The sequence below is a fragment of the Streptomyces sp. NPDC037271 genome (genome assembly GCF_055603605.1).
In genome coordinates this window covers 777326-833864 of record NZ_JBVJVN010000001.1, presented here as the reverse complement: position 1 = coordinate 833864, position 56539 = coordinate 777326, and the positions used below count along the sequence as shown (strand labels likewise).

Below are 56539 nucleotides of genomic sequence, written 5' to 3'. Positions count from 1 at the left end.
GGCAGCCCGACGCCGTCGTCCTGGACGGTGACCAGGAGCCGGGCCTCCTTCGTCGTACCGCCACGGACCGCGGAGACCTCGACCGTGCCGGTGTCGCCCTCGCGGAAGCCGTGCTCCAGGGCGTTCTGCAGAACTTCGGTCAGCACCATCGACAGAGGGGTCGCGACCTCGGCGTCCAGGATGCCGAAGCGGCCGGTGCGCCGGCCGGTGACCTTGCCCGGCGAGATCTCCGCCACCATCGCCAGCACGCGGTCGGCGATCTCGTCGAACTCCACGCGCTCGTCCAGGGTCTGGGACAGGGTCTCGTGCACGATGGCGATCGACCCGACCCGACGGACGGCCTCCTCGAGCGCCTCGCGTCCCCGGTCGGACTCGATGCGCCGGGCCTGGAGACGCAGCAGGGCCGCCACCGTCTGGAGGTTGTTCTTCACCCGGTGGTGGATCTCCCGGATGGTGGCGTCCTTGGTGATCAACTCGCGTTCACGGCGACGCAGTTCCGTGACGTCGCGCAGGAGGACCAGCGAACCGATGCGCGTCCCCTTCGGCTTGAGGGGGATGGCGCGGAACTGGATCACCCCGTCGTGCGCCTCGATCTCGAACTCGCGCGGCGCCCAGCCGCTGGCCACCTTGGCGAGCGCCTCGTCCACCGGGCCGCGGGACGGCGCGAGTTCGGCGGTGGTCCGGCCGAGGTGATGGCCGACCAGGTCGGCGGCGAGGCCCATGCGGTGGTAGGCCGACAGCGCGTTCGGGGAGGCGTACTGGACGATGCCGTCCGCGTCGAGCCGGATCAGGCCGTCGCCGACGCGGGGCGAGGCGTCCATGTCGAGCTGCTGGTTCTCGAACGGGAAGGAGCCGGCCGCGATCATCTGCGCGAGGTCCGAGGCGCTCTGCAGATACGTGAGCTCCAGGCGGCTCGGGGTGCGCACGGTGAGCAGGTTGGTGTTGCGGGCGATGACACCCAGAACGCGCCCCTGCCGTCGTACGGGGATGGACTCGACGCGGACCGGGACCTCCTCGCGCCACTCCGGGTCGCCCTCGCGCACGATCCGGCCCTCGTCCAGGGCGGCGTCGAGCATGGGACGGCGGCCGCGCGGAACGAGGTGGCCGACCATGTCGTCCTGGTACGAGGTGGGTCCGGTGTTGGGCCGCATCTGGGCGACCGAGACGTAACGCGTGCCGTCGCGGGTGGGGACCCACAGGACCAGGTCGGCGAAGGAGAGGTCGGAGAGGAGCTGCCACTCCGAGACCAGCAGGTGGAGCCACTCGAGGTCGGAGACGTCGAGTGCGGTGTGCTGGCGTACGAGTTCGTTCATGGAGGGCACGTGGCTGAGCGTACCTGGCGGTACGGACAGCGCTGGAAACCAACCGGATCCCACCGTCGTCGGCGCCGGATCCGCCCCGGAACACCCGCGGGCCGCGGCGCCTGAGAGGGACCCTCAGCCCTCCCGGCACCGCAGCCCGGAGCAACAACGGCCGTGGGGTGTGCGGTCCCGGTCGGCCGAAGGATGAGGAGCCGGGGCAGTCAGGGCAGAGAGCTCCGGTTCCTCGGTCCGCCCTCCTGTGCGGGGAAGGCGGAAGCCCGACGATCACGTCGTACGAATGTCACGGCAAGTGTCTCAGTGGCCATTGTGGACTAGACCACTCATCGTGTCCATGTGGCGGACGAGGGTTTGTCATACCCGTGTCCGTCGGCTGCCCGGACGCCCGAGCAGTCGGCCAAAGCCTAACCCTGTTGGCTCACACACGGGGCCAGACGGCCATGGCAATTTCCGCGAGCGCCGCCAGCTCCGCCCGGCTCGCACCGTCGCGCGCCTGCTGGGACATGCCCTGGATCATGGCGCCGGTGTGCCGGGCGAGGGCGGCCGCGTCAGTGCCGGGCGGCAGCACCCCCGCGGCGACGTCGGCGCCGATCCTGTCCTCGATCCCGGCGATGTTGGCGTTGCGCCGCGCCCGCAGGGATTCCTCGACCTCGGAGGTCGAACAGTTGACGGCGGCGTGGATGACGAGGCACCCGTGCGGCCGGCCGGGGGCCGTGTACTCGACGGCGGCCTCGCGCAGCATCCGCTCCACCCCCGCGCGGGCGGTCGGCTCCTCGGCCAGGGCGCGGGCGCCGAAGGAGCCGTACCGCACGCCGTACTCCTGGACGACCTCCTCGAAGAGCGAACGCTTGTCCCCGAAGGCGGCGTACAGACTCGGGGCGCCGATGTCCATGGCCCGGGTGAGGTCGGAGACCGACGTGGCCTCGTATCCGTGCTCCCAGAAGGCCATGAGCGCCTTCTCCAGGGCCGTCGCGCGGTCGAAGGAGCGGGGGCGGCCACGGGTCCTCGCCGCGGCACCGCCGGCCGGGGCCCCCGCCTGTCCGGTCTTCTCACTGCTCACCATGGAGTGCATTTTATAGCGGGCACTAGAGAAATGCCGCCGGGCTGTTGTACGGTCTTTTCTGTAGCGACCACTAGTCAAATGCGGAGGGGGCGCCGGCATGGGCGTGCAGCAGGGGGTTCTCACGGGCAGGACGGCTCTCGTCACGGGGGCGAGCAGGGGCATCGGGCGAGGGATCGCGGAGCGGCTGGGGCGGGACGGCGCACGCGTCGCGGTGCACTACGGCAGGAATGAGGCGGCGGCGAAGGAGGCGGTCGCAGCGATCGAGGCGGCAGGCGGCTCGGCGTTCGCGATCGCGGCCGACCTGAGCGCTCCGGGGGCCGCTGAGGCGCTGTGGGAGGAGTTCGACCGGCACGCCGACGGGGTGGACGTCCTGGTGAACAACGCCGGCATCGGCACCACCCGGCCCATCGGAGAGATAAGGGAGGAGGAGTACGACGCGGTCTTCGCGGTCAATGTGAAGGCGCCGTTCTTCATCCTCAAGCACGGCATGGGCCGGCTGCGCGACGGCGGCCGGGTCATCAACATCTCGTCGGGGCTGGCCCGCACCGCGGCGATGCCGGACAACATGGCGTACTCGATGACGAAGGGCGCGCTGGACGTGTTCTCGCGTGACCTCTCCAAGGTCCTGGGCACCCGCGGCATCACGGTGAACTCGGTGGCGCCCGGCATCATCGACACGGACAACACAGCAGAGCTGCTGCACGGGACCGCCGACGGCTGGGAGCGGGCGGCGGCGCTCTCCGCGCTGGGCGGAGTGGGGGCGCCGGCCGAGGTGGCCGACGTGGTCGCGTTCCTCGCCTCGCACGGGGGCCGGTGGGTCACGGGAAGCTGGGTGGACGCGACGGGAGGGTCGCTGACGTGACACCGGGATGACACCCGCCGGGCACGGCCACCCGCCCGACCGGTTCAACGCGCCCACGGGGCCCGGCTCTGTTAGATTGGTCTAAACCACATAGCGTCAACCAGTCCAACCACACGGCCAGTCCCGGGCCCCGGGTGAGCCCTCTCTTCGAAACGGCAGGCAAGCGTGGAAGTTGTCATCGTTCCGGACGCCAAGGCGGGCGGCGAGCTCATAGCCGAGGCCATGGCGCAGCTGCTCAGGCGCAAGCCCGACGCCCTGCTCGGGGTGGCCACCGGCTCGACTCCGCTGCCCGTGTACGAGGCGTTGGCGGCCAAGGTGCGCTCGGGTGCCGTGGAGACGGCGCGGGCGCGGATCGCCCAGCTCGACGAGTACGTGGGGCTCCCCGCGGAGCACCCCGAGTCGTACCGTTCGGTACTGCGGCGCGAGGTGCTCGAGCCGCTGGGGATCGGCATGGACGCGTTCATGGGCCCCGACGGCACCGCCGAGGACGTGCAGGGGGCGTGCGAGGCGTACGACAGGGCGCTGGGCGAGGCCGGCGGGGTCGACCTCCAGTTGCTGGGGATCGGGACCGACGGGCACATCGGGTTCAACGAGCCGTGCTCCTCGCTCGCCTCGCGAACCCGGATCAAGACGCTCACCGAGCAGACCCGCGTCGACAACGCGCGCTTCTTCGACGGCGACATCGAGCAGGTGCCGCACCACGTGATGACGCAGGGCATCGGGACCATCCTGGAGGCCCGGCACGTGGTGCTGCTCGCCACCGGCGAGGGCAAGGCGGACGCGGTCGCCGCGAGCGTCGAAGGTCCGGTCGCGGCCGTGTGCCCGGCCTCCGCGCTGCAACTCCACCCGCACGCCACGGTCGTCGTCGACACGGCCGCGGCCTCCAAGCTGAAGCTCGCCGACTACTTCCGGCACACCTACGCCCACAAGCCCGACTGGCAGGGCATCTGAGCCTGCTCCGGCCGAAAAGGCCGCGCGGCCCGCGTGCAGGAAGGGCGCCGATCCCCCGCCATCGCGGGGGCGCCCTTCGTCGTACCGACGGGTGAGCCCGCGCGCACGAAGAAGTCCCGCTCCACGCCTCTTGGGCACCCCCGGGCCCGGCTCCGCACCTCACGGGGTGCGGCCTTCCGCGTCCCAGGCCTTCCGCGTCCCACCGCCCCCGGACCGGCCCGCCCGGCGCCCCGGGCGGCGCGGCCGGACCCCGCCCGCACCGGCCGAGGCGCCGGCTCCCGTCGAGGGACCCGGCGCCTGCGTCGTACCGGCGGGCGTACCCGCTACACCCCCGCGATGACCTCCGCCGCCGCCCGGCCGCAGACGCGGGCCGCGCCGTGGGTGGCCAGGTGGAGGGCGCCGCGGGGCTCGGCGCCGGGGACGCCCATCTCGACCACGATCGTGTCGGGGCGAGCCGCCAGCAGGATGTCGAGGGCCGCCGCCATCCAGGGGTGGCGGTGCTCGTCGCGGACCACGGCCACGACGCGGCGCGGGCCGGCCGCGGCCAGCACCTCCCTCCCGGCGTCCGGTCCGGTGAAGCTGCCGGTCTCCGTGCCGGGGAGCATGCGGAGGAGCTCGGCGGCGACGCCCCAGGGGGTCTCGTCGCCGACCGCGATGTTCGCGACGGGCGTGAGGGCGGCGACGTACGGCGGGTCGGTGAGGGGGGTGAAGCCCTCGGCGCCGGTGACCCGCACGGCGCGCCGGGCGGCACGCAGGCCCACGTCCCCGTCCCCCTGCCCGCCGGCGGCCTCCGCACCCGGGGCGTCCGTCCGGTGCGCGGTGGTCCAGCGGGCCAGGGCGCGGACGCGTTCCGCCGCGTCGGCCAGGCGCTCCTCGGGCAGCTCGCCCGAGCGGACGGCCGCGACCAGCGCGTCGCACAGCCGCCGTACGGTGTCCTCGTCGGACAGGCCGCCGCCCACGCAGATGGCGTCGGCGCCGGCCGCGACCGCCAGGACGCTGCCGCGTTCGATGCCGTAGGTGCCCGCGATGGCCCGCATCTCCATGCCGTCGGTGACGATCAGGCCGTCGAAGCCCAGTTCGCCGCGGAGCAGGTCGGTCAGGATGCGGTGGGACAACGTTGCCGGTCGGTCCGGGTCCAGGGCCGGAACCAGGATGTGGGCGCTCATCACCGCGCGGCTGCCGGCGGCGATGGCCGCGCGGAACGGGACCAGGTCACGCTCGGCCAGCACCGCGGCGTCCACGTCGATGCGCGGCATGGCGTGGTGGGAGTCGACGGCCGTGTCCCCGTGGCCCGGGAAGTGCTTGGTGCAGGCGGCCACGCCCGCCGACTGCATGCCGGTGACGTAGGCGGCGGTGTGCCGGGCGACCAGGTCGGTGGCGGCGCCGAAGGAGCGCACGCCGATGACCGGGTTGTCCGGGTTGGAGTTGACGTCGGCGGACGGGGCCCAGTTGAGGTTGACGCCGCAGGCCGCGAGCCGGCGGCCCAGTTCCGCGGCCACCTCCCGGGTGAGCCCGACGTCGTCCACCGCGCCGAGGGCGAGGTTGCCGGGGAAGGAGGAGCCGGTGCGCACCTCCAGCCGGGTGACGTCGCCGCTCTCCTCGTCGATGGCGACGAGGACGTCCTCGCGTTCGGCGCGCAGCTGCGCGGTCAGCGCGGCCAGCTGCTCGGCCGAGGCGATGTTGCGTCCGAACAGGCCGACGGAGGCCAGGCCCTCGCCGAGGCGGCGCAGCAGCCAGTCGGGGGCGGTGGTGCCGGTGAATCCGGGTTGGAGGACGGTGAGCGCGTCGCGCGTGAGGGTGTCGGTTGCCCTGGCGATGGTCGTCATCGGTCGCGTTATCCCTTCACTGCGCCGGCGGTCAGGCCGCTGACGGCCTTGCGCTGCAGGAAGACGAAGAGGATCAGGATCGGGATGGCGAAGAGCGAGGAGGCGGCCATGGTCGCGCCCCAGTTGTCGCCGAAGACGGTCTGGAAGCTGGTCAGCCACAGCGGCAGGGTCTGGGACTCGGCCTCCTTGTTGACGACCAGGATGAGGGGCAGTTCGTTCCAGGCGGTGATGAAGCCGAACATCGAGGTGGACATCAGCCCCGGGGCGAGCAGCGGCAGGATGACCCGGCGGAACGCCTGGCCGCGGGTGCAGCCGTCGACCAGCGCGGACTCCTCCAGTTCCCTCGGCACGGCGGCGACGAAGCCGCGCAGCGTCAGGATGGTGAAGGGCAGGATCATCATCATGTAGAAGAGGGTGAGCGGCACCAGGCTGTTCAGCATCGACGCGTCGCGCACGATCATGTAGATCGCGATGACCATGACTTCCCAGGGCGCCATCTGGGCGAGCATGAAGCCGACGATGAAGCCCCGCCGCCCCCGGAACCGCATCCGTGCCAGGGCGAACGCCCCGGCCAGCGCGATGACCATCGAGAAGACGACCGCGCAGACGGTGACGATGAACGAGTTGCCGACGTACGTCCAGAAGTGGTCGGCGTTGACCGCGGTCCTGAAGTGCTCGAAGGTGACGTCGGTCGGGAACCAGACCGGGTCCTCCGAGATGATGTCACCGGTCGGCTTGAAGGCCGTGGCGAACATCCAGTAGACGGGGAAGACGAGGCCGATGAACAGGACGACGGCCGTGACGTTGGGCCACAGGCGGCCGAAGAGCGAGCGCTTCACAGCTCGTCCTCCTCTTGCTTGAGCACGATCCTGAGGTAGTAGGCGGTCAGGCCGAGCAGGATCAGGATGGTCAGGACGGCGATCGCCGCGCCCATGCCGTAGTGCTGGTTGCCGACGCCCTCGATGTAGGCGTAGACGGGCAGGATCTCGGTGAGACGGTCCGGGCCGCCGCCGTTGAACGTGTAGACCTGGACGAACGCCTTGAAGATCCAGATGATCTCCAGGAAGGTCGTGGCGTAGAGGAACGGCCGCAGGACCGGCAGGGTGACCGTGGTGAAGCTGCGCCAGGCGCCGGCTCCGTCGAGGGAGGCGGCCTCGTACAGCTCGGCGGAGATGGTGGTGGTCGCCGCGTACAGGTTGATCGCGACGAACGGGACGGACATCCAGACGATGAGCACGGTGACGACGAAGAAGGTCGACATCTGGCTGCCGGTCCAGCTGTAGTCGGCCATGGAGTGCCAGCCGAGCTTGTCCAGGACCCAGTTGACGACGCCGAAGCGCTGGGCGAAGAGCCACTGGTAGACGGTGGTCGCGGCGACCACCGGCATGGCCCACGCCAGCACCAGGCCGATCAGCAGCACGAGCCGCATCACCCTGCCGAGGCGGGCGAGCAGCAGACCGATCAGGGCACCCACCAGCATGGTGAGGGCGACGTTGACCGCGGTGAAGAGGATCGAGCGGACGGTGACCCGCCAGAAGTCCTCGCTGGTGAGGACCTCCTTGTAGTTGTCGAGGCCGTTCCACTCGGTGACGTGCTGGATCAGCTGCGTCATGTTGAGGTTCTGGAAGGACAGCAGGGCGTCCTTCAGCAGCGGCCAGCCGAGCAGCAGCACGGTGGCCGCGCAGGCGGGCAGCAGCAACAGGTACGGGGTGAGCGCGCCGGCGCGCGACGCGGCTCTCTGTTTCGGCCCGCCGGCCTCCCCGCCGTCCGCCTTGCGGACGTCCGCCGGGCCTGAGGGCGGCCGTTCGGTCTGCACGGTCATGCTCGCGGTCTCTCTCTTCTCGACCTGTTCACCTCGACGCCGGGGGGGGGGCCGCCGTGTGCCGGCCCCCCCCCCGGCTCACCCGGTGCTACTGCTGCTGCGCCAGGCGCTCGTTGAACTCGCCCTCGACCTGCTCGGCGGCCTCGGCCGGCGACTTGCCCTTCAGCACGGCCGTCAGATACGTCTTGATCGGGTTGGGGTCGTTCTCGACCGCGGCCCACTCCGGGATCAGCGGCGTGGTGTCACCGAACTTCGTGGCCGGCGCGGCGGCCTCGGCGGCGGCGTTGCCCTGCAGGTTGGTCTGCAGCGACTCCTTGTTGGGGATGACGCCGTTGGCCTTGGCCAGCGCACCCTCGTACTTGTCGGACAGCGCGAGCTTCAGGAACTCCTTGGCCAGTTCCTGCTTCTTGCTGCCCGCGGCGACGGCCAGGTTGGAGCCGCCGAGGAAGACGCCCTCGGGCTTGTCGGCCGTGGCGCCCGGGATGGTGAAGTAGCCGAGGTCCTTCTCGATCGCCGGGTTGGTGGTGATCGCCGTGGCGCCCTCCCAGCCCATGCCGATGAAGGCGCCGGTCTTGCCCTTGGCGAAGATCTCGCCCTGCTGCGGGGTGGCCTCGTCCTTGTCCTTGGGCGCCTTGGACAGGGCCTGGAACTTCTTGTAGGTCTCGGTGGCGGCGGCGATCTTCGGGTCGCCGAGGTTGGAGACGTACTTGTCGCCGTCCTTCTTGACCAGCTCGCCGCCCTCGCCGATGACCAGGCCCACGAAGTGGTACCAGTTCTGGCCGGGCAGGTAGATCGGCTCGGCGTCGGTCTTCTCGCCGATCGTCTTGAGGGCGTTGTAGAACTCGTCGCGGGTCTTGGGCGTGCCCTTGATGCCCGCGTCCGCCCAGATCTTCTTGTTGTAGACGACCACGCGGTTGACCACGAACCACGGGGCCGCGTACTGCTTGCCGTCGAAGACGGCGGACTTGTTGAGGGACTCGGACCAGTCGGTGCCGATCTCGCTCTTGAGGTCGCTCAGGTCCGCCAGTCCGCCGGTCTTGGCGTAGGCGGGGGTCTGGGTGTTGCCGATCTCGAAGACGTCGGGCGGGTTCTCCTCGGAGAGAGCGGTGGTCAGCTTCTGCTGGATGCCGTTCCACTTCTGGATCTCGAACTTGACCTTGGCCTTGGTCTTCGCCTCGAACTCCTTGGCGAGGTCCGCCTGCCAGCCGTCGGGCGAGGAACCGTCCATCACCCACACGTTGAGCGTCTCGCCGGCGTAACCGTCCGCCCCGGTCTCCTTGCCGTCGTCGCCCCCGCACGCCGCGATCGAGACCATCATGCCCGCGATACCGATCGCGGCTGTCAGCTTGCGCTTCACGCCAACCCTCCTCAGGGATGCCACACAACCCCCCTGCCTCCCCGCGGTTGCTCGTCGACGCGGACCGCCCATGGGGCCGGGACCTGGACCAATGGTGTAGACCAGTACGGGGAGCTTGGCCCAGACCAATAGGGCTGTCAAGGGTGTTCAACCACGGCCCCCTCGTCCGTGATGCGACCGAGATATGCAGGGACCTTTCATTGCGCAACGGGCAGATCGGGCGGACCGGGACCGGGCGTACCACCGCCCGCCCAATGACGTGCCGGTACGGGCCCGAACGCGCGTACCAGTGGCTCCGGGTGACGCTATGGACTAGACCAGCAGGGGCCGCGCGGGTATACAGAAGGGATCACGGAGCGTGCGGGACCACACCGGCACGAAGCCGTGCCACGATGTGAGCCGTGGCCGACAGGGATATCGGTCGCTTCGGCACCCGGAGCCGGGAAGGCAGAGCATGAGCACCGACGTCAGCAGTGCGGAGAACGAGGGTGGGGCGACCGTCCGTACCGCGCGCGTGCCCAAGTACTACCGTCTGAAGAAGCATCTGCTCGACATGACCCGGACGCAGACTCCGGGCACGCCGGTCCCGCCCGAGCGCACGCTGGCCGCGGAGTTCGACACCTCGCGCACGACCGTGCGCCAGGCCCTGCAGGAACTGGTCGTCGAAGGCCGGCTGGAGCGCATCCAGGGCAAGGGCACCTTCGTCGCCAAGCCAAAGGTGTCGCAGGCCCTGCAACTCACCTCGTACACCGAGGACATGCGGGCCCAGGGCCTCGAACCCACCTCGCAGCTGCTGGACATCGGCTACATCACCGCCGACGACCGGCTCGCCGGACTGCTGGACATCACGGCCGGCGGGCGGGTGCTGCGCATCGAGCGGCTGCGCATGGCCAACGGCGAGCCGATGGCCATCGAGACCACCCACCTGAGCGCCAAGCGCTTCCCGGCCCTGCGCCGCTCCCTGGTGAAGTACACGTCCCTCTACACGGCCCTCGCCGAGGTGTACGACGTCCATCTCGCCGAGGCCGAGGAGACCATCGAGACCTCGCTGGCCACGCCGCGCGAGGCCGGCCTGCTCGGCACCGACGTCGGCCTGCCCATGCTGATGCTCTCCCGGCACTCGCAGGACCGGACGGGCCAGCCGGTGGAGTGGGTGCGCTCGGTGTACCGGGGCGACCGCTACAAGTTCGTGGCCCGGCTGAAGCGGCCCCGGGACTGAGCACGGCCCGGCCCCGGGGCGTATCCGGCGAACCCCCGCACGCGCGGCGGCGACGTTGCGGTTGAGGACCGATATGCGGACGAGGTCTTCCGCTGTCCTGACGCCGTCCCCTACATTTCGTGCGCACTGCACGAGGTGATCAGCGAGGGGACGGAGCCACCGCATGTCACAAGCCCCGGAAGTGAGCAGAGGGCCGACGGTGACGCCGGTGCGCGTCGTCATCGGCCTCTGCCTTGCCGCACCGTTCGTCGCCATGCTGTGGGTCGGTTCGTACGCGAAGACGGACCCGGCCTTCATCGGCATCCCGTTCTTCTACTGGTACCAGATGGCGTGGGTGATCGTCTCCACCGTGCTCACGGTGATCGCCTACAAGCTGTGGCAGCGTGACCAGCGCGCCCGCCGGGAAGGCGGGGCCAAGTGAACGACGGCGTGAACGGCGTCGCACTCGCCGTCTTCATCTTCTTCTTCGTCCTCGTCACCGCCATGGGCTTCCTGGCCGCCCGCTGGCGCCGGGCCGCGAACGACCAGAGCCTCGACGAGTGGGGCCTCGGCGGCCGCTCGTTCGGCACCTGGGTCACCTGGTTCCTGCTGGGCGGCGACCTGTACACCGCGTACACCTTCGTGGCCGTACCGGCGGCGATCTACGCGGCGGGCGCGGCCGGCTTCTTCGCGGTGCCCTACACGATCCTGGTCTACCCGCTGATCTTCACCTTCCTGCCGCGGCTGTGGTCGGTCTCCCACAAGCACGGGTACGTGACGACCTCGGACTTCGTCCGCGGCCGGTTCGGCTCGAAGGGGCTGTCGCTGGCGGTCGCCTTGACGGGCATCCTGGCCACGATGCCGTACATCGCGCTCCAGCTGGTCGGCATCCAGGCCGTGCTGGACGTGATGGGCGTCGGCGGCGGCGAGGACACCAACTGGTTCGTCAAGGACCTGCCCCTGCTGATCGCCTTCGGCGTGCTGGCGGCGTACACCTACTCGTCGGGGCTGCGCGCGCCCGCGCTGATCGCCTTCGTGAAGGACACGCTGATCTACATCGTGATCGCGGTGGCGATCATCTACATCCCGATCAAGCTGGGCGGCTTCGACGACATCTTCGCCGCGGCGGGCGACAAGTTCACCGAGTCGGGCAACGGCGGGCTGGTGCCGGACCACGGCGGCCAGTGGACGTACGCCACCCTGGCACTCGGCTCGGCGCTCGCGCTCTTCATGTACCCGCACTCGATCACCGCCACGCTGTCCTCGCGCAGCCGCGAGGTGATCCGCCGCAACACCACGATCCTGCCCCTGTACTCGCTGATGCTCGGTCTGCTCGCGCTGCTGGGCTTCATGGCGATCGCGGCCGGGGTCAAGGTGGAGAACGGCCAGCTGGCGATCCCGCAGCTGTTCGAGAACATGTTCCCGGACTGGTTCGCAGGCGTGGCCTTCGCGGCGATCGGTATCGGCGCGCTGGTCCCGGCGGCGATCATGTCGATCGCGGCCGCGAACCTCTTCACCCGCAACATCTACAAGGACTTCATCAAGCCGGACGCCACCCCGGCGCAGGAGACGAAGGTCTCCAAGCTGGTCTCCCTGCTGGTGAAGGTGGGCGCGCTGGTCTTCGTCCTCGGCATGGACAAGACGGTCGCGATCAACTTCCAGCTGCTCGGCGGCATCTGGATCCTGCAGACCTTCCCGGCCCTGGTCGGCGGCCTGTTCACCCGCTGGTTCCACCGCTGGGCGCTGCTCGGCGGCTGGGCGGTCGGCATGGTCTACGGCACGGTCGCCGCGTACGGTGTCGCCTCGCCGACGCAGAAGCACTTCGGCGGCTCCTCCGACGAGATCCCCGGCATCGGCGAGATCGGCTACATCGGCCTCACCGCCTTCGTGCTGAACGTCCTGGTCACCGTCGTCCTGACCTTCGTCCTGCGGGCGGCCAAGGCGCCCGACGGCGTCGACGAGACCAAGCCGGGCGACTACACGGCGGACGCGGGCGACCCCGGCGTCCAGGTGGAACTGCCGCCGGCCACGGCGGGCACCTCGCACTGACCCCTGGCACGCGTCGGGCCGTCGGAGAGATCCGGCGGCCCGTTGCCGTACGCGGCGGCGGAGCACGACCACGCGCTGACGTCCGGCACGGGATCGGCACTACATCTGGGGGTGCTCGCGGAACACGGCACAAGATGTATGCTCATGCTCGCTGTCGCCGCAGGGGAATCCGGTGCGAATCCGGAACTGTCCCGCAACGGTGTACTCGTGTGCGTCTGTACACGAGTCGAGTCCGAGGACCTGCCGACAGTGCGCCCGGCCGTCCCGGTCCGGGTGCCATGACGTCCGGGCCTCGTGGAGTGGGCCGGTGGACGCGACGCCGTGTGCGCTCGTGAGCTGCCCCCTGCCCTCCGCCAGGCCCCGTGCCGAGCGAGGGAGTGCCCCACGTGACCATCGCGCCAGCCGACCCGGTTTCAGCGACCCCGGTGACGCCTTCAGCGACCTCAGCGGCTCCGGTACCCGGAGTGACCGAGGAACCCGGCAACCCGGGTGCCGTCCTGCTGCGGACCCTGACCGGGCTGACCGCCGACCTCCCCGACGCCGACCCCGGCCGGGTCGCCGCCGCCGCACTGCGCGGCCGGTCCGCCCGCGCGGACGAGGCCGAGCTCCGCGAACTCGCCACCGAGGCGGCTGCCGGGCTCATCTCGGAGGACCCGGTCTACTCCCGGCTGGCCGCCCGGCTGCTGACCATCGGCATCCGCGCCGAGGCCGCCTCCCAGGGCGTCACCTCCTTCACCGAGTCGGTCGCCACCGGCCACCGCGAGGGCCTGATCGCCGACCGCACCGCCGAGTTCGTCCGACTGCACGCGGACCGGCTGGACGCGCTGATCGACCCGGCCGCCGACGACCGCTTCGGCTACTTCGGGCTGCGCACCCTGTACAGCCGCTACCTGCTCCGGCACCCGATCACCCGCAAGGCCGTCGAGACGCCCCAGCACTTCCTGCTGCGCGTCGCCGCCGGGCTCGCCGAGGACGACACCGTACGGTCCGTCGACGAAGTGGCCGCCCTCTACGGGCTGATGAGCCACCTCGACTACCTGCCCTCCTCCCCCACCCTGTTCAACTCCGGCACCCGGCACGCCCAGATGTCGTCCTGCTACCTCCTCGACTCCCCCAAGGACGAGCTGGACTCCCTCTACGACCGCCTCCACCAGGTCGCCCGCCTGTCCAAGCACGCCGGCGGCATCGGCATCGCCTACTCCCGCGTCCGCGCCCGGGGTTCACTGATCCGCGGCACCAACGGGCACTCCAACGGCATCGTCCCGTTCCTGAAGACGCTGGACGCCTCGGTCGCCGCCGTGAACCAGGGCGGCCGGCGCAAGGGCGCGGCGGCGGTCTACCTGGAGACCTGGCACGCGGACATCGAGGAGTTCCTGGAACTGCGGGACAACACCGGCGAGGACGCCCGCCGCACCCACAACCTGAACCTGGCGCACTGGATCCCCGACGAGTTCATGCGCCGGGTGGACGCCGACGGGCCGTGGTCGCTGTTCTCCCCCGCCGACGTGCCCGGGCTGACCGACCTGTGGGGCGAGGAGTTCGACGCCGCCTACCGCAGGGCCGAAGCCGCGGGGCTCGCCCGCAGGACGCTGCCCGCCCGCGAGCTGTACGGCCGCATGATGCGCACCCTCGCGCAGACCGGCAACGGCTGGATGACCTTCAAGGACACCGCCAACCGCACCGCCAACCAGACCGCCGAGCCGGGCCACGTCGTCCACTCCTCCAACCTCTGCACGGAGATCCTGGAGGTCACCGACGACGGGGAGACCGCGGTCTGCAACCTGGGCTCGGTCAACCTCGGCGCGTTCGTCGACCGGGAGGCCGGCGACATCGACTGGGAGCGGCTGGACGCCACCGTCCGCACCGCTGTCACCTTCCTCGACCGGGTCGTGGACATCAACTTCTACCCGACCGAGCAGGCGGGCCGCTCCAACGCCCGCTGGCGCCCGGTCGGCCTCGGCGCGATGGGCCTCCAGGACGTCTTCTTCCAACTGCGTCTGCCCTTCGACTCACCCGAGGCGAAGGCCCTGTCCACCCGCATCGCCGAGCGGGTCATGCTCGCCGCGTACGAGACCTCCGCCGGCCTCGCCGAACGCCACGGCCCGCTGCCCGCCTGGGAGAAGACCCGCACCGCCCGGGGCGTGCTGCACCCCGACCACTACGGCGTCGAGCACACCTGGCCGGAGCGCTGGTCGGCCCTGCGCGAGCGCATCGCCGCGACCGGCCTGCGCAACTCCCTGCTCCTCGCGATCGCGCCGACGGCGACCATCGCCTCCATCGTGGGCGCCTACGAGTGCATCGAGCCGCAGGTGTCCAACCTGTTCAAGCGCGAGACGCTGTCGGGCGAGTTCCTCCAGGTCAACTCCTACCTGGTGGACGACCTCAAGCGGCTCGGGGTGTGGGACGCCCGCACCCGCGAGGCGCTGCGCGAGGCCAACGGCTCGGTGCAGGGCTTCACCTGGATCCCCGAGGACGTCCGCGCGCTGTACCGCACCGCCTGGGAGATCCCGCAGCGCGGCCTGATCGACATGGCCGCCGCCCGCACCCCGTACCTCGACCAGGCGCAGTCACTGAACCTGTTCCTGGAGACGCCGACCATCGGAAAGCTCTCCTCGATGTACGCGTACGCCTGGAAGCGGGGCCTGAAGACCACGTACTACCTGCGCTCCCGCCCGGCGACCCGCATCGCCCGCGCCGCCGGCGCCCAAGCCACCGCCCCCGTGCGGCAGACCCCCGACCCCGACGCGGTCGCCTGCTCCCTGGAAAACCCCGAGTCCTGCGAGGCCTGCCAGTAATGACCACCGAGACCACCACCAAGAACCTGCTCGACCCGGGCTTCGAGCTGACCCTGCGCCCCATGCGCTACCCGGATTTCTACGAGCGCTACCGGGACGCCATCAAGAACACCTGGCACGTCGAGGAGGTCGACCTCCACTCGGACGTCGCCGACCTCGCGAAGCTGAGCCCGGAGGAGCAGCACCTGATCGGCCGGCTGGTGGCCTTCTTCGCCACCGGCGACTCGATCGTCGCGAACAACCTGGTGCTCACCCTCTACAAGCACATCAACTCCCCCGAGGCGCGGCTGTACCTGTCCCGCCAGCTCTTCGAGGAGGCCGTGCACGTCCAGTTCTATCTGACGCTGCTGGACACCTACCTGCCCGACCCGGAGGACCGCGCCGCGGCCTTCGCGGCCGTGGAGAACATCCCGTCCATCCGGGAGAAGGCGGAGTTCTGCTTCACGTGGATGGACTCGGTCGAGTCGATCGACCGCCTGGAGACCAAGGCCGACCGCCGCCGCTTCCTGCTCAACCTCATCTGCTTCGCGGCGTGCATCGAGGGCCTGTTCTTCTACGGCGCCTTCGCCTACGTCTACTGGTTCCGCAGCCGGGGCCTGCTGCACGGCCTGGCCACCGGCACCAACTGGGTGTTCCGGGACGAGACGATGCACATGTCCTTCGCCTTCGACGTGGTCGACACCGTGCGCAAGGAGGAGCCGGAGCTCTTCGACGACGCACTCCAGCAGCAGGTCACCGACATGCTGCGGGAGGCCGTCGAGGCCGAGCTGCAGTTCGCGCGCGACCTGTGCGGTGACGGCCTCCCGGGCATGAACACCGACTCGATGCGGCAGTACCTGGAGTGCGTGGCCGACCAGCGCCTGACGCGGCTCGGCTTCGCCCCGGTGTACGGCTCCGAGAACCCCTTCTCCTTCATGGAGCTGCAGGGCGTTCAGGAGCTGACCAACTTCTTCGAGCGGCGCCCCTCGGCGTACCAGGTGGCAGTGGAGGGCACCGTCGACCTGGACGAGGACTTCTGAGTCTCCTTCCCCGCCCCCTCGCCCGCCCGGGCCTCCCTGAGCTGACGGTCGACGCGCTTCTCGCGCACGATGCCGATCACCGAGGGGAGGACCATGAGGACGAGGAGTCCGAAGGTCACGAGCATTCCGATCAGGGCTTCTGTCTGGTTTCCGGTCATGACACCACTGTCCTGCCGGAGACTCCTTACCGTGAGTGGCAGGACTGCCGTAGGACCTCGATTTCCTGCCACTTCCGCGGCACACTGGCGGCATGCTGCAGAACGTGGCCGCGGTCCTGCTGGACGGCGCGCATCCCTTCGAACTGGGCGTCGTCTGCGAGGTCTTCGGCATCGACCGGACCGACGAGGGCCTGCCGAAGTACGACTTCGCGGTGGTGTCGGCGGAGGGCCCGTCGCTGAGCACCCATGTCGGCGGGCTCTCCGTCTCCACGCCGTACGGACTGGACCGGCTGGAGGAGGCCGACCTGATCGCCGTGCCGGCGGGCAGCGACTACGCGCGCCGGGAGTACCCGGCCGAGCTGCTGGACGCCCTGCGGCGGGCGGTGGACCGGGGCGCGCGCGTGCTGAGCGTGTGTTCCGGGGTGTTCGTGCTGGGCGCCGCCGGTCTGCTGGACGGACGGCGGTGCGCGGTGCACTGGCACCACGCGGCCGAGCTGGCCCGGCAGTACCCGACGGTGGCCGTCTCGCCGGACGTGCTCTACGTGGACGAGGACCCGGTGATCACCAGTGCCGGCACCGCCGCGGGCATCGACGCCTGTCTGCACATCGTGCGCAAGGAGCAGGGCCCGGAGGTCGCCAACCGGATCGCCCGGCGGATGGTCGTACCGCCGCACCGGGACGGCGGTCAGGCGCAGTACATCGAGCGGCCGCTGCCCCGCTCCTCCTGCGACACCGTCGGCGAGGTGCTGGCCTGGATGGAACAGCACCTCGACGAGGAGGTCACCGTCGAGCGGCTCGCGGCGCGGGCGCACATGTCCCCGCGCACCTTCGCCCGCCGCTTCCAGCAGGAGACGGGTACGACTCCCTACCGCTGGATCCTGCGCCAGCGCGTGCTGCTGGCCCAGCGGCTGCTGGAGGCGACGGACGAGACGATGGACGCGATCGCGTGGCGCACCGGCTTCGGTACGGCGGCGGCCCTGCGGCACCAGTTCGTCAGGGCCCTGGGCACCACTCCGCACGCCTACCGGCGCACCTTCCGGGGCCCGGAGGCCGTCGCCTGAGCCGCCACGCCGCGCCGCTCACCGCGCCACTGGCCTGACCAGCAGATCCTGCGGACGGAGCGTGATGCCCACCCGGACCGCGTCGTTCGAGCCCGCCACCTGCTCGAAGCGGTACTTCGCGGCGAGCGCCGCCGTGATCAGCGTCAGCTGCGCCATGGAGAAGTGGTCGCTGGGGCACTTGCGGTTGCCCACGCTGAACGGCTTCATGGCGTACTTCGGCACGTCCGTCGCGCGTTCCGGGAGCCAGCGGTCCGGGTCGAACGCCAGGTTGTCGGCGTACGACTTGGGGTCGCGCTGGATTGCGTATGGGCTGTAGATGATGTCCGACCCGGCCGGAATGCGATAGCCACCGAGTTCGGTCTCGACCACGGCGCGCCGCGTCAATACCCATACGGCGGGACGCAAACGCATGGCCTCCATGATGACATTGCCGGTGTGCGTGAGCCCCCGGACATCCTCGAATGCCACGGGACGTCCGCCGGTGACCGTTTCGACTTCATCGCGTATGCGGTCGGCATGTTCCGGATGCTCGGCAAGTGCCTGCAGCAACCACATGATCGTGGAGGCGATGGTTTCACTGCCGGGGGTGAGTATCGCGACCACCTGGTCGTGGATCTCCTGTTCCCCGATCGGGTCGCCGTTGTCGTCCTTCGCCTCCAGTAATGCCGTCAGCAAATCGTCCGGCTTTTGACCGGATGCGCGGCGCTCGGCGATGATCTCGTCGACCAGGAGATGCAAATCGGCCAGCGCGTTGTTGAATTTGCGGTTGGCCGGCAGCGGCAGCCGGTAGAGCGGGCCCAGCGGGACCACCATCCGCCGGTACATGCCCCGGAAGACGGTGGCGAGCGCGACGCACAGCCGCTCGGCCCGCTCGTCCATGTACTGGCCGCGCAGCAGGCAGCGGGCCGCGACGCGCACGGCGACGCGGAAGGACTCGGAGGTGGCGTCGACGGTCCGTCCCGGCTGCCAGCGCTCGGTGAGCGCGTGCGCCTCCTCCTCCATGATCGGTCCGTAGGCGGGGATCGCGTCGAGCCTGAACGCCGGCTGGATGGTGCGCCGCTGGCGGCGGTGGAGCGGGCCGTTGGCGGTCGCCACGCCCTCCTTGCCGAGCAGGCCCTCCAGTGACTCCCACAGCGGGCCGGCTATGTGGTAGTCGGGGCTCAGGGCCAGGGCGCCGGTGAGCTCCGGGGTGGTGACCGCGTAGACGGTCTTCGGGCCGAGCCTGATGCGCACGATGTCGCCGTGTTCGCGCAGCTGGGACATGTAGGCCAGCGGGTCGCGGGCCAGCTTCCAGCCGTGGCCGAGGAGCGGGACACCGCCACCCGCCACGGGCGGCACGCGCAGCTCCGGTGTCGCTGCGGAGCGGGTTTCGGGGTTGACTGACTCGACGGTCATTTCTCACCTGCCGCTTCGTTGTTGACGTACGGGGGTGTGGAGCGGTCGTCCCAGCTGTCGACCATGTACCGGCCGGACTCGTGGTGGAACCAGTAGACGGAACTGAACCAGTTCCGCATATTGCCGACGCAGGCCCTGACGGCGCCGCTCAGTTCCTTTCCGCGCACGGTGCCGTCGTCGAGTCCGTCGGCGAACCGTAACGCATCCTGTTCTACGGCGAGGAATTCCGTTACGCATTCCTCGACGCGTCGCCGGACTTCTGCGATTGCTTCTTCCAGGGTCAGTCCTTCATGGGCGACAAGACTGATTCCGAGATTATGGACCTCGTCGCCCGCTATTTCTTTCGGGAGTGAGCAGAGGTCGTTGTACCAGGCGGCGAATTCCTGGCTCAGCAGCGCTGCCCGGCGATATGCCGGATGCTTCCGGACGGAGTCCGGAAGTTCACAGCCCGCGCTCGGCTCCAGCAGGTCGGTCCAGATCCAGTGGGCGAACGTGAGCCGGCGCAGTGCGAGGTACTCCTCGACGCCGGGCACGATCCCGCGGGTGCGGTTGTGGAACTCGCGGTCGTACGCCTCGATCACCGCGTGGAAGTGCCGGGCGAAGCGGGCGTTCCACGTCGCCGGAGGCGGCAGGAAGGCGTACAGCCGGCGCACACTGTCCGCGAACCCCGCGACCAGCGTGTCCTCGTGGTGCAGGTGGTCCTCCGGTGAGTCGAGTGCCGTGTGCAGCTGGTCCCGCAGTCGCCGCCAGGCGGCCGGCCGGCCGTGGACGATGTCCCGGTCGTGCCGGTCGTCCCAGACGAAGAACCAGGCGCTGTAGTCCGCTATCGCCTGCATGACCTCGTCCGGGGCGCCCAGGTAGTACCCCGCCATGAGGTCCGTGTAGCACAGGCCATCGGCATATTCCTCGACCTTGTCCGCCGGCATGAGCCGTTTTTCCAGCAGCCAGGTCCGGGTGTTCTCCTGGAGCTTCGGCCAATACGGGTGCAGTTGCCGGGGAAATGCCGCCTCGATCACCGGAAGGCGCAGCGATGGCGGTACTGCGATCGCGGTCGGTGTCGCTGTGGTGCCGTGTGAGAAAGCATGCACGAACAAACCCCTCTCAGCCGCCGGTGGCGCACCCCTCTCGCTGAGCGGGACGTGCGCCGTTGCGTATCCCCGCAGTTCCTATTCAGCACCACAACTGACCGCTGTGGGAACGGATTTGCCTCATTCGCCACCCCCCGGTGCCGGAATTCTCCTGGTGTGTGGCAGGTTCCGGCATACGAACGGCGCCCGCTCGGGGTGAGACCCGAACGGGCGCCGTGCGCACGGTGGATGTGTGACCGGTGGTGCGGTGTCAGTCGTTCGCGACCACGGGGTACCGCGGCTCGTTCTCGGCCATCTGCCGCAGCGCGTCCTTGCGTTCCCGCTTGGAGAGCCGGTCGATGTAGAGGTACCCGTACAGGTGGTCCGTCTCGTGCTGCAAACACCGTGCGAAGTAGCCGGTGCCGCGCACCCTGACCGGGTTGCCCTTCTCGTCCTGCCCGGTGACCTCGGCGTAGTCGGGGCGGGCGAGCGGCGCGTAGGCGGTCGGCACGGACAGGCAGCCCTCGTTGCTGTCGTCCAGCCTGCGCCGGTCGGCGGGCAGTTCGACGAGGACGGGGTTGCAGACCACGCCGACGTGGCGGACGCCCTCGTCGTCGGGGCAGTCGTAGACGAAGACCTTCTTGCCGACGCCGATCTGGTTGGCGGCCAGGCCCACGCCCTCGGCGGTGCGCTGGCTGGCGAACATGTCCGCGACCAGTTGCTGGAACTCCTCGCCGAAGTCGGTGACGTCCGCGCACTCCTTGTGCAGCACCGGGTTGCCGACCACCGTGATCGGACGCGAGGTGCCGCGTTCGCGCCAGGCCGCCTCGCGCTCCTCGCAGTCCTCGGTGTCGACGACGAACCCCTCGTCGTCCACGGGGAGCACGCCCGCGTGCTGCTGATCGGTGTCCTGCTGGGCCATGACCGACGTATGCCTTCCTCGAACAACTAAGGGTGATGCTGATGGCGACTGCTGCTGCAGAGCCCCCGGTAAAGACTACGGGGCCGCTCAGCAGACCTCTTCCAGATCCCGCCAGTCCCGTGAGTCCGGGCTGTCCGCGACCCATCCGTCCAGCAACCCCTTCACCAGCGCGGCCGGCGCGGCCACCCCGCACTCCCGCTCCGGCACCCACAGCTGACCGTCGGTGCGGTGGCCGAGGGGCCCGGGGTGTCCGGGTTCGCTGTGGTCGTGCGGGTCGAGGTGCTCGCCCTCGCCCTCGTCGGACGGCATCCGTGACTCCGAGCACATCCGGCACAGCAGCCGGACCGACGACGACCAGTCCTCGGCGGCGAACCCGGCGTCGGCGGCGAGCTGCTCCAGGGCGTCCCGGTCGGACTCGGTGGCGGCCTCGAGGAGGACCACCCAGGTGGGTACGGGCGAGGGTGCCCACAGCTCGATCTCGTCGAAGACGGGGTAGGCGTGCCCGGCGGTGGTGGTCCGTTCGCCGTGCGGCACCCCGTCGTGGAGGACGACCTCGCCCCAGCGCCGGCCGGAGGACGGCAGCGGGATGGACAGCACCTCGATGCGGGCGGGGTCCAGCCGCCGCCCCCACACGACCTCGGCCTCCCCCTCCGGGGACAGTCGTACGGCCGCGCTGCCGAGGTTCATGCCGAGCGGCTCACCGGCGTCCGTCGGGTCCCCGGGTGTGCGCAGCCCGTAGGCCTGCCAGGCCCGGCGGGCCAGTGGCCAGTCCTGCAGGGCGGTCGCGGCGATGCCGACGTTCCACCAGTCGGGCGCGCCGGTGTCCCGGTCGAGGAGCGCCACCGCCCTGAGGCCGGCCGCTCTGGCCTGCTCCCAGTCGTGCCGGAACTTGTGCAGCAGGGCGAGGTTGAACCACGACTCCGACAGCCAGGGTTCCAGGTCGGCGGCCCGCGTCAGCAGCGCGCCCGCGTCCTCGTAGCGACCGTCGCCGATCAGCGTGAACGCACGGTCCGTGGCCTGCCGCCAGGAGGCGGAGGGCCGGTGCCGTCCCTTGCCGAAGATCCTCACGATTCCCGCCTGCCAGTTCCGTTCAGTGGGCTGGCTGTGCCTTTCCGCGCCCCCGGACACCTTCTCCTTCGCATCCAACCACGTACGGCTGGAAGGGCGCTCATTACCCATGGGTTACCCAGCCGCGGGCGCGGTAAGACTGCCCGCCCGTCTCCCGTCCCGCCCTCAGCCGAGACGCTCACGTGCCGCCCCTCCCTGCCGGGAGAGCACCCGGGCCAGTGCTTCCACGACATCGGGAGCGTAGTCGCCCGCGGTGGCCAGGCGCAGCTCCTCCAGCGCCGTGAGGCCGCCGCCGGGCCCGGCGTCCCGTGTCTTCTCCTCGTAGGCGTTCACGGCCCGCACGATCCGCGCGGCGACCGGCTGCTCCCGGCAGGGGTCGGCCTGCCGCTCCACCACCACGGCGACGGCCGCGTCGACCCCGGTCCGGCGGACGACGGCCCCGCCGAGGAGCGCGATCCTGCGCTGTTCCGCGGCGGGCAGGCCGGCGGTGGCCCCGGCCGGGACCGGGTCGACCAGGCTCAGCTGGCCGATGTCGTGCATGAGGGCCGCGTACTCGAGCACGGTCAGCTCGGCCCCGGACAGCCCCAGGTCCCGGCCGACGGCGCAGCTCAGTTCGGCGACGCGGCGGGCGTGTCCGGCCGGGGTGTACCCGGCGATCTCGGTGGCTCGGGCCAGGGAGGCGATGGTCTGCCGGTAGGTGGCCCGGACGGCCGCGTACCGCCGGTAGGACAGCTGGGTGAGCAGAAGCGGAACGCAGAGGACGGGGAGCGCCCACAGTCCCGCGACGGCCACCGCGAGGGCCATCACCGCCCCGGTCGCGCCCACCGCGGACGTGACGCCGACCATGCCGCGCAGTTCCTCGCGCAGCAGCGGGCCGAAGGGCCATCCGGTGCGCGCGTGCGCGGGAGCCGCGGCGAGTACGGCGTCGCACAGCGTGGACAGGGCGAGCAGCACGATCAGCAGCACCGCGTAGGCGGGGCCGCTCCAGTCGTGGAACGCATCCTGGTTGGACAGCGGCTGGAAGCACAGGGCGGCGAAGGCGACGGTCAGCACACGCCGCGCGAGGTGTTCCAGCACCGGCCCGCCGCCCCGCGCGATGTAGGGCACGCTGCCGAGCAGCGAGGCGGCGAGCACGACCGTGACCGTCTGGGCGACGCCGTGGTGCGTGGGCCGTCCGGCGATGTCCCCGAGCAGCGCGTACGCCAGCGCCCCCGCGGCCGCGAGCGGCGCGGCCTCCCGGACCTCGGCCCCGGCCCGCCGGGTGAGTTCACCGAGGGCGACGAGGATGCCGAAGGAGAGCGCTACGGGCCGCTCGGCCAGTCCCGACCACAGCACGGAGGCGAGGCAGGCGAGTGCGAGGAGGCCGGCGCAGGCGGGGATCAGGAGGAGAACCACCGGGGACCGGAGGCGGGGCCCGGCCCGCGGCAGCGAGCGGCCCTTGTGACGGGACGGCGGCAGGGACTGGGACTGGGGCCGGGGCCCGGGCCGGGGCGATGTCATGGCGGGTCCTCGCCGGCGTGGTCGGCCGGTTCGTCGAGGCGGCCTCCCGTCGGCCCGCGGAAGCCGGGGCGGCCCGTGCCCGCGCGTCCCACCGTCCTCGGCGCGGAGCCGGCCGGCGCCCGACGGGCCGCCGCCCGCGACCGGCGACCGTGCCCCGGGTACGCCCTCCGGCGCCGGTCCGCCCGGGCCCTCGGCCCCGTCACGGCGCCCCCCTCCCGACGCTGTCCCGCGCGTCCTCTCCCCGGGCCGGGAGCGCGCCGCCGGGGAGGGAGGGTGCCGGTGTGTCGCCGGGGAGGGCCGGGGCCGGTGTGCCGTCCGCCGTCACCGCCGGGCGCCAGCCGTCGCACCCCAGGGCGCGGACCAGTGCCCCGACCATCCGTGGGTCGAACTGCGCCCCGGCGCACCGCCGCAGTTCCTCCACCGCCGCCGCGACGGGACGCGCCCGGCTGTAGGAACGCGTGGACGTCATCGCGTCGAAGGCGTCGGCGACGGCCACCACCCGGGCCGATTCCGGGATGCGGTCGCCGGCCAGGCCGTAGGGGTAGCCGCTGCCGTCCAGCCGTTCGTGGTGATGCAGGACGGCGGCCCGGGCCTCGCCCAGGAAGCGGATGCCGCGCACCATCTCGTGCCCGTACTCGGGGTGCAGTTCGATCACCCGGCGCTCCTCGGGCGTCAGCGGCCCGTCCTTGCGCAGCAGCCGGGTGGGCACGCCGAGCTTGCCCACGTCGTGCAGGATGCCGGCGAAGCGGAGCGTCTCGACGCGCTCGTCGTCCATGCCCAGCTCGCGGGCGATCATCATCGAGGCCTGGCCGACGCGCTCGCTGTGCCCGCGCGTGTAGCCGTCCTTGATGTCGACGGCCTGCACCAGCGCGCGGATGGTCGCCCGGTGCGCGGCCCGCTCCCGGTGGTACTGGGCGAACGCCCACCACGCCACGCACATCGGCAGCAGCACGAGCAGCGCGGCGACGGGGCCGTACGGGCTGCGCCACAGGACGGCCATCATCAGTCCGGCGAGCCCGTGCACGGCGATCGGCGCGAGCGACCGGGAGAACTGGCCCCACCAGGCCCCGCCCACCGGGGTTCGGTCGGCGAGCGCCAGGATGCCGCCGTCCAGCAGGGTCAGTACCAGGCAGAACGCCAGTACCGCGGCCCCGGCCGGCACGAGCGCGTACGGCAGGTCGGGGGCGGCGACCGCGTCCCGCCCGCCCAGCTCCCAGTGGACCCGGGCCGCGGCCCACACGGCGAGCGTCAGATGCCCGGCCCGCCACACGCGCCGCAGGGTGAAGGGCCGCTGCGCCACCGGGGGCAGCAGGGCCCCGGGCAGCACCACGAGTGCGGCGGCGGGCGGTGGCAGCAGGAAGGCCCCGGCGAGCAGCACGGGGTAGCAGGTCCCGACGGAACGGGACCGGGCGACCAGTTCCGAGCCCGCGTACAGCCCGGCGAGCAGCAGCATCACCCACCAGGGCGTGTGCCACCGGGGCAGCGGGCTCAGGCAGACCAGGACGGCGAGGACGACACCGGCGATGTAGACACGCGCCCGCGCCGGTACCGCGTCCATGAGCCCCTCCCCCGGCCATGCCTGTCAGGCTTCCGGAGCCTAGGACGGCGGCGGGGGAACGCGGGCAGACAACCCGCGAATTAGCACGTACGAGTGACGCGACACGAGCGATGCACGTGACACGGCACGAGTGACGCGACGCGAGCAACGCGCCATGTCCCGTACGTGGACCGGCTCAGGACTCCTGAGGAGCCGGCGGCGCGGCCGTGACGTCGTGCTCGGGCACGGACTGCCCGGAGCGGATCAGGTCGATCCGGCCCATGACCTTGGAACGCAGGTCACCCGGCACGTCGTCCTGTCCGCAACACCGCTTGACCAGCTTCTTCACGGCCTGCTCCAGCCCGTACTTCTCCAGGCAGGGCGAGCACTCCTCGAAGTGGTGCTCGAACTTCACGCAGTCCGAGTCCGGCATCTCCTTGTCGAGGAACTCGTAGAGATGATCGAGGATCTCGCTGCAATCCGTCTCGTGCGGCTCTCCGCAGCTCATGACCCCGAGCCTTTCGCTTCGTTCGACTCTCCGGCGCCGGCCGGGACCAGACCGCGGTCGCGGGCGTAGTCCTCCAGCATGCCGCGCAGCTGACGGCGTCCACGGTGCAGCCGGGACATCACCGTACCGATGGGTGTCCCCATGATGTCGGCGATCTCCTTGTAGGCAAAGCCCTCCACATCCGCCAGATACACGGCGATGCGGAACTCCTCGGGGATCGCCTGGAGCGCCTGCTTCACGTCCGAGTCGGGCAGGTGGTCGAGCGCCTGCGACTCCGCGGAACGCAGACCCGTCGACATGTGCGACTCGGCGCGCGCGAGCTGCCAGTCCTCGATCTCCTCGGCCGCGCTGCGCTGGGGTTCGCGCTGCTTCTTGCGGTACGAGTTGATGAAGGTGTTGGTGAGGATGCGGTACAGCCACGCCTTGAGGTTGGTGCCCTCGCGGAACTGGTGGAAGGACGCGTACGCCTTGGCGTAGGTCTCCTGCACCAGGTCCTCGGCGTCGGCCGGATTACGCGTCATGCGCAGCGCGGCCGAGTACATCTGGTCGAGGAACTCGAGCGCGTCCCGCTCGAAGCGCGCGCTGCGCTCCGCGGTCGACTCCACGCCCGTGCCCCGGCCCTCGGGCTGCTCCGCCTGGCCGTGTTCGGTCCCTGCGTCGGTCCCAGTGACCGGACCCACCTCCTCCAGCGATGTCGCGAGACCGAGACCGGTCCCACTCGAATCGGAGGATAGACGACCTGCGGTCGGGGGCGCTTGCCGATCCGGTCCGCCCGCCGTCCGAATAGGAGCGGTCTTCGCCGCGTGCAGCACCGTCCAGTCCAGGTCGGCGCGGCTGCTGCGACTTGGGCAGAAGGCTGAAGCCATGCGGCGGACTTCCTCTCGTACGGCGTCGGTGCTGATTCTCAGCAACGTATGTCCGCCACAACAGTGGCCGCCCGCCGGTCATTCCCGGGCCCTCAGCCGAGTGAGCGGGTCCACTCCGCGACACTTTCGGTGATCATCTCCAGGGCCCGCTCCTGCGTGATCTCCGCACGCTTGGGCACGGCGAAGCCGTGGTCGCCGTGCGGGATCCCGACCAGGTCGTACGTCTCCCCGGGGACCTCGGGGAACTCCTCGGGCCGGCCGAAGGGGTCGTTGCCGCCCTGGACGACGAGGGTCGGCACCCCGGCCCCGAGCAGCTCGGCGGCGCGGGACTTCTCGGGCTTGCCCGGCGGGTGCAGCGGGAAGCTCAGGGCGAGGACGGCGTGGGCGCCCAGTTCGACGGCCGTGCGGCAGGCGACGCGGGCGCCGGCGCTGCGGCCGCCGGAGATCACCGGCAGGCCGGGTGCGGCCAGCGCGGGCCAGACGCCCCGCCAGCCGGTGTCCAGGGTCTTGGGTGCGGGCGCCAGCTTCTTGCCGGCCACCCGCCAGGGCTGCTCGACCAGGGCGACGCTGACGCCGTGCGCGGGCAGCGCGGCCGCCAGCGCCCGCAGGTCGCGCGCCTCGATGCCGCCGCCCGCGCCGTGGCTCGCGGCGAGGACGAGGCGGGGCTTCTTCGCCGGGTGCCAGGTGATGCGGGCCGGGCCGGCGTCCGTCTCGACCGTCTCTGTCGGATCCGTTGTCGCATGCGTCACGTCAGAAGAGTGTGCCCTCTTCCGGCCCTTCCAGCTCCTTCAACAGCTCCGGCCCGTTGTTGCGGACATTACTGACGGAGGTGGAGACGGGGAACGCGCGCATCAGCCCGGTGGGCGGCGACGCCAGCAGGGAGGTCAGCTCGTCGGGGTCGGTGCGCGCCGGGTCGAGCCAGTCGTCCCACCGGTCCGGCGTCAGCATCAGCGGCATCCGCGGGTGGATCTCGGCCAGCGCGTGCGGACCGTCGGCCGGGGCGACCGCCAGCGGCGCGGCCTCCGCCTCGGTGGTGATCACCGAACACGTCACCCACCAGGCCTGCGGGTGGTCGTCCGGCAGCGTCCTGTCCCGCCAGAACTCGTACAGCCCCGCCATGGCGAACACGGAGCCGTCGGCCGGGGTCACGAAGTACGGCTGCTTGCGGGGCCGCTTCCTGCGGCCCTCGACCTCCAGGTCGCGCTCCTGTCTGCCGGTGACCCACTCGTAGTAGCCGTCGGCGGGCAGGATGCAGCGCCGGGTCGCGAAGGCGCGGCGGAAGGAGGGCTTCTCGTGGACGGTCTCCGCGCGCGCGTTGATCATCCGGGCGCCGCCCTCGGGTGTCTTGGACCAGGAGGGGACGAGGCCCCACCTGAGCTTGCGCAGCTGGCGAACCGGCTTCGGGTCCTCGGCGTCTTTCAGGGGACGGTCCAGGACGGCGTAGACCTCCTTGGTGGGGGCCACGTTGTAGTCGGGCTCCAAGGTCTCCTTGGGCTCCCACTTCTCGATTTCAAAGATTCCCGCGAGATCCTCGGGTCGACGACTCGCCGCATACCGTCCGCACATACGTGCCACACTGCCAGGCCCGCCCGTCTCCCTGCCACCACCCTCAACGAGGCGCTTCGCGCCGCACCCGCTGAACCGCGCACACGAGGAGCCCGCACCGAACATGGACCACGTCGCAACGGCCTCGCTCACCTCCCTCTGGGACGAGGTCTCCGGCACCCAGCCCGATCCCGACCTGTGGGTGGTGGTCGCGACCCTGGTCGCCGCGCTCGCCGTCGTGGTGCCGCGCGGGCTGTGGCGGATGGCGCGCAACGCCATCACCATCGCCCACGAGGGCGGCCACGGCCTCGTGGCCCTGCTCACCGGGCGCACGCTGACCGGCATCACCCTGCACTCGGACACCAGCGGCCTGACCGTCAGCCGCGGCAAGCCGCACGGGCTCGGCATGATCCTCACCGCGGTGTCCGGCTACACCGCTCCCCCGCTGCTCGGTCTCGGCGGTGCCGCGCTGCTGACCTCGGGACGCATCACCCTGCTGCTGTGGCTGGCGACGGCACTGCTCGTCGCCCTGCTGGTGATGGTCCGCAACGCCTACGGGGTGCTCACGGTGGTGCTCACCGGCGCCACGTTCGTCCTGGTGTCCTGGCTGACCGGGCCCCAGGTGCAGGCGGCGTTCGCGTACGCGGTGGTGTGGTTCCTGCTGCTGGGCGGGGTGCGCCCGGCGTTCGAGCTGCAGGCCAAGCGGGCGCGGGGCGGCGCCGGCGACTCGGACGCGGACCAGCTGGCCCGGCTGACCCACGCACCGGCGGGGGTGTGGTTCTTCCTGTTCCACGCGGTGTCGCTGTGCTCGCTGATCGGCGGGGGGCGCTGGCTGCTGGAGCTGTGAACGGGGCGCTCCCTTCGGCCTTCCGCCCCCGCGCTTCCAGCCTTCCACCCCCGCACTCCGCATATATGCACGGCAAGTGCACGATCGCATTGCACTGTCGCGTTTTCGGCCGGGTTTCTCCGCTTTTGATCAAGATCTCCGGTCGTTCTCTGCCATTAAAGTGGGGCCCATGACCGTGAACCCCGCGCACACCGCCCTCTGGCCCGCCCCGCACGCGAGCGGAGCCGTCGACGCGACCGTCCACGTGCCCGGGTCCAAGTCGGTCACCAACCGCGCCCTGGTGCTGGCCGCCCTCGCCTCCGAGCCCGGCTGGCTGCGCCGCCCGCTGCGCTCCCGCGACACCCTGCTGATGGCCGGCGCCCTGCGCGCGATGGGCGTCGAGATCGAGGAGGGCGTCGGCCCCGAGGGCACCGGCGAGTTCTGGCGGGTCATCCCGGCGGGCCTGCGCGGCCCGGCCACCGTCGACGTGGGCAACGCCGGCACGGTCATGCGCTTCCTGCCTCCGGTCGCCACGCTCGCCGACGGCGCCATCCGCTTCGACGGCGACCCGCGCTCGTACGAGCGTCCCCTGCACGGCGTGATCGACGCGCTGCGCTCCCTCGGAGCCCGCGTCGACGACGACGGGCGCGGCGCGCTGCCGATGACCGTGCACGGCAGCGGCGCCCTGGAGGGCGGTCCGGTCGAGATCGACGCGTCGTCGTCCTCGCAGTTCGTCAGCGCGCTGCTGCTGTCCGGCCCGCGCTTCAACCAGGGCGTGGAGGTCCGCCACACCGGCTCCGCGCTGCCGTCCATGCCGCACATCCGGATGACCGTCGACATGCTGCGCTCGGTCGGCGCCCAGGTCGACACCCCGGAGTCCGGCGGCGAGCCGAACGTCTGGCGGGTCACGCCGGGAGCGCTGCTCGGCCGCGACCTGACCATCGAGCCGGACCTGTCCAACGCCCAGCCGTTCCTGGCGGCGGCGCTCGTGACCGGCGGCAGGGTCGTCATCCCCGACTGGCCGTCCCGCACCACCCAGCCCGGCGACCGGCTCCGCGAGATCTTCACCGAGATGGGCGGTTCCTGCGAACTGACGGACTACGGGCTCGTCTTCACCGGATCGGGTGCGGTGCACGGCATCGACGTGGACCTCGGCGAGGTCGGCGAGCTGACCCCGGGCATCGCGGCCGTCGCCGCCCTCGCGGACTCCCCCTCCACCCTGCGCGGGGTGGCGCATCTGCGCCTGCACGAGACGGACCGGCTGGCAGCGCTCACCAAGGAGATCAACGAGCTCGGCGGCGACGTCACCGAGACCGCCGACGGCCTGCACATCCGCCCGCGGCGCCTGCACGGCGGCGTCTTCCACACCTACGAGGACCACCGCATGGCCACCGCCGGCGCGATCATCGGCCTCGCGGTCGAGGGCGTGGAGATCGAGAACGTGGCGACGACCGCCAAGACCCTGCCCGAATTCCCCGCCCTGTGGACCGGGATGCTCGAGGCGTAGGGACGGTTCGCCATGCGCCGCTACGGCAAGCACACCGACGAGGACGACATCCGCTCCCGTCCCAACCGCAAGGGCAACCGGCCGCGTACCCACACCCGGCCCAAGCACGAGGACGCCGCCGGGGGCCTGGTCCTCACCGTGGACCGCGGCCGGCTGACCTGCCTGGTCGAGGACCGGGTCGTCTTGGCGATGAAGGCCCGCGAACTGGGCCGCAAGGCCGCGATCGTCGGCGACCGGGTGGCACTGGTCGGTGACCTGTCCGGCAAGAAGGACACGCTCGCGCGGATCGTCCGCATCGAGGAGCGCACCTCGGTGCTGCGCCGCACGGCGGACGACGACGACCCCTACGAGCGCGTGGTCGTCGCCAACGCCGACCAGCTCGCCATCGTCACCGCCCTCGCCGACCCCGAGCCGCGCCCACGCCTGATCGACCGCTGCCTGGTCGCGGCGTTCGACGGCGGCCTCACCCCGCTGCTCGTCATGACCAAGTCGGACCTCGCGCCGCCCGACGAACTCCTGGAGCTGTACGGCGCGTTGGACATCCCGTACGTCGTCACCAGCCGCGAGGGGCTGGAGAACGGCGCGGCGGCCGACCTCGTACGAGAACACCTGGACGGCAAGATCACGGCCTTCGTCGGCCACTCCGGCGTCGGCAAGACGACCCTCGTCAACACCCTGGTGCCCGAGGATCGCCGGCGCGTGACGGGCCACGTCAACGCGGTGACGGGACGCGGCCGGCACACGACGACCTCGGCCCTCGCCCTGCCGCTGTCCTCCGAGGCGGGTGGCTGGGTCGTGGACACTCCGGGCGTGCGGTCGTTCGGGCTCGCGCACATCGACCCGTCCCGGGTGATCAACGCCTTCCCCGACCTGGTGCCCGGCACCGAGGGCTGCCCCCGCGCGTGCGGCCACGACGAACCCGACTGCGCGCTGGACGCGTGGGTCGCCGAGGGGCACGCCGACCCGGCGCGGCTGTACTCGCTGCGCCGGCTGCTGTCGACGCGGGAGCGGAAGGAAGGCGACTGACCTCCGCGTTGTTTGCCGTGCCGTGGTACCGGTAAGTGCATAATCGCACCAAGTCGCACCCACGTCGTGTCCAAGTCCGGGCATGGTCGGACGAGGCGACCGATCGGCGCAGCGGTCACGGTAGGGGACTACGGGAGGACAACACATGGCGTGGCTGCTGGTCATAGTGGCCGGGGTGCTCGAAACCGGCTTCGCCGTCTGCCTGAAGCTGTCGCACGGTTTCACCCGGCTCTGGCCCACCATCGCCTTCTGCGTCTTCGCGCTGGGCAGTTTCGGCCTGCTGACCATGTCCCTGAAGAAGCTCGACGTCGGCCCCGCGTACGCGGTGTGGACCGGCATCGGCGCGGCGGGCACCGCCATCTACGGCATGGTCTTCCTCGGGGACCTGGTCTCGACGCTGAAGATCGTCTCGATCAGCCTGGTCATCATCGGCGTGATCGGGCTGCAGTTGTCGGGCTCGGCGCACTGAGGCGTTCGCCGCTACGGCGCCGGCCGGCGCGGCAGGGCGGCTCGCACGAGGTCCGCCACCCCGCCCTCGGCGGGCGGCGCCGCGACGCAGGACAGGGCGAGACGTACGGCCAGTTCGCAGGAGCGGGCCAGCTCGGTGGCGTCCGGCCACGGAAACGTGCCGCCGCCCTTCAGGACGACGGCCACGGCACGGTCGCGCACGAGGGCGACGAAGTCGCCGGGCGAGGGCAGCGGACCGTCGGCCCTGCGCTGGGCCGGCACGGCCGAGGAGGACGGCACCGCGGTCAGGGCCGGGGAGGGCAGCCGCTCGCTCCAGCAGCCGGTGAGCATGGCCCGCACCAGCGCGTTGTCCCGGGCGGCGGACGTGGTCCACTCGGCGGTCGCGGTGAGCCGTTCGCACGAGTCGTCCTCGGGGCCGCCGGCGAGGGCGCGCTCCACTCCGGCCAGGTATCCGTCCGCCTCCCTGCGGACGAGCGCCCGGGCGAGCCCCTCCTTGCTCCCGAACTCGTTGTACAACGTCTGCCGGGACACTCCGGCCGCCGCCGCGACGTCCACCATCCGCACAGCGGACCACGGCCGGCGCGCCAACGCCGCGTAAGCGGCATCGAGCAGGGACTCCCGGGCTGCAGGCACCATCGCCTCCCTCGGGCCGAGCGATCTGGTGCCCAGGTTTGACGGGCCTGGGGGCACTGTCAAGGGCCTTCGCGCACGCCGCCGCGGCCACCGGCAGTCGCACCCCGACCCGACCGCAGGCGGTCACAGACCGTCACGGCCACCGGCGGCCACCCGCCGACACGACCGCGGGCAGTCGCACGCCGCCACACCGCGGGCAGTCGCACGCCGCCACGCCGGGCCGCGCACCCTCCTGCGCCCGGTCCCGAGGGGCCCGCGCCCCGCCGGACACCGGGCCGGGGGCCCACCGGCGCCGGCACCCGCCCTCCGCCCGCCGAACCCCTGGTAGCCCCGCCCCGCCCCCGGCAGATACCGTGACCGCATGGCCGACTACCTCGACGACCTCCGCCTCGCCCACGTTCTCGCGGACGCCGCCGACGCCGCGACGATGGAACGCTTCAAGGCCCTCGACCTGAAGGTCGAGACCAAGCCGGACATGACCCCGGTGAGCGAGGCGGACAAGGCCGCCGAGGAACTCATCCGCGGCCACCTCGCCCGCGCCCGCCCCCGCGACGCGGTGCTCGGCGAGGAGTACGGCGTCGAGGGCACCGGCCCCCGCCGCTGGATCATCGACCCGATCGACGGCACCAAGAACTACGTGCGCGGCGTCCCCGTCTGGGCCACCCTCATCGCCCTCATGGAGGCGGGCGAGGGCGGCTACCAGCCCGTCGTCGGCCTCGCCTCCGCCCCGGCGCTCGGCCGCCGCTGGTGGGCGGTGAAGGACCACGGAGCCTTCACCGGCCGCAGCCTGACCTCGGCCTCCCGGCTGCAGGTCTCCCAGGTCTCCGCGCTCTCCGACGCCTCCTTCGCGTACTCGTCGCTCGGCGGCTGGGAGGAGCAGGGCCGGCTCGACGGTTTCCTCGACCTGACCCGCGAGGTGTGGCGCACGCGCGCGTACGGCGACTTCTGGCCGTACATGATGGTCGCCGAGGGCTCGGTCGACATCTGCGCCGAACCCGAGCTCTCCCTCTGGGACATGGCCGCGAACTCGATCATCGTCACGGAGGCCGGAGGCACCTTCACCGGCCTCGACGGCCGCCCCGGCCCGAACAGCGGCAACGCGGCGGCCTCGAACGGCCGGCTGCACGACGAGCTTCTCGGGTACCTCAACCAGCGTTACTGATGCTGAGTACGGCCTGGCCTGCGCGTTCCTCCCTCTCGCAGGCCCTCTGAGCCGTCGTGGGACCGTCATGAGAGCCAGCGCGTGGGGGGACCAGGAAGCCATCGGCCACCGTCGCCGCTGTCAGGGAGTCCCCTCCTGGGTCACACCCAGGTTGGTCCAGCTCCCGAACTGTCCAGCCGGGAAGTCCTTCAGGTTGACGAACCCACCACCCTCATCCAGCTCGCCCGATGCGGCAGCTCCGGTGTCCTGGTTGTAGAAGAGGAGCTTGCTGCGGGTGGACACGATGTTGGTCCATTGCCCGAACTGCCCGGCCGGAAAATCCTTCAAGTTGACGTAGTCACCGCCGTTATCGAGCTTGCCCGATGCAGCACCTCCCGTGTCCTTGCTGTAGAAGAAGAGCTTGGAGGCGCCTTCGTCGAAGACGATGTTGGTCCATTTCCCGAACTGCCCGGCCGGAAAATCCTTCAGGTTGACGTAGTCACCGTCGTCGCGGAGCTCGCCCGATGCAGCACCTCCCGTGTCCTTGCTGTAGAAGAAGAAACGGGCGAAGAAATCGCCGCCGGCGGAGACGATGCGGGTCCAGTCCCCGAACTGTCCAGCTGGGAAGTCCTTGAGGTTGACGTAGTCACCACTGGCATCGAGCTTGCCGGATGCGGCACCTCGCGTCTGCCGGTCGTAGAAGAAGACCAGAACGCCGTCGGGCACGACGTCCGTCCACTCCCCGAACTGCCCGGCCGGGAAGTCCTTGAGGTTGACGTAGTCACCACTGGCATCGAGCTTGCCCGATGCGGCACCTCGCGTCTGCCGGTCGTAGAAGAAGAGCTGGCCGCCTCCGGGCACGACGTGCGTCCACTCCCCGAACTGTCCGGCCGGGAAGTCCTTGAGGTTGACGTAGTCACCACTGGCATCGAGCTTGCCCGATGCGGCACCTCCCGTCTGCCGGTCGTAGAAGAACAACATGGCATTGCCTCCCTTTTCGCTACCGGCTACCCACTCGGGCCCCGCACATATACGTGATTGTCACACTCCCGCGGGAAGAGCTCGTGTCGGTGGGACCATGCGGGCGAGAGACTGAGTCCGCTAGGCGGCGGATACAGTCGGCCGGAACACGAAATGGCCGGCTCACCCGCCCGGCTATGCCCTGGTTTTCCACGGGCACAGATCGCCTGGATCAACGCTTACAGGGGGTAGATCACCGTGGACCGTCCGAGGGTGGCCGGCGACAACCGGTGATGACAGCATGAACGCAGGTCATCGGCTAGCTGCGGGGCATCCCCGCAGCTAGCCGAAGCGCTGTTCTCGACCAGCGCTACCGAGCTCCTTCCTGGCGCACCCTGCGCACCATCGCCCGGCCCCTTGTTGACCCGTGCTTTACCTGCCACTCTGAGAGTCCCTCTACTTGTGAACTTGTGAATCCATGAACCAACTCATGGATCACCGGCAGGAGGTGGCTCCACCCATGCTCGTCCGCGAAGCCATGAGCACGGTCGTCCTCACCATCGGCCCCGCCCACACCCTCCGCCAGGCCGCCGCCCTGATGTCCGCACGCCGCGTCGGGGCGGCCGTGGTGTACGACCCCGACGCCGGCGGCATCGGCATCCTCACCGAACGCGACGTCCTCGTCTCGGTCGGCCTGGGCCAGGACCCGGACACCGAACGCGCCCACGCCCACACCACCACCGACGTCGTGTTCGCCGCACCGTCCTGGACCGTGGAGGAGGCGGCCCGGGCGATGGCGCACGGCGGCTTCCGCCACCTCATCGTCCTCGACCGCGGGGAGCCCGCCGGCATCGTCTCGGTACGCGACATCATCCGCTGCTGGGCACCGGCACGCTCGCGGCACGAGACGCCGGCGGTGACCGCCTGACGAGAGTCCGTCCGGCGGCCCTTCCGGTGACCGGCATTTCCGGCGACACCCCTCGCGTCACTCCCGCTGACACGACGAACGGGCCGGACCCCCGTACCCGGGGATCCGGCCCACCGCTACGACAAGCGGTCCAGTGCTGGACGTCAGCCGCGCAGGGCCTGGACCGCGGCCTCCAGCCGCTTGCCGAAGTCACCGTCGGCCTGACGGAAGTTGTCGATCGCGCGCTCGATGATGTCGTCGCGCGAGACGCCGGAGAGGGCACCGGCCAGGTTGCCGATCAGCCGCTCCTTCTCCTCGTCCGTCATCAGCCGGTAGAGGTTGCCCGCCTGGACGAAGTCGTTGTCCTCGGCGTGCGACGGAGCCTCGTGGTCGCCGGTGACACCGGAGACCGCGACCGGCTGCCACAGGGCCCTGTCCGTCTGGAACGGGCCGCCGAAGCTGTTCGGCTCGTAGTTCTTCGCACCCTTGTGGCGACCGTCGTACAGGTAGCCGTCACGGGAGTTGGTGCGCGCCTCGGTGGCGTGCGGACGGTTCACCGGCAGGTGGTCGGCGTTGATGCCGACGCGGTAGCGGTGGGCGTCGCCGTAGGCGAACAGGCGGCCCTGGAGCATCTTGTCCGGGGACGGGCCGATGCCGGGCACGAAGTGCGCCGGGGAGAAGATCGACTGCTCGACCTCGGCGAAGATGTTCTCCGGGTTGCGGTTGAGCTCCAGCTTGCCGAACCACACGATCGGGTAGTCCGCGTGCGGCCACACCTTGGTCAGGTCGAACGGGTTGAAGCGGTACGTCGCGGCCTCGGCCACGGGCATGATCTGCACGCCGACGGTCCAGGACGGGAAGTCACCGCGCTCGATGGCCTCGCGCAGGTCGCGCTGGTGGGAGTCGGGGTCCTCACCGGCGAGCTTGTCGGCCTCGGCCTGCGTCAGGCACTTGATGCCCTGGTCCGTCTTGAAGTGGTACTTGACCCAGAAGGCCTCGCCCGCCTCGTTGTTCCACTGGAAGGTGTGCGAGCCGAAGCCGTCCATGTGGCGGTACGACGCCGGGATGCCGCGGTCACCGAACAGCCAGGTCACCTGGTGCGTGGACTCCGGCGACAGGCTCCAGAAGTCCCAGACGTTGTCCATCTCCGTCGAACCCGTGTAGGGGTCGCGCTTCTGGGTGTGGATGAAGTCGGGGAACTTGATGGCGTCCTTGATGAAGAACACCGGGGTGTTGTTGCCGACGAGGTCGTAGTTGCCCTCTTCGGTGTAGAACTTCAGCGAGAAGCCGCGCGGGTCGCGGACGGCGTCCGCCGCGCCCAGGTTGCCGGCCACGGTGGAGAAGCGGAGGAAGGTCTCCGTCTCCTTGCCGACCTCGGAGAGGAACTTCGCCCGGGTGTACTTGGTGACATCGGCGGTGACCGTGAAGGTGCCGTAGGCGCCGGCGCCGCGGGCGTGCACGACGCGCTCCGGAATGCGCTCACGGTTGAAGTGGGCCAGCTTCTCCAGAAGGAGCTGGTCCTGGACGAGCACGGGGCCGCCGATGCCCGCGGTCTCGCTGTTCTGGTTGTCGGCTACCGGTGCACCGGTCTCCGTAGTGAGCGGTCCCTGAGTCACGTACTGCCTCCTGCGCCAATCCTGCAAAACCTGTCCCTTGGCTAATGCCGCTACCGATCCTACAATGGACAATGTCTAAGTCAAGTAAGACTCCAAAGTCACACACGTTCGGGGCCTGGTCCCCCTTGCTGTTAGGCTGGTCTGTATGAGTGACCTACTGGAACGGCTGCGTGGACGCGGCTGGCGCATGACCGCGCAGCGGCGGGTCGTGGCCGAGGTCCTCGACGGCGAGCACGTCCACCTGACGGCCGACGAGGTGCACGCCAGGGCTGTGGACAAGCTCCCCGAGATCTCCCGGGCGACCGTCTACAACACCCTGGGCGAGCTGGTCTCGCTCGGTGAGGTACTGGAAGTCGCGACGGACAAGCGTGCCAAGCGGTACGACCCGAACGCGCACCAGCCGCACCACCACCTGGTCTGCGCCCAGTGCGGCGCGATTCGCGACGTCCACCCGGTCGGCAACCCGCTGGCCGATCTCCCCGACTCGGAGCGTTTCGGCTTCACCGTCTCCGACGTCGAGGTGACGTACCGCGGCACCTGCCCGAACTGCGTTGCCGCGTAAGCCCTTCCACCCGTCCTCGCACGAAGCCCCGGCACCGATGGTGCCGGGGCTTCGTCGTGGGAGCGGACTGTGGTGAACCGTGACCGGTGAACAGTGACCGATAACCGGCTCCCGGTGAACGCACCGAGGGCCGGAACCCTTTCGGATTCCGGCCCTCGGCCTTCAGTAGCGGGGACAGGATTTGAACCTGCGACCTCTGGGTTATGAGCCCAGCGAGCTACCGAGCTGCTCCACCCCGCGTCGATGAATGGAACATTACGTCAACCCCACGACCAGAAGCAAATCGCTTCCGCCGCAGCCGGGGCAGTCGCGCCTCCCCCAGTGCCCGAAACGGTGCCTGAACGGCCTGAGAGGGACCACGCCGCCGCCCAGCGACAACACCGGCCGCCTCACAGGGCACCCGGCTCAGCGCAGCGTGACGCATCACGCGTCACGCATCAGGCCGACAGCTCCTGCCGCAACGCGTCTCGCAGCCGAGCCGCCCGCTCCCCCACTTCCCGCGGTCCCAACGACACCGCCCGGTCGGCCCAGCGCTGCCCCTCGGCCAGCTCCCCCCGCCGCGCGCAGACCAGCGCCAGCCGCAACGCCGCCCGCCCGTGTCCGGCGTCGGCCGCCCGGCGCCACCACACGACGGCCTCCGGCTCGCTGCCCTCGCGGGCCAGCAGCAGCCCCAGGTTGAACGCGCCGTTGCGGGATCCGGCCTCGGCCGCCTCCCGGTACCACCGCGCGGCCTCGACCACGTCGCCCCGCGCCGCGGCCAGCATGCCGACCCGCACCTGGGCCCGCCGGTGCCCCTGGGAAGCCGCCCGCTCGTACCACTCCTCGCACTCGGACTTCTCCTGTGCCGTCTCACCCAGCTCGTGCGCGGGCGCGGGCGGGCGACGCGCGTCCAGCACCGTCGCCAGGCGGTAGGCGGCCTCCGCGCTGCCGCCCCCCGCCGCGCACCGCAGGAACCGCTCGGCCTCGCGCTCGTCCCCGTCCCGCAGGCGCGCCATGCCGACCTGCAACGCCGCCTCGGTGTGCCCGGCGGCGGCCGCCCGCTCGTACCAGCGCAGCGCCGCCTGCTCCTCGCCCCGTCCCGCGTGCAGGATCCCGAGGTTGAACGCGGCGTCGACGCTGCCCGCCTCGGCGGCCTTGGAGAACCACGGCTCGGCACCTGTCTCGTCCCCGCCGCGCAGCAGCAGGATGGCCAGCGCGTTGGAGGCCTCCCGGTGTCCGGCGTACGCGGCTCGCCGGTACCACTGCTCGGCCTGTGCGGTGCGCCCCTGCTCGGCGCAGAGCAACCCGAGGTTGTACGCCCCGTTGTCGTCCCCGGCGTCCATCGCGGCCCGGTACCAGCGCTCGGCGGTCTGGGTCTCACCGCGTTCGGCGTGCAGCGCGCCCAGCGCGTTGGCGGCGTTGCCGTCGCCGTCCTGCGCGGCCCGCAGCCACCACACGGCGGCGCTCTCCGTGTCCCCGGCGTCGCGCAGCAGGAAGCCGAGCGCGCAGGCCGCGCGGGCCTCGCCGTCCTTGGCGGACGTGAGGTACCAGCGGCCGGCCTCCTTGAGCTCCCCCCGCTTCTCCAGGATCGTCCCGAGGTGCAGGGCGGCTCGCCGGTGGCCGCGTGCGGCGGCCTGCCGGTACCACTGCTCGGCCCCCTCGGCCGCGGAGGCCGCCCCTGCGTCGCCGCCGTCACGGTCCCGCCCGGCACCGCGGTCCAGGGCTCGTGCCAGCCGGTACGCGGCCTCCCGGTGCCCGCGCTCGGCCGCGGCCCGCATCCACCGCTCGGCCCCGGCGTCGTCACCCCGGTGCTCCAGCAGGTCGGCGAGGGCGTAGGCGCCCAGCACATGGCCCTGCTCGGCGGACTGGCGCAGCCAGTACTCGGCGGCGGGTTCGTCCCCGCGCTCGCGGAAGTGCCGTCCCAGTGCGTGAGCGGCCGGGGCGGACCCGGCGACGGCGGCGATCCGCCACCATCCGGCCGCGTCGTCGGCGTACCCGCGCTGATGCAGCAGGACGCCCAGGTTGTTGGCGGCGGCCCGGTCGCCGGCCGCGGTGGCGGCACGCAGATGGGACTCGGCTCCGTCGAAGTCGCCGCGGCGCAGCAGCATCGCGCCGAGGACGCTCATCGCCTCGACGTCACCGGCCTCGGCGGCGATCCGCCGGCGCACTTCCTCGGCGGCCTCGTCGGCCGCTTCCTGGGCCTCGTCCGCGCTCTCCTCCTGACCGGACGGCTGGGCAAAACGCCCTGTCCCGAACAGATTTGCCATGTCCCCCATAACGTCCATCGTCGCACCACCTGCAACCTGGGTACATCCGGTATACCGCAGCCCGTGAGGTCACTTCAGCGTTTTGTCGACATGCCCACAGGGAGACAAGTCAAACACAGATCCCCCCAACTCCCCTGGCGGCGCGGCCGTAGACGTCACCGGCACATGCGTTCGCACATCACAAAGGCCCGGATTCCTTTCGGAATCCGGGCCTTTGTGGCCGTTCGCGTATAGCTCACGACTTCAGTAGCGGGGACAGGATTTGAACCTGCGACCTCTGGGTTATGAGCCCAGCGAGCTACCGAGCTGCTCCACCCCGCGCCGTTGTGTTCACAACCCTAGCACGGCGCGGGATGGGCTTTGACCAGGTCGAACGCCCGGCTCGAAGCAGCGGGGTCAGCCGCTGTCCGAGCCTCCGCCGGGATCTCCGGTCGGGGCGGAACTCGGACTGGCCTTGCCGTCCTCGGTCTTGTCCCCGGTCTTGTCCCCGGCCTTGTCGTCGCCGTTCTTGCCGCCGGCGCTCTCGTCGGCGTTGGCCTGCGCCTCCTCGGCGCGCTGCAGGGCCGCCTCCAGGTCCTTCTGAGCCTCCGCGTACGCGGCCAGGTCCTTCTGCTCCAGGGCCTTCTGGCCGGCGTCGAAGGCCTTCTGCGCGTCGCTCAGCGCTTCCCGGACCGTCGGGTTGGTGGACGTCGGCGGTGGCTCGGTCGTGCCCTCGCCCTCGTCCGGTGGCGGCTCCGTCGTGCCGGCCTCTGCGGCCCCGAAGACCTTGGCGAGGGCCTCGTCGAGCGTGTTCTCGAAGGCGGTGGCACCCCCGTAGCTGACCAGCACCTTGCGCAGCAACGGGTACTTGAGGCCGCCGCCGCGCACGTAGACCGGCTCCACGTACAGCAGTCCGCCGTCGAGCGGCACCGTCAGCAGGTTGCCGTACTCGACCTCCGAGTCGCCGCCTCTCAGCAGCCTGATGGACTCGGCGATGTCCTGTTCGGAGTTGAACTGGCTCTGGACCTGTTTGGGTCCGTTGACGGTGGTGCTCGTCGGCAGCTTCAGGATTCTGATCTTGCCGTAGCCCTCGGTCCCCGCCTCGGCGTCGACCGCCATGAACGCGCTGAGGTTGTCACGACCGTTGGGCGTCAACGTCGTCGTGAGCGAGAACGCCTGCTCGTCCTGGTCGGGCATCTTCATGCTCAGGTAGTACGGCGGCACCGCGTCGCCCGACTTGTTGGTCGGGTCGTCGGGCACCTGCCACACCTCGCTGCCGCTGAGGAACGTGTTGGCGTCCTTCACGTGGTAGCGCGTGAGCAGCTCGCGCTGGACCTTGAACAGGTCCTGCGGGTAGCGCAGATGCGCCATCAGCTCGTCGGAGATCTCGCTCTTGCCCTGCACGGTGTTCGGGAACGCCTTCATCCAGGTCTTGAGGACCGGATCCTGGGTGTCCCACTGGTAGAGCTTCACGTCGCCGCTGTACGCGTCGACGGTCGCCTTCACCGAGTTGCGGATGTAGTTGACCTGGTTCTGCTGGGCCACCACCGCACGCTGGTCGTTCGCGGCGGTCAGCGAGTCGGCGGTCGTGTCACCGAGCGTCGTACGCGAGGCGTACGGATAGCCGTTCGTCGTCGTGTACGCGTCGACGATCCACTGGATTCGGCCGTCCACCACCGCCGGGTAGGCGTCGCCGTCGATGGTCAGCCACGGGGCGACCGCCTCGACGCGCTCCTTGGGCGTTCGGTTGTAGAGGATCTTCGACCCCTCGCCGATCGCACCGGAGTAGAGGATCTGCGGCTCGCTGAACGCCGCCGCGTATGCCGCCCGGTTGATCGGGTTGGACAGGTCGACCCCGCCGTCGCCCTTGTAACTGAACGTCTTCTCGCCGCTGTCGTCGGAGTAGTCGATCTCCTTCTGGGGACCGCCGACGATCGAGTACGTGGTGGTCTTCTCGCCGTAGTAGATCCGCTGCTCGTACGTGCCGAGATCGCCCTCGGACGGCAGGTTGGACTCGGTGAAGACCGGGCGGCCCTCGGAGTCGACCTCGGTTCCCTTGGCCGCGACCACGCCGTAGCCGTGGGTGTACCGAAAGTGGTTGTTGATCCAGTTCTTCTTCGGGATGCCGGCCAGGTTCAGCTCGCGCAGACCGATGACCGTGTCCTGGTCCTTGCCGTCCGCGGAGTAGCGGTCGACGTCCAGGTTGGTCGGGAACGCGTAGTAGTTACGCATCTGCTGGAGCTGCTGGAACGTCGGGGAGATGACGTTCGGGTCCATGATCCGGATGGACGCGGCGGCGTCCACGTCGTCCCGGAGCTTGGTCTTGTCCTTGGTCTGGCTCACGCCCGGGTACTCGGTGACCTGGGTGCCCGCGATGCCGTAGGCGTCGCGCGTCGCCTTGAGGTTCTTCTCGACGTACGGCGCTTCCTTGGCCTGCTCGTTCGGCTGGACCTGGAACTTCTGGACCAGCGCCGGGTACAGGCCGCCGATGAGGATCGCGGAGAGCACCATCAGGCCGAAGCCGATCACGGGCAGCTGCCAGGTGCGCCGCCAGATGGTGGCGAAGAACAGCAGCGCGCAGATGACGGCGATGCAGAACAGGATCGTCTTGGCCGGCAGGTAGGCGTTGGCGTCGACGTACCGCAGACCGGTCCAGCTGTCGGTCGCCTTGAAGTCGCTGGACTTCACCGCCAGCCCGTACCGGTCCAGCCAGTAGGCGACCGCCTTGAGGGCGACGAAGACGCCGATGAGCACCGACAGGTGCCCGGTGGCCGCGGCCGTGGCGCGCGCGCCCGGGCTGGTGACGCGGAGCCCGCCGTACAGGTAGTGGGTGAGCGCGGCGGCGATCACGGAGATGATCACGGCGGCGAAGCCGAAGCCGAGCAGGAACCGGTACCAGGGCAGGTCGAAGGCGTAGAAGGAGACGTCCAGCTTGAACTGGGGGTCCTTCTGCCCGAAGGAGACGCCGTTGACCCACATGAGCCAGGTCCGCCACTGACCGGACGCGGAGGCGCCGGCGATGAGGCCGACCAGGGCGGTGATGCCGAGCAGCAGCCACTTCTTGTACGGGGCGATGCCCATGCGGTACCGGTCGAGGTTCTGCTGCTCCATCGACATGGCGCTCAGCGGTGGCCGCAGCCGGTGGGCCAGCCAGATGTTGAACCCGACGGCGAGCGCCATCAGCAGGCCGAAGACGAAGAAGAGTCCGATCTTGGTCCACAGGGTCGTCGTGAACACCGACGAGTAGTGGACCGACCGATACCAGAGCCAGTCCGTCCAGAATCCCGCGAACATGGTGAACGCCATGCCGAGCACGGCAAGGACGCCCAGTGTCATCAGCAGGGTTCGGACACGCCGGGACGGGCGGCCCACTCTGATCCGCGGCCCCGACGGGGGGCCTCCGCCGCGGTCCGGCATCTGGAAAGCCAAGGTGCGCACCTCGAAGTTCGCTGTTGATCCGTCAGGCCCTCGGGTTCGTGGGCCCCCCGTGCGCCCCCGAGATCGTGGGCCCACACTTATGCAACTTACTCATCGTTTACTCGGTTCCCGATTCGGGCCAGTAACGAGGCAGGATTGTGACCATGTCCAACACCCCCATGGCAGCGAGCCCCCTCACCCGGGCCGTACTCGAGATCGACGACTACGTCTCGGGCCTCGGCTGGGACCAGCCCGCACGCCTCTTTGCACTTGTCGACACCGCACGGCTGAGGGCCGATCAGCCCTCGCTCGCGGACCGGCTCGGTCTCCAGGACGAGCCGGAGAGCTCCGGCCTCACCCCGATCGAGCAGGACGAGATTCCAACGGACCAGCCGCTCGACGAGTTCCTGGGCACCATCGCCTGGCCCGACGCGGTGGTCGGCTGCGCCCTCGCCGTGGAGCGCCTGATGCTGCCGCCGTCCGCCGAGGCCCAGGTCCCCGAGGGCCTGAACGAGGCGAAACTGGCGCAGTGGGTGGCGGAGCACCCCGACCGCCAGGAGGTCCGCATGACGGTCGCGGTGCTGCGCGACGGCACCCGCGACTCCGCCCTGCGGTTGCGGGAGAAGGACGCCGCCACGGAGGTCCTCACGGGCTCCGACCTGGTGCCGGGGCTGGCCCAGGCGCTGACGGCGACCTTCGAGGAGTAACCCCGCGGAGCTCTACGCGGCCGTTCGGCCCGTCATCCGGTCGTGCACTCCGGCAGCTGCGAGGTCTTCCCCGAGCGGATGTCCTTCAGCGCGCCGAGGGCGTCGTCGATGGTGTCCACCTTCACGAGGGTGAGCCCGTCGGGGATGTCCTCGGCGGCGGCCGCGCAGTTGTCGGCGGGCGTCAGGAAGTACCGGGCGCCCTTGTCGCGTGCGCCGATCGTCTTCATCCCGATGCCGCCGATCGGGCCGACCTTGCCGTTGTCGTCGATCGTCCCGGTGCCGGCGACGAACTTGCCGCCGGTCAGGTCGCCCGGCGTGAGCTTGTCGTAGATGCCGAGGGCGAACATCAGACCGGCACTCGGGCCGCCGACGTCGGCCAGCTTGATGTCGATGGAGAACGGGAACGTGTGATCGGTCCCGGCGGAGATCCCCACGATGGCGCGCTTCTCGCCGGCGTCGTCCGAGGCCGCGGTGGTGATCGTGACCTCCTGCGTCTCGGTGGGCGTCCGGCCCTCCTTCTCCGCGGCGGCCTGCTCCTTGGCGGGCACGATCGTGAAGACGACGTCCTGTCCGGGCTTGTGCTCGGTCACCAGCTCGGCGACGTCCGCGGGTTTCGTGACGGTCTTGCCGTCCACGGCCTTGATCACGTCGCCGGCGTGCAGCCTGCCCTGCGCCGGGGAGTCCTTGACGACCGTGGAGACGACCACCCAGGACTTCACCGGGATGTCGAGTGCCTTCAGGGCGGCGACCTTGGCGCTCTCCTGGGACTGGCTGAACTCCTCGGCGTTCTCCTGGGTGGCCTCTTCCTCGGTCTTGCCGTCCGGGTAGAGGGTCTCGTGCGGCACCACGCGGTTGTCGTGCGCCAGCCACCCGTAAACCGCCTCCACGAGGTTCATCTTGTACTCGGCGCTGGTGACCCGGACGGTGGTCATGTTCAGATGCCCGCTCGCCTCGTAGGTCTCGTGACCGGAGATCTGCAGCACCGGCTCGCCGTCGTGGTCCCCCAGCGTGTTCACCGTCGGCCCCGGGGACATCTCCGAGTACGGCACGGGGATGAACACACCCGCGCACAGGAGCGCGATCAGCATCAGGGTGGAAGCGAGCATCGTCGCGGTGCGGCGTGGCATGGCACGACAGTACGGGACCGGACTGTCAGAACACCGTCAGGGCCGCGTCGTCCGGTCAGGGCCCGGTACGGGGCCTCTCCATGGCCTCGCGGAAGCGGGCGTACCCGTCCAGCTCGGGTCCGTCGCTCCGTGCCTTGCGGGTCCGGTTGGCCCAACTGCCCCACAGACCCGCGCCGACAGCGGCCACAAGCGGAATCAGCAACCAGGCAAGCGCTGCCATGCCGACCTCCCAACCCCATGAGCGTCCGCGACTGACCGATCAGCAGATTAACCATCCGCAGTGACAACGCTCACGCCGGGGGGTCCGTTACGCAACCGGAGTTACGGGAGCGGCGCCGCTCTCAGCAGGCGCCGACCCATTCCTCGGTACCGTCCGAGAAGGACTGGTGCTTCCAGATGGGCACCTCGTGCTTCAGGTCGTCGATCAGCTTCCGGCAGGCGTCGAAGGCCTCGCCCCGGTGCGGGCAGGACACGGCGACGACCACGGCGAGGTCCCCGACCTCCAGCTCCCCCACGCGGTGCACCGCCGCGAGCGCCCGTACGGGGTACTCCGCGACGACCTTCTCGGCGATCCGCCGCATCTCGGCCTCGGCGCTGGGGTGGCACGAGTACCCGAGCCGGTCGACGTCGGTCCCGCCGTCGTGGTTGCGGACCGTCCCGACGAACAGCGCGGTCCCGCCGGCCGCGTCGTCTCCGACGGCCTGGAAGACCTCGTCCACGGAGAGGGGTGCCTCCCGGATTCCGATCAGCTTGACGGGGTCCGGCGCGGCCAGTTCGCCGGGGTGGTCGTTCGTGGTTGCCATGCGCCCATCGTGCCCCACCGCGCGGACGGCGCGGAATAGCGCAATCACCCGGCACGCGCGCGTACCGCTTTGGAGCCTCCTACAGGGCCCGCCGCCGGTGCGCGGCGGGCGGCGGGGCCGGGTGCGGGCAGGAGAAGCCGGGCTGCGGGCGCAGGAGGCCGGGGGGCCGGCACACAAGCCGGTGCGCGGGCGCAAAAGGGCCGGGGGGCCGGCACACAAGCCGGTGCGCGGGCGCAAAAGGGCCGGAGGCAGACAGACAAGCCGGTGCGCGGGCGCAAAAGGGCCGGAGGCAGACAGACAAGCCGGTGCGCGCGCAAGAGGCCGGGGGCGGCACCGCGTCCGGCCTCAGATCCGCCGCCGGACCTTCCGTGCCCGTCGTACCACCGCGGCCGCGCCCAGCAGGGCCACCGTCGCTCCGGCGGCTCCCGCCGCGGTCGCGTCCTTGCGCCCGAGGCGTCGCCCGGCGACCGTGTGCCGCCCGGAGACCTCCTCCAGCAGCTCCGCGAGCACCTCCTCGTTGGTGTACTTCGGCCGCCATCCGGCGTCGTGCAGCCGGCTGCCGCTCACCACCCAGGGGTACATCGTGTACGCCAGGTCCCCGGCCGGGGAGGGCGTCAGCCCGATGCGGTGCAGCCGGGCCGCCGCGCCGAGCGCGACCGCCGACGGCAGCTCCATCCGCCGGATGCCGCTGAGCTCCTCGACCTCCTCCTGCTCCAGCCAGCCGTCGCAGCCGACGGCCAGTTCCCCGTCGGCCTTCTCGAGCACCGCGTATTCCAGGGCACTGCACAGGTCGTCGACGTGACAGAACTGCCAGGCCGGCCGCGACCCGGCCACGACGAGCAGCCGGGGCGACTCGAAGTACCTGGTCAGCGCGGTGTCCATGCCCCCGACCAGCACCGCCGGCCGGACGACGGTGACGTTGAGGCCGGGATGCGCCCGCGGTGCGCGACGCGCGAGCCGCTCGATCTCCAGCAGGTCCCCGACCCCGGTGGCCTCGGCCGTGGCGCGCAGTTCGGCGTCCTCGGACAGCGGCAGCTCGTTGTCGGGGAGGGCGCCGTAGACCATCGCGGAGGTGCACAGCACGACACGGTGCACGCCGGCCGCCGCCGCGGCGGTCAGGACGGTCTGCGTCCCCCGGACGTTGTAAGCCGTCCGGGCGGCCGCGTCGGTCTCCAGATCGAGGTCCAGCGCCAGGTGCACGACCACGTCGGCGCCGCGCAGCTTCTCGGCGATGGCCGGATCCCGTACGTCCAGGATCTGCCACCGTGCCGCCGCGCAGTCACCGCGCCGTTCGTCGATGGCCACGACCTCTCTGACCTCGTCGGACGCGGCGAGCCGCTCGGTGAGCAGCGCTCCGACCCCGGACGCGGCACCGGTGACCGCGACGACGGGTCCGCGCGCGCCGGGGCGGGAGGAACTGGTTGACTGGTTTCGCGCTGCGCGAACCTGCGGATCTGGGGAACTCACCGGGCGTCTCCAGCGGTTGTCTTCAGTACGGGCGCGGGTGACGCGTACGTACCAGGTGGCATCCATCCTGCCGCAGGCCGTCAGTCGGCGAAGCACCGAGGCCCGAACCGCCCCGGGTGTCTACGCTGGGTGGTGAAGTCGGGCAGCCGTGCCGCCGGAAAGAACCGGCGGCCCTACCAGCCGAGGAACCCCGTGAGTGACACCCCATTCGGATTCGGCCTTCCGCCGGAGGAGCCGGACGACGGCGACGAGGGCAAGAAGAAGGACCAGCAGAGCGGTGGTGGTCAGGGACCGGCCAACCCGTTCGGTTTCGGGCCGTCCGGAGCCGGTGGCCTTGGTGGCCCCGGTGCGGACAACCCGTTCGCTGCCATGTTCGGTTCCATGAACCCCAACGACCTGGGTGCCGCGTTCCAGCAGCTGGGCCAGATGCTCTCCTACGAGGGCGGCCCGGTGAACTGGGACATGGCCAAGCAGATCGCCCGCCAGACGGTCTCCCAGGGCACGCCGGACGGCACGAAGGACGCCAGCGTCGGTCCCACCGACCGCACTGCCGTCCAGGAGGCCGTCCGCCTGGCCGACCTGTGGCTGGACGACGCGACCGCCCTGCCCTCCGGCGCGGGCACCGCGGTGGCCTGGAGCCGCGCGGAGTGGGTCGAGGCGACCCTGCCCGCCTGGCGGGAGCTCGTCGACCCGGTCGCCGAGCGCGTCGGCACCGCCATGGGGGACGTGCTGCCCGAGGAGATGCAGGCCATGGCCGGCCCGCTGATCGGCATGATGCGCTCCATGGGCGGCGCCATGTTCGGCACGCAGATCGGGCAGGCCGTCGGCGTGCTCGCCGGCGAGGTCGTCGGCTCGACCGACGTGGGCCTGCCGCTCGGCCCGGTCGGCAAGGCCGCGCTGCTGCCGGTGAACATCGAGGCGTTCGGGAAGGACCTCGGCGTACCGCAGGAGGAGGTGCGGCTGTATCTCGCCCTGCGTGAGGCCGCCCACCAGCGCCTCTTCGCACACGTGCCGTGGCTGCGCTCGCACCTGTTCGGCGCGGTCGACGGATACGCCCGCGGGATCAAGGTCGACACGGCCAAGCTGGAGGACGTGGTCGGCCAGTTCGACCCGCAGAACCCGGAGCAGCTGCAGGAGGCTCTCCAGCAGGGCATGTTCCAGCCGGAGGACACCCCCGAGCAGAAGTCCGCCCTGGCCCGTCTGGAGACGGCTCTGGCGCTCGTCGAGGGCTGGGTGGACGCGGTGGTGCACGCCGCCGCCAAGCCGCGTCTGTCCTCCGCTGACGCGCTGCGCGAGACGCTGCGCCGCCGTCGCGCCTCGGGCGGCCCCGCCGAGCAGACCTTCGCCACGCTGATCGGCCTGGAGCTACGCCCGCGCCGCCTGCGCGACGCCTCCCGTCTGTGGGCGTCCCTGACGGACGCGCGCGGTGTCGACGGCCGGGACGGCCTGTGGGCCCACCCGGACATGCTGCCGACCGCGACCGACCTGGACGACCCGGACGGCTTCGTGCACCGTGAGCAGCTCGACTTCTCCGAGCTGGACAAGATGCTCGGCGAGGCGGCCGGGAAGCCCAACCTGAAGAAGAAGGACGAGAAGGACGAGAAGGGCCAGGCCGAGGCCGACGGCAAGGGCGACGACGCCGAGTGAGTCTCCACGACGACGCGGTCCTGGTCCTGAAGGGCCATGAGGGCCAGGACGAGCTGCGCCAGGCCTACCTGGACCACCTCGCGACGCACCCGGACGGCATGTGGAAGGCCTGCCGGGAGGGGCACGTCACGGCGAGCGCCCTGGTCGTCGACCCGTCGCGCGAACGGGTCCTGCTGACCCTCCACAGGAAGATGCGCATGTGGCTCCAGATGGGCGGCCACTGCGAGCCGGTCGACGCGACGCTGGCGCAGGCGGCTCTGCGCGAGGCGACCGAGGAGTCGGGCATCGCGGGGCTCGCCCTGGCCCCGGGCGGCCCGGTGCGGCTGGACCGCCACCACACGCCCTGCGCCTGGCACCTGGACGTCCAGTACGCCGCGGTGGCTCCCGAGGGGGCTGTGGAGGCCATCAGCGACGAGTCCCTCGACCTGCGCTGGTTCCCGTACGCAGAGGTCACGGACGTGGCCGACGAGTCGGTCGTACGCCTGCTCGAGGCAACGCGTGCCCGGCTCCGAACCCGGACGGGGTGACCGCGTCACCCCGGTAAGGGGTGACCGCTGTGCGCGATCACCCCTTACGGGACCGTGCTCCGGGCTCAGCTCCAGACGTTCCCCTGGTTCTGACCACGGGCTCCCTGCTGTCCCATGCCGTACTGCGCGGCTACGCCCTGCCCGATCTGGGCGTTCTGCGGCGGGAGCAGTTCGCTGGGCTGGACGAGCGCGAAGCCGCTGCCCATGAAGCTGAGCTCCCAGCCCTCGCCGGTGCTGCCGCGGCGCCGCCACACCCCGGAGGAGTGGGTCTGGGCCTGCATCTGCACGCGCAGACCGGTGGACCAGGCGACGATCGCGTCGGCGTCGCAGTTGACGTACTTGTCGGGCGTCACCTGCATCAGCAGCGGTGCGCCCGAGGTCATCAGGGCGACCTTGCCGCGGCCGGTGATGTTGAGCTGGTACTTCCCCGAACCGGAGATGCCGTAGAGGCTGTCGACCGCGATGACCTCGTGGTGCAGGGACGAGTCCATCGCCAGCACGTAGCTGCTGTCGACGGTGATCCCCTCCTGGTCGACCTCCATCACATGGATGTGCTGGGCGAGGTTGGCGAAGAAGACCGTGCCCTGCCCGTGGCAGCGCATCAGGTCCAGGCCCTCACCGGTGTGCGCACGCGCGCGTGACTGGTTGTTGCTCTGGTACTCGGCGTCGAACTCGACGAGCCCCTGGTAGGCGACCATCGTGCCCTTGCGGGCGAGCACGTCGTCGTGACCCTCCAGGGCGACGCGGAGCATGTGCTTGTTCTGCAGGCTCCAGGCTTCCTGGGTCTGCTGGTCGTTGTAGGCGAAAAGCGGGCTCTGCATGATGTTCTGGCTCCCCCTCAGCCCCGGACCCGGAGGCGGTCGGTGCTGTCCTCGCTGGGCTGGACGACGACGATGCCCTGACCGGAGAAGGCCATCTGGTAGGCCTCGCCGCTGCCGCGGCCGATCAGCGACTGCGCCTTGAAGCTGCGCTTGCCCTTCACCTTGAGGTTCGGGGACCAGGCGACGAGCGCGTCGGGATCGACGTACGTCTCGTCCTCACCGCCGCCGCAGTCGACCACGATCGGCTTGCCCCGGGAGGTGAGGGCGACCCAGCCCTGTCCGGAGATCTTGGTGTTCCACAGGCCCTGACCGGCGAACTTCGCCAGGCCCTTGACCCGCTCCACACCCCAGGTGAGGTGGGCGTCGAAGGCGAGCAGGTTGGTCGCGTTGACGGAGATCCCGTCGCCGTTGAGGTTGATGACGACGACGTTGGCGCCGTAGTCGGCGAGGTAGAGCAGGCCGTCGCCGGAGCACTTCATCAGGGGCGCGCCCTCGCCGGTGGCCCAGTCGCGGGCGATCTGGCGGACGGCCGGCGGGTTGGGCTCGTACTGGACGAAGCCCTCGTAGGCGGTCATCGAGCCCACACGCGCGAGGAGGTCGTTCCCGGTCTGCATGGCGACCTTCAGCATGTGGTTGCCGTGGTTCTCCATGCGGGCGGTGACCGGTGCGGGAGCGTAGCCCGCGAGCGGCTGGTTCATGTCGGGCTCTCCCTCAGATCTCGTACGGCTGGACGATGACGAAGTTGCCGGGCGCTGCCCGGAACTGCAGGTTGACGCTCTCGCCCGTGTCGCCCGCGTAGGAGTTGCGGCGCATCCGCACCTGGCTGGAGACGACCACCTGGGCGGCGGCCGACCAGGCGACGACCGCGTTGCAGTCGGCGAAGGTGGTGGGCGTGACCGGCAGCACCACGGGCACGCCGTGCGTCTTGACGACGATGGTGCCGGTGCCCTGGAACTGCATCGTGAACAGCGCGCCGCCGGGGATGCCGTGGCCCTCGATGCGGCGGACCTCGTACTGGAGGCTCTCGTCGAAGGCGAGGACGTTCTCCGCGGAGACGCAGATGGCGTCGCCCTGGAGCTCGATGGGGTGCAGCATCGCGCTGTTGTCGGCGAGGAACACCTGCCCCTTGCCGGTGCAGCGCATCAGCTGCATCTCCTGGCCGGTGGCGTTGCCCACGACCCGGCCGGCGAACCCGGCACCCTTGTAGCTGAAGTCGACCTTGCCCTGGTAGAGCACCATGCTGCCCTGCCGGGCGAGTACAGGCTGGCCTTCCGCACCGAGGTCGACGCGGACCAGCTTCTTGTTCTGCTGGGTCCAGCGCTGTCCGGTCGCCGTCTCCTTGAACTGCTGGAGCGCGGCCATCACCCCGGCACCCTGCGGCGCTCCCTGAGGCATGCCCTGCGGGGCGCCGTGAGGGGTCTGCTGACCGTAACCGGGGGGCGGGACCGGAGCCTGCGGGACCTGGGGGACCTGGGGGACCTGGGGGACCTGGGGCTGACCGTAACCGGGAGGCGGAACCGGAGCCTGGGGGGCCTGAGGCTGACCATAACCAGGAGGCGGAACCGGAGCCTGGGGAGCCTGAGGCTGACCATAACCAGGAGGCGGAACCGGAGCCTGGGGGACCTGAGGCTGACCATAACCAGGAGGCGGCGGGGCCGGGGGCGGCACCGGGGATCCGCCGGGCGGCGTGTTCATGGGCGCGACGATGGTCTGCGCGGCGTGCACGTCGGGCCCTGGCGTCGGGGCGGGGACCACCGGCGTGGCGCCGGGCGGAGGGGCGAAGCCCTGGGGCGCGGCGGGCTGCGGCGCGGGAGCAGGGGCCGGGGTGGTAGGCGCGCCGAACGCCGGGGGCGCAGAGGCCTGGGCCGGCGGGGCGAAACCCGGGGCGGCACCGGACTGCGGCTGCTGCTCCTGCTGCGGCGCGGGCGCCTCCTCCTCGGCCACCTCGCCGCCGAAGTTCCTCAGCAGCGCGTCCAGTCCGCCGTCGAAGCCCTGTCCGACGGCGGCGAACCGCCACACGTCCTTCAGATAGAAGTCGCCCAGCATCACCGCGCGCTCGGTGGAGAACTCCGAGCCGTTGAACGGGTACCGGGCCACCTCCTCGCCGCCGGCGACGATCCGGATGTAGCCGGGGCCGGCCTGCGACATCTGCCCGGCGCCGTCGATCGTGGCCGTGAAGGAGAGCTTCTGGACCTGCGGCGGGATCCTGTCGAGGGTGACCCGGAAGGACTCCGTGTCACCCGCCTGCGCACCCAGGAGCTGGATGGACTCCTCGGGGGTCTTCGGTTGGTTGAAGAACACGAAGTAGCGGTCGTCGGACAACCGCTCGTCGGCGTCGAGACCGAAGCAGCTGATGTCGAAGCTCAGTCCGGGGCCGGAGATCTGCACGCCTACGTACAGATCCGTGCCCGCGGTGAGATCACTGATCCTGGCCTTGTGGCCGCGTTGGAATTCCCTGGCCATGCGTTACGACCGTCCCCCATCCGAATGCGAGTGCGTCGCGCCAGGCTAACGGCAATCCCGGACACCGGAGGGAGTCGGTACAGACCCGGTACAGAACCCGTGCGCGGCCGTGCCGGACACCCTTCCCGCGCTCGCTCGGAGGTTGCACGTCACTCGCTGCGGGCCTCGGGCAGGTGCGGCAGCCGGTCGGCGGCGACCACGCCCTCGAGGTAGCCCCGGGCCCGCTCGGTCCTCGGATACGCCTCCAGCAGCCGCCAGAACCGGGGTCCGTGCCCGGGGACGAGCAGATGCGCCAGTTCGTGCAGAAGGACGTAGTCGACGACGTACTCGGGCATGCCCTGGAGGCGGTGCGACAGCCGGATGCTTCCCTCGGAGGGGGTGCACGAGCCCCAGCGCGTGTTCTGGTTGGTGACCCAGCGGACCGAGGTGGGCCGTGCCCGCCCGTCGAAGTACTGGCCCGACAGGCGCTCCGCGCGCTCGGCCAGCTCGGCGTCGCCGAGGACCCGTCTGCTCTCCTGGGCGGCCAGCTTGTCCAGCATGACGCTCACCCAGCGTTGTTCCTCGGCCTCGGACATCCGGGCGGGGATCAGCACGATGGTGCGATCGCCCTCGCGGTACGCGGAGACCGTCCGGCGTCGCCGGGTGCTCCTGCGGACCTCGATCGCGCTCGTCCCCGAGCCGTTCGGCGGCGAATTCGTCGGTGCGCGCTGGGGCGCCCCGGCGCGGTGCAGTGGGTCGGCGGACACGCCACGACGTTACCCGCTGCACACGGGGAAGTCCCGGCTCCGGATGGGTTCGGTGCCGATCCGCCACCCCTCCTGCGGGTGTACGACAGACTTGTACGACTGATTCGCACGAGTGATTGGTACCGGCTGATGGGTATCGGCTGATTAGTACGACGAATGATCACCGCCTGTGGACAACTCGCGACGCCCGGCCACGGATCAGGGCATGCTGGCACTCGCCGGCGGATTCGCGACCGACCGCATGGACCGGTACGCGACGGGCCACCGCCGGACATACGGGACGTTCGAAGACTCTCGGAGACCTACGGGGGACCTGGCATGCATCCGATGGTGAAGCCCGCGCTCAGGCGCGGCTGGCGCGATCTGAACACCGTGCAGTTCGGGATGACACCAGCGCACGCACTGACGCTCGGCCCGGTGGACACGGCTACGGACAGTTTCCTCGAACTGCTCAACGGCACCCGTGGACCGGCTCTCCTGCGTGAGGAGGGGCATCGCCTGGACCTGCCCGAAGGGCATGTCGACCGGGTGGTGGAGGGGCTGGCGCGGGCCGGCCTCCTCGACGACTCCCGGGGCGGCGGGCCGGATGCCGACGCCCTGCGCGAGAAGAAGGAGGTCCTCGACCGGCTCCGCCCCGACCTGGCCTCCCTGTCCCTGACCACCTCCGAACCGGGAGACGCGATGAGACACCTGGCCGCCCGGCGTGCCCTGCGGGTGCGGGTGAGGGGTGCGGGGCGGGTGGGCGCGGTGCTGTCCGGCCTGCTGTCGGGTGCGGGCGTCGGCGAGATCGACGTGCTCGACGGCGGCCGCGTCGAGCCGTGGGACGTCGCCCCGGGCGGGCTTCCCGCCGAGTCCGTCGGCGAGCGCCGGGACGAGACAGCCCGCCGTGTCGTCCGCCGGGCCGCCCCCGGCCGCCCGGCGCGCCGCAGTCCCACGACGCCGCCCGAGGAGGGCGTCCCGGGTTTCTCGCTGGTGGTCGTCGCCCCGCGCGACGACGTCGCGGTCCACACACCCGACCCCGCCTCCGCGGAATCCCTCATGGCCTCCGGTACGCCCCACCTGTACGCCGGTGTCGTGGAGGGGACCGGTGTCGTCGGTCCTCTCGTCCTGCCCGGCGAGACGGGGTGCGCGGGCTGTCTGTACGCGGACCGCACCGACCGGGACCCGGCCTGGCCCCGTCTGGTGGCACAGTGGCGGTCCGGCAAGCAGCGCCAGGTGCGGGCCTGCGACCTCACTCTGGCCACGACGGTCGCCGGGCTGGCGGCGGCCCACGCGCTCGCCTTCCTGGACGGCCGGACGCCTTCGAGCGTCGGCGCACGCTGGGAGGTCTCACTGCCGGGTCTGCGGTGGCACACGCGGCCGGTGCGGGCGCACTCCGCGTGCCCGTGCGGTGCCGCCGGAAAAGGTAAGCAGGAACACACCCCCGAGGATGGGGAGCGGCGCGCGACAATGGCGGGGCAAGGGCCGTCGGCGGACGTACGCCGTGAGGCAGAACCGGGGCGGCCGGCTGGGACTTGGAGGGCGCATGTCTGATCTTCCGCGCAAGGCGGTCACCCGGACCGCCAAGCTCGCCGCGCTCCCGCTCGGCTTCGCCGGGCGGGCGACCTGGGGGCTCGGCAAGCGAATCGTGGGCGAGTCCGCGGAGATCGTCGGCCAGCAGCTGCAGCAGCGCACCGCGGAGCAGCTGTTCAAGGTGCTGGGCGAGCTCAAGGGCGGGGCGATGAAGTTCGGACAGGCCCTGTCCGTCTTCGAGTCGGCGCTGCCCGAGGAGGTCGCGGGCCCCTATCGGGCGGCGCTGACCAAGCTGCAGGAGGCGGCACCGCCGATGCCGACGCGCACGGTGCACTCCGTGCTCGCGGAGCGGCTCGGCGAGGACTGGCCCGAGCTGTTCGTGGAGTTCGAGGACAAGCCCGCCGCGGCCGCCTCGATCGGTCAGGTGCACCGTGCGGTGTGGCACGACGGCCGCGAGGTCGCGGTCAAGGTGCAGTACCCGGGCGCCGGCGAGGCCCTGTTGTCCGACCTGAACCAGCTCAGCCGTTTCGCCCGCCTGCTGGGCCCGCTGGTCCCGGGCATGGACATCAAGCCGCTGATCAAGGAGCTGAAGGACCGGGTCTCGGAGGAACTGGACTACGACCTGGAGGCGCAGGCCCAGCGAGCCCACGCAGAGGAGTTCGCGGACGACCCGGACATCGTGGTGCCGGACGTCGTCCACCAGTGCGACCAGGTGCTGGTCACCGAGTGGATCAACGGCATCCCGATGTCGGAGATCATCGCGGACGGCACACCGGAGCAGCGTGACCGGGCGGGCCAGCTCCTGGCCCACTTCCTCTTCTCCGGCCCGGCGCGCACCGGCCTGCTGCACGCCGACCCGCACCCGGGCAACTTCCGGCTGCTGCCGTGCGGGCCGGACGGCGAGGACGACTGGCGCCTGGGTGTCCTGGACTTCGGCACGGTCGACCGCCTCCCGGGAGGCCTGCCCGAGCCCATCGGGTCGGCCCTGCGTATGGCGCTGGACGGCGAGGCGGACGCCGTCTACGAGATGCTCTGCGCAGAGGGTTTCGTCAAGGAGTCGATAGAGCTGGACCCCGACGCCATCCTCGACTACCTGCTGCCGATCATCGAGCCTGCCCGGGTCGACGAGTTCACCTTCACCCGCGGCTGGATGCGGAGCCAGGCGGCCCGGATCGGCGACCCCCGTTCCCCCGCCTACCAGCTGGCCAAGCAGCTCAACCTGCCGCCGGCCTACCTGCTGATTCACCGCGTGACCCTGAGCACCATCGGTGTGCTGTGCCAGCTGGGAGCGACGGTGCGGCTGCGTGACGAGCTGGAGGAGTGGCTGGTCGGGTTCCTCCCCGAGGAGGAGTACGCGGCGGAGGACGAGTACGAGATGGGGGAAACGGCGGCGGAGGCATGAGCCGCCGGGGCTGAACGCGCTGTGGGGGGGGGGGCGGTCGGGGGGAGCGATCCCCCCAAGGGGGGTCTCCTCCCCCCCTTCGGAGGGAACGTTCCTCGTGTTGCCTGGTTGCTCTCCTACCCCCCCTGCGGGAGCACGCAA

Annotated in this window: 50 protein-coding genes, 2 tRNA genes and 1 riboswitch (1 of these 53 only partly in view); of the genes, 20 read left to right on the top strand and 32 right to left on the bottom strand. The window is 70.8% G+C overall.

The genetic code is table 11. The features are described 5' to 3' along the window. On the bottom strand, positions 1-1322 hold the 5' portion of the coding sequence (locus ACZ7G3_RS03820; RefSeq protein WP_426600999.1) for a sensor histidine kinase. 154 nt of this gene lie to the left of the window's left edge; only the first 1322 of its 1476 coding nucleotides appear in the window; it begins with the start codon at positions 1320-1322; its stop codon lies beyond the left edge, outside the window. 415 nt (positions 1323-1737) lie between these two features. Next, the gene (locus ACZ7G3_RS03815) at positions 1738-2382 is read right to left on the bottom strand and encodes a TetR/AcrR family transcriptional regulator (protein ID WP_426601001.1); all 645 of its coding nucleotides are present in this window, start codon (positions 2380-2382) and stop codon (positions 1738-1740) included. Positions 2383-2479: 97 nt separating this feature from the next. Between ACZ7G3_RS03815 and ACZ7G3_RS03810 the strand changes: the two genes are divergently transcribed. Both ACZ7G3_RS03810 and nagB read left to right on the top strand, forming a co-directional pair. After that, entirely contained in the window at positions 2480-3244 is a 765-nt protein-coding gene (locus ACZ7G3_RS03810) for an SDR family oxidoreductase (RefSeq protein ID WP_470923064.1), read from the top strand. A gap of 165 nt (positions 3245-3409) precedes the next feature. Then, positions 3410-4195, top strand: coding sequence for a glucosamine-6-phosphate deaminase (gene nagB, locus ACZ7G3_RS03805; protein ID WP_426601005.1), 786 nt, complete (start codon positions 3410-3412; stop codon positions 4193-4195). 323 nt (positions 4196-4518) lie between these two features. Here nagB and ACZ7G3_RS03800 read toward each other — a convergent pair whose 3' ends face one another. The 4 genes from ACZ7G3_RS03800 to ACZ7G3_RS03785 all read right to left on the bottom strand — a co-directional run bounded on the left by ACZ7G3_RS03800 (position 4519) and on the right by ACZ7G3_RS03785 (position 9200). Further along, the gene (locus tag ACZ7G3_RS03800) at positions 4519-6021 is read right to left on the bottom strand and encodes a glycoside hydrolase family 3 protein (protein ID WP_470923063.1); all 1503 of its coding nucleotides are present in this window, start codon (positions 6019-6021) and stop codon (positions 4519-4521) included. An 8-nt stretch (positions 6022-6029) separates the two neighbouring features. Next, complete coding sequence (locus ACZ7G3_RS03795) at positions 6030-6860, bottom strand: carbohydrate ABC transporter permease (RefSeq protein ID WP_426601008.1); 831 nt, start codon at positions 6858-6860, stop codon at positions 6030-6032. Continuing rightward, positions 6857-7843, bottom strand: a complete 987-nt coding sequence (locus ACZ7G3_RS03790) for a carbohydrate ABC transporter permease (RefSeq protein ID WP_426601010.1) — start codon at positions 7841-7843, stop codon at positions 6857-6859. Before ACZ7G3_RS03790 ends, ACZ7G3_RS03795 begins: the two co-directional genes overlap by 4 nt. Before the next feature lie 88 nt (positions 7844-7931). Beyond that, on the bottom strand, positions 7932-9200 hold the full coding sequence (locus ACZ7G3_RS03785; RefSeq protein WP_470923062.1) for an extracellular solute-binding protein: 1269 nt from the start codon (positions 9198-9200) through the stop codon (positions 7932-7934). Between the two features lie 454 nt (positions 9201-9654). Here ACZ7G3_RS03785 and ACZ7G3_RS03780 point away from each other — a divergent pair, with 454 nt between their 5' ends. The 5 genes from ACZ7G3_RS03780 (at position 9655) to ACZ7G3_RS03760 (ending at position 16261) form a co-directional block, all read left to right on the top strand. Beyond that, positions 9655-10419 carry a GntR family transcriptional regulator gene (locus ACZ7G3_RS03780; RefSeq protein ID WP_309318670.1) on the top strand — a complete coding sequence of 255 codons (765 nt, stop codon included), beginning with the start codon at positions 9655-9657 and terminating at the stop codon, positions 10417-10419. A 163-nt stretch (positions 10420-10582) separates the two neighbouring features. Continuing rightward, positions 10583-10840: a DUF3311 domain-containing protein gene (locus tag ACZ7G3_RS03775; protein ID WP_351390505.1), complete on the top strand. Its 258-nt coding sequence runs from the start codon at positions 10583-10585 to the stop codon at positions 10838-10840. After that, entirely contained in the window at positions 10837-12447 is a 1611-nt protein-coding gene (gene mctP, locus ACZ7G3_RS03770; RefSeq protein WP_470923061.1) for a monocarboxylate uptake permease MctP, read from the top strand. The genes ACZ7G3_RS03775 and mctP overlap by 4 nt, the downstream gene beginning before the upstream one ends. Positions 12448-12585: 138 nt before the next feature. Continuing rightward, a riboswitch (cobalamin riboswitch) is annotated at positions 12586-12709 on the top strand. 124 nt (positions 12710-12833) lie between these two features. Beyond that, complete coding sequence (locus ACZ7G3_RS03765; protein WP_470923060.1) at positions 12834-15242, top strand: ribonucleoside-diphosphate reductase subunit alpha; 2409 nt, start codon at positions 12834-12836, stop codon at positions 15240-15242. After that, positions 15242-16261: a ribonucleotide-diphosphate reductase subunit beta gene (locus ACZ7G3_RS03760; RefSeq protein ID WP_470923059.1), complete on the top strand. Its 1020-nt coding sequence runs from the start codon at positions 15242-15244 to the stop codon at positions 16259-16261. Before ACZ7G3_RS03765 ends, ACZ7G3_RS03760 begins: the two co-directional genes overlap by 1 nt. On the opposite strand, the gene ACZ7G3_RS03755 is transcribed toward ACZ7G3_RS03760, so the two are convergent. Beyond that, the gene (locus tag ACZ7G3_RS03755) at positions 16174-16419 is read right to left on the bottom strand and encodes a hypothetical protein (protein WP_470923058.1); all 246 of its coding nucleotides are present in this window, start codon (positions 16417-16419) and stop codon (positions 16174-16176) included. The genes ACZ7G3_RS03760 and ACZ7G3_RS03755 overlap by 88 nt on opposite strands. Before the next feature lie 92 nt (positions 16420-16511). Between ACZ7G3_RS03755 and ACZ7G3_RS03750 the strand changes: the two genes are divergently transcribed. Beyond that, entirely contained in the window at positions 16512-17480 is a 969-nt protein-coding gene (locus ACZ7G3_RS03750) for a GlxA family transcriptional regulator (protein WP_470923057.1), read from the top strand. 18 nt (positions 17481-17498) lie between these two features. Here the strand turns inward: ACZ7G3_RS03750 and ACZ7G3_RS03745 are convergent, their stop codons facing one another. From ACZ7G3_RS03745 to ACZ7G3_RS03700, 10 genes are all read right to left on the bottom strand, one after another. Beyond that, on the bottom strand, positions 17499-18875 hold the full coding sequence (locus ACZ7G3_RS03745; RefSeq protein WP_426601022.1) for a bifunctional albaflavenone monooxygenase/terpene synthase: 1377 nt from the start codon (positions 18873-18875) through the stop codon (positions 17499-17501). Next, complete coding sequence (cyc1, locus tag ACZ7G3_RS03740; protein WP_470923056.1) at positions 18872-19963, bottom strand: epi-isozizaene synthase; 1092 nt, start codon at positions 19961-19963, stop codon at positions 18872-18874. Before cyc1 ends, ACZ7G3_RS03745 begins: the two co-directional genes overlap by 4 nt. 250 nt (positions 19964-20213) lie before the next feature. Beyond that, on the bottom strand, positions 20214-20864 hold the full coding sequence (def, locus tag ACZ7G3_RS03735) for a peptide deformylase (RefSeq protein WP_470923055.1): 651 nt from the start codon (positions 20862-20864) through the stop codon (positions 20214-20216). A gap of 87 nt (positions 20865-20951) precedes the next feature. After that, positions 20952-21932: a tetratricopeptide repeat protein gene (locus ACZ7G3_RS03730; protein ID WP_426601027.1), complete on the bottom strand. Its 981-nt coding sequence runs from the start codon at positions 21930-21932 to the stop codon at positions 20952-20954. Positions 21933-22097: 165 nt separating this feature from the next. After that, positions 22098-23390, bottom strand: coding sequence for an HD-GYP domain-containing protein (locus ACZ7G3_RS03725; RefSeq protein ID WP_470923194.1), 1293 nt, complete (start codon positions 23388-23390; stop codon positions 22098-22100). 241 nt (positions 23391-23631) lie between these two features. Further along, positions 23632-24990: an HD-GYP domain-containing protein gene (locus ACZ7G3_RS03720; RefSeq protein ID WP_470923054.1), complete on the bottom strand. Its 1359-nt coding sequence runs from the start codon at positions 24988-24990 to the stop codon at positions 23632-23634. Positions 24991-25165: 175 nt separating this feature from the next. Next, positions 25166-25477, bottom strand: a complete 312-nt coding sequence (rsrA, locus tag ACZ7G3_RS03715; RefSeq protein ID WP_053136860.1) for a mycothiol system anti-sigma-R factor — start codon at positions 25475-25477, stop codon at positions 25166-25168. Then, positions 25474-26157 carry an RNA polymerase sigma factor SigR gene (gene sigR / locus ACZ7G3_RS03710; RefSeq protein WP_426601032.1) on the bottom strand — a complete coding sequence of 228 codons (684 nt, stop codon included), beginning with the start codon at positions 26155-26157 and terminating at the stop codon, positions 25474-25476. The genes rsrA and sigR overlap by 4 nt, the downstream gene beginning before the upstream one ends. 278 nt (positions 26158-26435) lie before the next feature. After that, positions 26436-27092: an alpha/beta hydrolase family protein gene (locus ACZ7G3_RS03705; protein ID WP_470923053.1), complete on the bottom strand. Its 657-nt coding sequence runs from the start codon at positions 27090-27092 to the stop codon at positions 26436-26438. A gap of 1 nt (position 27093) precedes the next feature. Continuing rightward, entirely contained in the window at positions 27094-27909 is an 816-nt protein-coding gene (locus ACZ7G3_RS03700; protein WP_470923052.1) for an SOS response-associated peptidase, read from the bottom strand. A gap of 103 nt (positions 27910-28012) precedes the next feature. Here ACZ7G3_RS03700 and ACZ7G3_RS03695 point away from each other — a divergent pair, with 103 nt between their 5' ends. From ACZ7G3_RS03695 to ACZ7G3_RS03680, 4 genes are all read left to right on the top strand, one after another. Further along, on the top strand, positions 28013-28735 hold the full coding sequence (locus ACZ7G3_RS03695) for a M50 family metallopeptidase (protein WP_470923051.1): 723 nt from the start codon (positions 28013-28015) through the stop codon (positions 28733-28735). A gap of 169 nt (positions 28736-28904) precedes the next feature. Next, the gene (gene aroA / locus ACZ7G3_RS03690) at positions 28905-30221 is read left to right on the top strand and encodes a 3-phosphoshikimate 1-carboxyvinyltransferase (RefSeq protein ID WP_470923050.1); all 1317 of its coding nucleotides are present in this window, start codon (positions 28905-28907) and stop codon (positions 30219-30221) included. A gap of 12 nt (positions 30222-30233) precedes the next feature. Beyond that, positions 30234-31247 carry a ribosome small subunit-dependent GTPase A gene (gene rsgA, locus ACZ7G3_RS03685; protein WP_470923049.1) on the top strand — a complete coding sequence of 338 codons (1014 nt, stop codon included), beginning with the start codon at positions 30234-30236 and terminating at the stop codon, positions 31245-31247. Between the two features lie 145 nt (positions 31248-31392). Continuing rightward, the gene (locus ACZ7G3_RS03680; RefSeq protein ID WP_019326978.1) at positions 31393-31716 is read left to right on the top strand and encodes a DMT family transporter; all 324 of its coding nucleotides are present in this window, start codon (positions 31393-31395) and stop codon (positions 31714-31716) included. A gap of 11 nt (positions 31717-31727) precedes the next feature. Here ACZ7G3_RS03680 and ACZ7G3_RS03675 read toward each other — a convergent pair whose 3' ends face one another. Continuing rightward, entirely contained in the window at positions 31728-32351 is a 624-nt protein-coding gene (locus tag ACZ7G3_RS03675; protein ID WP_426601042.1) for a TetR/AcrR family transcriptional regulator, read from the bottom strand. A gap of 358 nt (positions 32352-32709) precedes the next feature. Between ACZ7G3_RS03675 and hisN the strand changes: the two genes are divergently transcribed. Beyond that, a complete protein-coding gene (gene hisN, locus ACZ7G3_RS03670; protein WP_426601044.1) occupies positions 32710-33510 on the top strand; it encodes a histidinol-phosphatase in 801 nt (266 codons plus the stop codon). Positions 33511-33630: 120 nt separating this feature from the next. Here hisN and ACZ7G3_RS03665 read toward each other — a convergent pair whose 3' ends face one another. After that, positions 33631-34470, bottom strand: coding sequence for a hypothetical protein (locus tag ACZ7G3_RS03665; RefSeq protein ID WP_470923048.1), 840 nt, complete (start codon positions 34468-34470; stop codon positions 33631-33633). Positions 34471-34969: 499 nt separating this feature from the next. On the opposite strand from ACZ7G3_RS03665, the gene ACZ7G3_RS03660 reads away from it, so the two are divergent. Next, a complete protein-coding gene (locus ACZ7G3_RS03660; RefSeq protein WP_426601047.1) occupies positions 34970-35377 on the top strand; it encodes a CBS domain-containing protein in 408 nt (135 codons plus the stop codon). Positions 35378-35520: 143 nt separating this feature from the next. Here ACZ7G3_RS03660 and ACZ7G3_RS03655 read toward each other — a convergent pair whose 3' ends face one another. Beyond that, on the bottom strand, positions 35521-36972 hold the full coding sequence (locus ACZ7G3_RS03655; RefSeq protein WP_426601049.1) for a catalase: 1452 nt from the start codon (positions 36970-36972) through the stop codon (positions 35521-35523). A 145-nt stretch (positions 36973-37117) separates the two neighbouring features. Here ACZ7G3_RS03655 and ACZ7G3_RS03650 point away from each other — a divergent pair, with 145 nt between their 5' ends. Continuing rightward, entirely contained in the window at positions 37118-37534 is a 417-nt protein-coding gene (locus tag ACZ7G3_RS03650; RefSeq protein ID WP_398136161.1) for a Fur family transcriptional regulator, read from the top strand. 166 nt (positions 37535-37700) lie between these two features. Here the strand turns inward: ACZ7G3_RS03650 and ACZ7G3_RS03645 are convergent. The 4 genes from ACZ7G3_RS03645 to ACZ7G3_RS03630 form a co-directional block, all read right to left on the bottom strand. Beyond that, positions 37701-37774: transfer RNA gene (locus ACZ7G3_RS03645), tRNA-Met, on the bottom strand. Positions 37775-37971: 197 nt separating this feature from the next. Beyond that, entirely contained in the window at positions 37972-39789 is a 1818-nt protein-coding gene (locus ACZ7G3_RS03640; RefSeq protein ID WP_426601051.1) for a tetratricopeptide repeat protein, read from the bottom strand. 238 nt (positions 39790-40027) lie between these two features. Then, a tRNA-Met gene (locus ACZ7G3_RS03635) sits at positions 40028-40101 on the bottom strand. Positions 40102-40176: 75 nt separating this feature from the next. Then, positions 40177-43176, bottom strand: a complete 3000-nt coding sequence (locus ACZ7G3_RS03630) for a UPF0182 family membrane protein (protein ID WP_426601093.1) — start codon at positions 43174-43176, stop codon at positions 40177-40179. Between the two features lie 164 nt (positions 43177-43340). On the opposite strand from ACZ7G3_RS03630, the gene ACZ7G3_RS03625 reads away from it, so the two are divergent. Then, on the top strand, positions 43341-43883 hold the full coding sequence (locus ACZ7G3_RS03625) for a PPA1309 family protein (RefSeq protein WP_470923047.1): 543 nt from the start codon (positions 43341-43343) through the stop codon (positions 43881-43883). Between the two features lie 32 nt (positions 43884-43915). Here ACZ7G3_RS03625 and ACZ7G3_RS03620 read toward each other — a convergent pair whose 3' ends face one another. The 4 genes from ACZ7G3_RS03620 to ACZ7G3_RS03605 all read right to left on the bottom strand — a co-directional run bounded on the left by ACZ7G3_RS03620 (position 43916) and on the right by ACZ7G3_RS03605 (position 47280). Beyond that, a complete protein-coding gene (locus tag ACZ7G3_RS03620; protein ID WP_470923046.1) occupies positions 43916-45010 on the bottom strand; it encodes a YlbL family protein in 1095 nt (364 codons plus the stop codon). A gap of 55 nt (positions 45011-45065) precedes the next feature. Beyond that, on the bottom strand, positions 45066-45230 hold the full coding sequence (locus ACZ7G3_RS03615) for a hypothetical protein (protein WP_398136165.1): 165 nt from the start codon (positions 45228-45230) through the stop codon (positions 45066-45068). 121 nt (positions 45231-45351) lie between these two features. Then, the gene (locus ACZ7G3_RS03610; RefSeq protein WP_470923045.1) at positions 45352-45813 is read right to left on the bottom strand and encodes a molybdenum cofactor biosynthesis protein MoaE; all 462 of its coding nucleotides are present in this window, start codon (positions 45811-45813) and stop codon (positions 45352-45354) included. 345 nt (positions 45814-46158) lie between these two features. Then, entirely contained in the window at positions 46159-47280 is a 1122-nt protein-coding gene (locus ACZ7G3_RS03605; RefSeq protein WP_426601059.1) for an SDR family oxidoreductase, read from the bottom strand. 192 nt (positions 47281-47472) lie between these two features. Between ACZ7G3_RS03605 and ACZ7G3_RS03600 the strand changes: the two genes are divergently transcribed. Together ACZ7G3_RS03600 and ACZ7G3_RS03595 are read left to right on the top strand one after the other, a co-directional pair. After that, entirely contained in the window at positions 47473-48927 is a 1455-nt protein-coding gene (locus tag ACZ7G3_RS03600) for a zinc-dependent metalloprotease (RefSeq protein ID WP_470923044.1), read from the top strand. Continuing rightward, a complete protein-coding gene (locus ACZ7G3_RS03595; protein ID WP_470923043.1) occupies positions 48924-49454 on the top strand; it encodes an NUDIX hydrolase in 531 nt (176 codons plus the stop codon). Before ACZ7G3_RS03600 ends, ACZ7G3_RS03595 begins: the two co-directional genes overlap by 4 nt. Before the next feature lie 65 nt (positions 49455-49519). Here ACZ7G3_RS03595 and ACZ7G3_RS03590 read toward each other — a convergent pair whose 3' ends face one another. The 4 genes from ACZ7G3_RS03590 to ACZ7G3_RS03575 all read right to left on the bottom strand — a co-directional run bounded on the left by ACZ7G3_RS03590 (position 49520) and on the right by ACZ7G3_RS03575 (position 53484). After that, positions 49520-50275: an AIM24 family protein gene (locus ACZ7G3_RS03590; RefSeq protein WP_470923042.1), complete on the bottom strand. Its 756-nt coding sequence runs from the start codon at positions 50273-50275 to the stop codon at positions 49520-49522. Positions 50276-50292: 17 nt separating this feature from the next. Continuing rightward, positions 50293-50973: an AIM24 family protein gene (locus ACZ7G3_RS03585; RefSeq protein WP_398136170.1), complete on the bottom strand. Its 681-nt coding sequence runs from the start codon at positions 50971-50973 to the stop codon at positions 50293-50295. Between the two features lie 13 nt (positions 50974-50986). After that, positions 50987-52738, bottom strand: a complete 1752-nt coding sequence (locus tag ACZ7G3_RS03580; RefSeq protein WP_470923041.1) for a TerD family protein — start codon at positions 52736-52738, stop codon at positions 50987-50989. A gap of 149 nt (positions 52739-52887) precedes the next feature. Then, positions 52888-53484 carry a M48 metallopeptidase family protein gene (locus ACZ7G3_RS03575; protein WP_426601069.1) on the bottom strand — a complete coding sequence of 199 codons (597 nt, stop codon included), beginning with the start codon at positions 53482-53484 and terminating at the stop codon, positions 52888-52890. Between the two features lie 318 nt (positions 53485-53802). On the opposite strand from ACZ7G3_RS03575, the gene ACZ7G3_RS03570 reads away from it, so the two are divergent. Then, on the top strand, positions 53803-55017 hold the full coding sequence (locus ACZ7G3_RS03570; RefSeq protein WP_470923040.1) for a TOMM precursor leader peptide-binding protein: 1215 nt from the start codon (positions 53803-53805) through the stop codon (positions 55015-55017). After that, positions 55010-56398 carry an ABC1 kinase family protein gene (locus tag ACZ7G3_RS03565; RefSeq protein ID WP_470923039.1) on the top strand — a complete coding sequence of 463 codons (1389 nt, stop codon included), beginning with the start codon at positions 55010-55012 and terminating at the stop codon, positions 56396-56398. Before ACZ7G3_RS03570 ends, ACZ7G3_RS03565 begins: the two co-directional genes overlap by 8 nt. Positions 56399-56539 lie beyond the last annotated feature (141 nt).

Excerpts from the sequence above, each read along its gene's own strand:
- ACZ7G3_RS03815 (WP_426601001.1), bottom strand. The coding sequence starts at position 2,382 with ATGGTGAGCAGTGAGAAGACCGGACAGGCGGGGGCCCCGGCCGGCGGT.
- ACZ7G3_RS03810 (WP_470923064.1), top strand. The coding sequence starts at position 2,480 with ATGGGCGTGCAGCAGGGGGTTCTCACGGGCAGGACGGCTCTCGTCACG.
- ACZ7G3_RS03800 (WP_470923063.1), bottom strand. The coding sequence starts at position 6,021 with ATGACGACCATCGCCAGGGCAACCGACACCCTCACGCGCGACGCGCTC.
- ACZ7G3_RS03790 (WP_426601010.1), bottom strand. The coding sequence starts at position 7,843 with ATGACCGTGCAGACCGAACGGCCGCCCTCAGGCCCGGCGGACGTCCGC.
- ACZ7G3_RS03780 (WP_309318670.1), top strand. The coding sequence starts at position 9,655 with ATGAGCACCGACGTCAGCAGTGCGGAGAACGAGGGTGGGGCGACCGTC.
- ACZ7G3_RS03775 (WP_351390505.1), top strand. The coding sequence starts at position 10,583 with ATGTCACAAGCCCCGGAAGTGAGCAGAGGGCCGACGGTGACGCCGGTG.
- ACZ7G3_RS03760 (WP_470923059.1), top strand. The coding sequence starts at position 15,242 with ATGACCACCGAGACCACCACCAAGAACCTGCTCGACCCGGGCTTCGAG.
- ACZ7G3_RS03755 (WP_470923058.1), bottom strand. The coding sequence starts at position 16,419 with ATGACCGGAAACCAGACAGAAGCCCTGATCGGAATGCTCGTGACCTTC.
- ACZ7G3_RS03750 (WP_470923057.1), top strand. The coding sequence starts at position 16,512 with ATGCTGCAGAACGTGGCCGCGGTCCTGCTGGACGGCGCGCATCCCTTC.
- ACZ7G3_RS03745 (WP_426601022.1), bottom strand. The coding sequence starts at position 18,875 with ATGACCGTCGAGTCAGTCAACCCCGAAACCCGCTCCGCAGCGACACCG.
- def (WP_470923055.1), bottom strand. The coding sequence starts at position 20,864 with ATGGCCCAGCAGGACACCGATCAGCAGCACGCGGGCGTGCTCCCCGTG.
- ACZ7G3_RS03720 (WP_470923054.1), bottom strand. The coding sequence starts at position 24,990 with ATGGACGCGGTACCGGCGCGGGCGCGTGTCTACATCGCCGGTGTCGTC.
- rsrA (WP_053136860.1), bottom strand. The coding sequence starts at position 25,477 with ATGAGCTGCGGAGAGCCGCACGAGACGGATTGCAGCGAGATCCTCGAT.
- ACZ7G3_RS03700 (WP_470923052.1), bottom strand. The coding sequence starts at position 27,909 with ATGTGCGGACGGTATGCGGCGAGTCGTCGACCCGAGGATCTCGCGGGA.
- ACZ7G3_RS03695 (WP_470923051.1), top strand. The coding sequence starts at position 28,013 with ATGGACCACGTCGCAACGGCCTCGCTCACCTCCCTCTGGGACGAGGTC.
- aroA (WP_470923050.1), top strand. The coding sequence starts at position 28,905 with ATGACCGTGAACCCCGCGCACACCGCCCTCTGGCCCGCCCCGCACGCG.
- rsgA (WP_470923049.1), top strand. The coding sequence starts at position 30,234 with ATGCGCCGCTACGGCAAGCACACCGACGAGGACGACATCCGCTCCCGT.
- ACZ7G3_RS03680 (WP_019326978.1), top strand. The coding sequence starts at position 31,393 with ATGGCGTGGCTGCTGGTCATAGTGGCCGGGGTGCTCGAAACCGGCTTC.
- ACZ7G3_RS03675 (WP_426601042.1), bottom strand. The coding sequence starts at position 32,351 with ATGGTGCCTGCAGCCCGGGAGTCCCTGCTCGATGCCGCTTACGCGGCG.
- hisN (WP_426601044.1), top strand. The coding sequence starts at position 32,710 with ATGGCCGACTACCTCGACGACCTCCGCCTCGCCCACGTTCTCGCGGAC.
- ACZ7G3_RS03665 (WP_470923048.1), bottom strand. The coding sequence starts at position 34,470 with ATGTTGTTCTTCTACGACCGGCAGACGGGAGGTGCCGCATCGGGCAAG.
- ACZ7G3_RS03660 (WP_426601047.1), top strand. The coding sequence starts at position 34,970 with ATGCTCGTCCGCGAAGCCATGAGCACGGTCGTCCTCACCATCGGCCCC.
- ACZ7G3_RS03650 (WP_398136161.1), top strand. The coding sequence starts at position 37,118 with ATGAGTGACCTACTGGAACGGCTGCGTGGACGCGGCTGGCGCATGACC.
- ACZ7G3_RS03640 (WP_426601051.1), bottom strand. The coding sequence starts at position 39,789 with ATGGGGGACATGGCAAATCTGTTCGGGACAGGGCGTTTTGCCCAGCCG.
- ACZ7G3_RS03630 (WP_426601093.1), bottom strand. The coding sequence starts at position 43,176 with ATGCCGGACCGCGGCGGAGGCCCCCCGTCGGGGCCGCGGATCAGAGTG.
- ACZ7G3_RS03625 (WP_470923047.1), top strand. The coding sequence starts at position 43,341 with ATGTCCAACACCCCCATGGCAGCGAGCCCCCTCACCCGGGCCGTACTC.
- ACZ7G3_RS03620 (WP_470923046.1), bottom strand. The coding sequence starts at position 45,010 with ATGCCACGCCGCACCGCGACGATGCTCGCTTCCACCCTGATGCTGATC.
- ACZ7G3_RS03615 (WP_398136165.1), bottom strand. The coding sequence starts at position 45,230 with ATGGCAGCGCTTGCCTGGTTGCTGATTCCGCTTGTGGCCGCTGTCGGC.
- ACZ7G3_RS03610 (WP_470923045.1), bottom strand. The coding sequence starts at position 45,813 with ATGGCAACCACGAACGACCACCCCGGCGAACTGGCCGCGCCGGACCCC.
- ACZ7G3_RS03590 (WP_470923042.1), bottom strand. The coding sequence starts at position 50,275 with ATGCAGAGCCCGCTTTTCGCCTACAACGACCAGCAGACCCAGGAAGCC.
- ACZ7G3_RS03585 (WP_398136170.1), bottom strand. The coding sequence starts at position 50,973 with ATGAACCAGCCGCTCGCGGGCTACGCTCCCGCACCGGTCACCGCCCGC.
- ACZ7G3_RS03580 (WP_470923041.1), bottom strand. The coding sequence starts at position 52,738 with ATGGCCAGGGAATTCCAACGCGGCCACAAGGCCAGGATCAGTGATCTC.
- ACZ7G3_RS03570 (WP_470923040.1), top strand. The coding sequence starts at position 53,803 with ATGCATCCGATGGTGAAGCCCGCGCTCAGGCGCGGCTGGCGCGATCTG.
- ACZ7G3_RS03565 (WP_470923039.1), top strand. The coding sequence starts at position 55,010 with ATGTCTGATCTTCCGCGCAAGGCGGTCACCCGGACCGCCAAGCTCGCC.